The 57,671-nt window shown below is 48.3% G+C and carries 57 protein-coding genes, 1 pseudogene and 1 riboswitch (2 of these 59 cut by a window edge); of the genes and pseudogenes, 53 read left to right on the top strand and 5 right to left on the bottom strand.

What is annotated here, in order from left to right:
* The 3 genes from I8U21_RS02985 to spoIID form a co-directional block, all read left to right on the top strand.
* Positions 1 to 102, top strand: partial view of a YwmB family TATA-box binding protein gene (locus I8U21_RS02985; RefSeq protein ID WP_181731325.1) — the 3' end only. 627 nt of this gene lie to the left of the window's left edge; 102 of the gene's 729 nt are visible here — the last part of the coding sequence; its start codon lies off the left edge, out of view; the stop codon is at positions 100 to 102.
* 18 nt (positions 103 to 120) lie between these two features.
* Complete coding sequence (gene murA / locus I8U21_RS02980; protein ID WP_181731326.1) at positions 121 to 1,416, top strand: UDP-N-acetylglucosamine 1-carboxyvinyltransferase; 1,296 nt, start codon at positions 121 to 123, stop codon at positions 1,414 to 1,416.
* A gap of 124 nt (positions 1,417 to 1,540) precedes the next feature.
* Entirely contained in the window at positions 1,541 to 2,581 is a 1,041-nt protein-coding gene (gene spoIID / locus I8U21_RS02975) for a stage II sporulation protein D (RefSeq protein WP_198053359.1), read from the top strand.
* Here spoIID and splB read toward each other — a convergent pair.
* Positions 2,569 to 3,590: pseudogene (gene splB, locus I8U21_RS02970) on the bottom strand (spore photoproduct lyase). The gene spoIID and the pseudogene splB overlap by 13 nt on opposite strands.
* A gap of 160 nt (positions 3,591 to 3,750) precedes the next feature.
* Here splB and I8U21_RS02965 point away from each other — a divergent pair.
* The 6 genes from I8U21_RS02965 (at position 3,751) to fabZ (ending at position 8,533) form a co-directional block, all read left to right on the top strand.
* Positions 3,751 to 4,449 (top strand): M23 family metallopeptidase, encoded by a 699-nt coding sequence (locus I8U21_RS02965; protein WP_181731328.1) that lies wholly within the window; start codon positions 3,751 to 3,753, stop codon positions 4,447 to 4,449.
* Between the two features lie 155 nt (positions 4,450 to 4,604).
* Positions 4,605 to 4,883, top strand: a complete 279-nt coding sequence (gene spoIIID / locus I8U21_RS02960) for a sporulation transcriptional regulator SpoIIID (protein WP_037996666.1) — start codon at positions 4,605 to 4,607, stop codon at positions 4,881 to 4,883.
* A gap of 279 nt (positions 4,884 to 5,162) precedes the next feature.
* Positions 5,163 to 5,927, top strand: coding sequence for a DNA-directed RNA polymerase subunit beta (locus I8U21_RS02955; RefSeq protein WP_181731329.1), 765 nt, complete (start codon positions 5,163 to 5,165; stop codon positions 5,925 to 5,927).
* An 86-nt stretch (positions 5,928 to 6,013) separates the two neighbouring features.
* A complete protein-coding gene (pgsA, locus tag I8U21_RS02950) occupies positions 6,014 to 6,535 on the top strand; it encodes a CDP-diacylglycerol--glycerol-3-phosphate 3-phosphatidyltransferase (protein ID WP_181731330.1) in 522 nt (173 codons plus the stop codon).
* A 67-nt stretch (positions 6,536 to 6,602) separates the two neighbouring features.
* On the top strand, positions 6,603 to 7,910 hold the full coding sequence (locus I8U21_RS02945; protein ID WP_181731331.1) for an NAD-dependent malic enzyme: 1,308 nt from the start codon (positions 6,603 to 6,605) through the stop codon (positions 7,908 to 7,910).
* Between the two features lie 197 nt (positions 7,911 to 8,107).
* Entirely contained in the window at positions 8,108 to 8,533 is a 426-nt protein-coding gene (gene fabZ, locus I8U21_RS02940) for a 3-hydroxyacyl-ACP dehydratase FabZ (protein WP_181731332.1), read from the top strand.
* 55 nt (positions 8,534 to 8,588) lie between these two features.
* On the opposite strand, the gene I8U21_RS15140 is transcribed toward fabZ, so the two are convergent.
* Positions 8,589 to 8,714, bottom strand: a complete 126-nt coding sequence (locus I8U21_RS15140; RefSeq protein ID WP_255516916.1) for a hypothetical protein — start codon at positions 8,712 to 8,714, stop codon at positions 8,589 to 8,591.
* 105 nt (positions 8,715 to 8,819) lie between these two features.
* Here I8U21_RS15140 and I8U21_RS02935 point away from each other — a divergent pair, with 105 nt between their 5' ends.
* The 8 genes from I8U21_RS02935 to I8U21_RS02900 all read left to right on the top strand — a co-directional run bounded on the left by I8U21_RS02935 (position 8,820) and on the right by I8U21_RS02900 (position 18,468).
* Entirely contained in the window at positions 8,820 to 10,022 is a 1,203-nt protein-coding gene (locus I8U21_RS02935; RefSeq protein ID WP_198053242.1) for a glycosyltransferase family 4 protein, read from the top strand.
* A 126-nt stretch (positions 10,023 to 10,148) separates the two neighbouring features.
* Complete coding sequence (locus I8U21_RS02930) at positions 10,149 to 11,174, top strand: Gfo/Idh/MocA family protein (protein WP_198053241.1); 1,026 nt, start codon at positions 10,149 to 10,151, stop codon at positions 11,172 to 11,174.
* A 28-nt stretch (positions 11,175 to 11,202) separates the two neighbouring features.
* Positions 11,203 to 12,318: a DegT/DnrJ/EryC1/StrS family aminotransferase gene (locus tag I8U21_RS02925; protein ID WP_198053240.1), complete on the top strand. Its 1,116-nt coding sequence runs from the start codon at positions 11,203 to 11,205 to the stop codon at positions 12,316 to 12,318.
* A 14-nt stretch (positions 12,319 to 12,332) separates the two neighbouring features.
* Positions 12,333 to 13,646, top strand: a complete 1,314-nt coding sequence (locus tag I8U21_RS02920; protein ID WP_181731336.1) for a nucleotide sugar dehydrogenase — start codon at positions 12,333 to 12,335, stop codon at positions 13,644 to 13,646.
* Between the two features lie 15 nt (positions 13,647 to 13,661).
* Positions 13,662 to 14,411: an acyltransferase gene (locus tag I8U21_RS02915; RefSeq protein ID WP_181731337.1), complete on the top strand. Its 750-nt coding sequence runs from the start codon at positions 13,662 to 13,664 to the stop codon at positions 14,409 to 14,411.
* A gap of 30 nt (positions 14,412 to 14,441) precedes the next feature.
* Entirely contained in the window at positions 14,442 to 15,917 is a 1,476-nt protein-coding gene (locus I8U21_RS02910; RefSeq protein WP_181731338.1) for a lipopolysaccharide biosynthesis protein, read from the top strand.
* 6 nt (positions 15,918 to 15,923) lie between these two features.
* Positions 15,924 to 17,342, top strand: a complete 1,419-nt coding sequence (locus I8U21_RS02905; RefSeq protein ID WP_198053239.1) for an O-antigen ligase family protein — start codon at positions 15,924 to 15,926, stop codon at positions 17,340 to 17,342.
* Between the two features lie 19 nt (positions 17,343 to 17,361).
* Positions 17,362 to 18,468: a glycosyltransferase family 4 protein gene (locus I8U21_RS02900; protein WP_198053238.1), complete on the top strand. Its 1,107-nt coding sequence runs from the start codon at positions 17,362 to 17,364 to the stop codon at positions 18,466 to 18,468.
* A 54-nt stretch (positions 18,469 to 18,522) separates the two neighbouring features.
* Here the strand turns inward: I8U21_RS02900 and I8U21_RS02895 are convergent, their stop codons facing one another.
* Complete coding sequence (locus I8U21_RS02895; RefSeq protein ID WP_198053237.1) at positions 18,523 to 19,440, bottom strand: LCP family glycopolymer transferase; 918 nt, start codon at positions 19,438 to 19,440, stop codon at positions 18,523 to 18,525.
* Between the two features lie 245 nt (positions 19,441 to 19,685).
* Here I8U21_RS02895 and I8U21_RS02890 point away from each other — a divergent pair, with 245 nt between their 5' ends.
* The 5 genes from I8U21_RS02890 (at position 19,686) to I8U21_RS02870 (ending at position 24,534) form a co-directional block, all read left to right on the top strand.
* Positions 19,686 to 20,624, top strand: coding sequence for an SDR family oxidoreductase (locus I8U21_RS02890; RefSeq protein ID WP_198053236.1), 939 nt, complete (start codon positions 19,686 to 19,688; stop codon positions 20,622 to 20,624).
* 199 nt (positions 20,625 to 20,823) lie between these two features.
* Positions 20,824 to 21,456 carry a sugar transferase gene (locus I8U21_RS02885; protein ID WP_181731343.1) on the top strand — a complete coding sequence of 211 codons (633 nt, stop codon included), beginning with the start codon at positions 20,824 to 20,826 and terminating at the stop codon, positions 21,454 to 21,456.
* A 452-nt stretch (positions 21,457 to 21,908) separates the two neighbouring features.
* Positions 21,909 to 22,032, top strand: a riboswitch (SAM riboswitch).
* A 95-nt stretch (positions 22,033 to 22,127) separates the two neighbouring features.
* Positions 22,128 to 23,081, top strand: coding sequence for a methionine ABC transporter ATP-binding protein (locus tag I8U21_RS02880; RefSeq protein WP_198053235.1), 954 nt, complete (start codon positions 22,128 to 22,130; stop codon positions 23,079 to 23,081).
* The gene (locus tag I8U21_RS02875) at positions 23,066 to 23,725 is read left to right on the top strand and encodes a methionine ABC transporter permease (RefSeq protein WP_198053234.1); all 660 of its coding nucleotides are present in this window, start codon (positions 23,066 to 23,068) and stop codon (positions 23,723 to 23,725) included. The genes I8U21_RS02880 and I8U21_RS02875 overlap by 16 nt, the downstream gene beginning before the upstream one ends.
* Before the next feature lie 14 nt (positions 23,726 to 23,739).
* Complete coding sequence (locus tag I8U21_RS02870) at positions 23,740 to 24,534, top strand: MetQ/NlpA family ABC transporter substrate-binding protein (RefSeq protein WP_198053233.1); 795 nt, start codon at positions 23,740 to 23,742, stop codon at positions 24,532 to 24,534.
* Between the two features lie 24 nt (positions 24,535 to 24,558).
* On the opposite strand, the gene I8U21_RS02865 is transcribed toward I8U21_RS02870, so the two are convergent.
* Positions 24,559 to 25,194 (bottom strand): YigZ family protein, encoded by a 636-nt coding sequence (locus I8U21_RS02865; RefSeq protein WP_181731347.1) that lies wholly within the window; start codon positions 25,192 to 25,194, stop codon positions 24,559 to 24,561.
* Between the two features lie 93 nt (positions 25,195 to 25,287).
* Positions 25,288 to 26,385, bottom strand: coding sequence for an LCP family protein (locus I8U21_RS02860; RefSeq protein ID WP_198053232.1), 1,098 nt, complete (start codon positions 26,383 to 26,385; stop codon positions 25,288 to 25,290).
* 622 nt (positions 26,386 to 27,007) lie between these two features.
* Here I8U21_RS02860 and I8U21_RS02855 point away from each other — a divergent pair.
* The 31 genes from I8U21_RS02855 to I8U21_RS02705 all read left to right on the top strand — a co-directional run.
* Positions 27,008 to 28,975 (top strand): S8 family peptidase, encoded by a 1,968-nt coding sequence (locus I8U21_RS02855; RefSeq protein ID WP_198053231.1) that lies wholly within the window; start codon positions 27,008 to 27,010, stop codon positions 28,973 to 28,975.
* Between the two features lie 137 nt (positions 28,976 to 29,112).
* Positions 29,113 to 30,312, top strand: coding sequence for a methionine adenosyltransferase (gene metK / locus I8U21_RS02850; RefSeq protein WP_181731350.1), 1,200 nt, complete (start codon positions 29,113 to 29,115; stop codon positions 30,310 to 30,312).
* 244 nt (positions 30,313 to 30,556) lie between these two features.
* A complete protein-coding gene (locus I8U21_RS02845; RefSeq protein ID WP_232337462.1) occupies positions 30,557 to 31,291 on the top strand; it encodes a response regulator transcription factor in 735 nt (244 codons plus the stop codon).
* A 161-nt stretch (positions 31,292 to 31,452) separates the two neighbouring features.
* Positions 31,453 to 32,490, top strand: coding sequence for a DEAD/DEAH box helicase (locus I8U21_RS02840; protein ID WP_198053230.1), 1,038 nt, complete (start codon positions 31,453 to 31,455; stop codon positions 32,488 to 32,490).
* A gap of 21 nt (positions 32,491 to 32,511) precedes the next feature.
* Entirely contained in the window at positions 32,512 to 33,231 is a 720-nt protein-coding gene (locus I8U21_RS02835; protein WP_370527015.1) for a ComFC family protein, read from the top strand.
* 77 nt (positions 33,232 to 33,308) lie between these two features.
* Positions 33,309 to 33,584: an HU family DNA-binding protein gene (locus I8U21_RS02830; protein ID WP_037997689.1), complete on the top strand. Its 276-nt coding sequence runs from the start codon at positions 33,309 to 33,311 to the stop codon at positions 33,582 to 33,584.
* A 194-nt stretch (positions 33,585 to 33,778) separates the two neighbouring features.
* Positions 33,779 to 34,537 carry a basic amino acid ABC transporter substrate-binding protein gene (locus tag I8U21_RS02825; RefSeq protein WP_198053228.1) on the top strand — a complete coding sequence of 253 codons (759 nt, stop codon included), beginning with the start codon at positions 33,779 to 33,781 and terminating at the stop codon, positions 34,535 to 34,537.
* A gap of 116 nt (positions 34,538 to 34,653) precedes the next feature.
* The gene (locus tag I8U21_RS02820) at positions 34,654 to 35,334 is read left to right on the top strand and encodes an amino acid ABC transporter permease (protein ID WP_232337460.1); all 681 of its coding nucleotides are present in this window, start codon (positions 34,654 to 34,656) and stop codon (positions 35,332 to 35,334) included.
* Between the two features lie 113 nt (positions 35,335 to 35,447).
* Positions 35,448 to 36,170 (top strand): amino acid ABC transporter ATP-binding protein, encoded by a 723-nt coding sequence (locus I8U21_RS02815; protein ID WP_181731357.1) that lies wholly within the window; start codon positions 35,448 to 35,450, stop codon positions 36,168 to 36,170.
* Positions 36,171 to 36,274: 104 nt separating this feature from the next.
* On the top strand, positions 36,275 to 36,475 hold the full coding sequence (locus I8U21_RS02810; protein ID WP_037997728.1) for a cold shock domain-containing protein: 201 nt from the start codon (positions 36,275 to 36,277) through the stop codon (positions 36,473 to 36,475).
* A 194-nt stretch (positions 36,476 to 36,669) separates the two neighbouring features.
* Positions 36,670 to 37,233: a ribosome hibernation-promoting factor, HPF/YfiA family gene (hpf, locus tag I8U21_RS02805; protein ID WP_198053227.1), complete on the top strand. Its 564-nt coding sequence runs from the start codon at positions 36,670 to 36,672 to the stop codon at positions 37,231 to 37,233.
* A 159-nt stretch (positions 37,234 to 37,392) separates the two neighbouring features.
* Positions 37,393 to 38,460 (top strand): non-hydrolyzing UDP-N-acetylglucosamine 2-epimerase, encoded by a 1,068-nt coding sequence (wecB, locus tag I8U21_RS02800; RefSeq protein ID WP_198053226.1) that lies wholly within the window; start codon positions 37,393 to 37,395, stop codon positions 38,458 to 38,460.
* A 225-nt stretch (positions 38,461 to 38,685) separates the two neighbouring features.
* The gene (locus I8U21_RS15250; protein ID WP_198053225.1) at positions 38,686 to 39,900 is read left to right on the top strand and encodes a glycosyltransferase family 4 protein; all 1,215 of its coding nucleotides are present in this window, start codon (positions 38,686 to 38,688) and stop codon (positions 39,898 to 39,900) included.
* A 102-nt stretch (positions 39,901 to 40,002) separates the two neighbouring features.
* Positions 40,003 to 42,537 (top strand): preprotein translocase subunit SecA, encoded by a 2,535-nt coding sequence (secA, locus tag I8U21_RS02790; protein ID WP_198053224.1) that lies wholly within the window; start codon positions 40,003 to 40,005, stop codon positions 42,535 to 42,537.
* A 76-nt stretch (positions 42,538 to 42,613) separates the two neighbouring features.
* A protein-coding gene (prfB, locus tag I8U21_RS02785) for a peptide chain release factor 2 (protein WP_198053223.1) occupies positions 42,614 to 43,727 on the top strand; the annotation gives its coding sequence in 2 pieces (ribosomal slippage) (positions 42,614 to 42,685 and positions 42,687 to 43,727; 1,113 coding nt in all).
* A gap of 33 nt (positions 43,728 to 43,760) precedes the next feature.
* A complete protein-coding gene (locus I8U21_RS02780; protein WP_181731363.1) occupies positions 43,761 to 44,549 on the top strand; it encodes an enoyl-CoA hydratase/isomerase family protein in 789 nt (262 codons plus the stop codon).
* Between the two features lie 81 nt (positions 44,550 to 44,630).
* Entirely contained in the window at positions 44,631 to 45,473 is an 843-nt protein-coding gene (locus I8U21_RS02775; RefSeq protein WP_198053222.1) for a hypothetical protein, read from the top strand.
* A 10-nt stretch (positions 45,474 to 45,483) separates the two neighbouring features.
* Entirely contained in the window at positions 45,484 to 45,807 is a 324-nt protein-coding gene (locus I8U21_RS02770) for a c-type cytochrome (RefSeq protein ID WP_181731365.1), read from the top strand.
* Positions 45,808 to 45,927: 120 nt separating this feature from the next.
* Positions 45,928 to 46,959: an N-acetyl-gamma-glutamyl-phosphate reductase gene (gene argC, locus I8U21_RS02765; RefSeq protein WP_181731366.1), complete on the top strand. Its 1,032-nt coding sequence runs from the start codon at positions 45,928 to 45,930 to the stop codon at positions 46,957 to 46,959.
* Between the two features lie 15 nt (positions 46,960 to 46,974).
* A complete protein-coding gene (gene argJ, locus I8U21_RS02760) occupies positions 46,975 to 48,198 on the top strand; it encodes a bifunctional glutamate N-acetyltransferase/amino-acid acetyltransferase ArgJ (RefSeq protein ID WP_181731367.1) in 1,224 nt (407 codons plus the stop codon).
* Entirely contained in the window at positions 48,161 to 49,027 is an 867-nt protein-coding gene (gene argB, locus I8U21_RS02755) for an acetylglutamate kinase (RefSeq protein WP_370527014.1), read from the top strand. Before argJ ends, argB begins: the two co-directional genes overlap by 38 nt.
* Entirely contained in the window at positions 49,005 to 50,174 is a 1,170-nt protein-coding gene (locus tag I8U21_RS02750) for an acetylornithine transaminase (protein WP_181731369.1), read from the top strand. Before argB ends, I8U21_RS02750 begins: the two co-directional genes overlap by 23 nt.
* 24 nt (positions 50,175 to 50,198) lie before the next feature.
* A complete protein-coding gene (gene argF, locus I8U21_RS02745) occupies positions 50,199 to 51,152 on the top strand; it encodes an ornithine carbamoyltransferase (protein WP_181731618.1) in 954 nt (317 codons plus the stop codon).
* A gap of 208 nt (positions 51,153 to 51,360) precedes the next feature.
* Positions 51,361 to 52,359: a type IV pilus biogenesis protein PilM gene (gene pilM, locus I8U21_RS02740; RefSeq protein ID WP_181731370.1), complete on the top strand. Its 999-nt coding sequence runs from the start codon at positions 51,361 to 51,363 to the stop codon at positions 52,357 to 52,359.
* Positions 52,356 to 52,970, top strand: a complete 615-nt coding sequence (locus tag I8U21_RS02735) for a hypothetical protein (protein WP_181731371.1) — start codon at positions 52,356 to 52,358, stop codon at positions 52,968 to 52,970. The genes pilM and I8U21_RS02735 overlap by 4 nt, the downstream gene beginning before the upstream one ends.
* 53 nt (positions 52,971 to 53,023) lie before the next feature.
* Entirely contained in the window at positions 53,024 to 53,581 is a 558-nt protein-coding gene (locus tag I8U21_RS02730; RefSeq protein WP_181731372.1) for a hypothetical protein, read from the top strand.
* Between the two features lie 262 nt (positions 53,582 to 53,843).
* Positions 53,844 to 54,533, top strand: coding sequence for a TerC family protein (locus I8U21_RS02725; RefSeq protein WP_181731373.1), 690 nt, complete (start codon positions 53,844 to 53,846; stop codon positions 54,531 to 54,533).
* Positions 54,534 to 54,658: 125 nt separating this feature from the next.
* Entirely contained in the window at positions 54,659 to 55,129 is a 471-nt protein-coding gene (locus tag I8U21_RS02720; RefSeq protein ID WP_198053220.1) for a hypothetical protein, read from the top strand.
* A complete protein-coding gene (locus tag I8U21_RS02715; RefSeq protein WP_198053219.1) occupies positions 55,126 to 55,407 on the top strand; it encodes a hypothetical protein in 282 nt (93 codons plus the stop codon). The genes I8U21_RS02720 and I8U21_RS02715 overlap by 4 nt, the downstream gene beginning before the upstream one ends.
* Positions 55,408 to 55,410: 3 nt before the next feature.
* Positions 55,411 to 56,658 (top strand): glutathionylspermidine synthase family protein, encoded by a 1,248-nt coding sequence (locus I8U21_RS02710; RefSeq protein ID WP_198053218.1) that lies wholly within the window; start codon positions 55,411 to 55,413, stop codon positions 56,656 to 56,658.
* Between the two features lie 156 nt (positions 56,659 to 56,814).
* Positions 56,815 to 57,671, top strand: the 5' portion of a protein-coding gene (locus I8U21_RS02705) for an argininosuccinate synthase (RefSeq protein WP_181731377.1). Its footprint extends 406 nt past the window's final position; the window shows 857 of its 1,263 coding nt (coding positions 1-857); the start codon lies at positions 56,815 to 56,817; its stop codon lies beyond the right edge, outside the window.

Here is a 57,671-nt window from a genome sequence, read left to right as displayed (position 1 = left end):
AGAGGCGGCATGATGAATATGCAAGCGGCCGTTCGGATGAATCAGGATGCCCATCGCATGGTTATCACTTTAGGCACGCCAATTATCACCATCGAATATTAGTTTTTGGGGGGAAAAGCTTTGGAAAAGATCATCGTTCAAGGCGGAACACGTTTAAAAGGAAGAGTGAAAGTACATGGCGCCAAAAATGCGGTGCTTCCTTTGATTGCCGCATCCATTTTGGCATCCAGAGGGGACATCAAAATTACGGATGTTCCGCTTTTGGAAGATGTGAAAACCATCACTCAACTGTTGAAACGCTTGGGGATCCAAGCCGATCTGGGTGATGACCAAATCGTGATCAATGCAGAAAAAGTGGGATCCACCGAAGCGCCTTATGAACTGGTGCGCAAGATGAGAGCTTCTGTTTTGGTGATGGGACCCCTGCTTGCCAGAAAAAAACATGCGCGGATTCCTCTCCCGGGAGGATGTGCCATCGGAAGCAGGCCGATTGATCTGCATTTGAAAGGATTGGAAGCCATGGGTGCCCGGTTTGACATCGGGCAGGGCTACATTGAAGGAACCATTGACGGGCGCCTTCATGGAGCAACGATTTATCTGGATTTCCCAAGTGTCGGAGCTACCCAAAATATCATGATGGCAGCAACATTGGCTGAAGGCCGGACAGTGATTGAAAATGCCGCTTGTGAGCCGGAAATCGTGGATCTGGCCAACTTCCTCAATGCGATGGGCGCAAAAATCCGGGGAGCCGGTACTGATGAAATTCGCATCGATGGCGTGGATATTTTGCGGGGAACGGAATATACCGTGATTCCCGACCGGATCGAAGCCGGAACTTACATGGTGGCGGCTGCCATCACCCGCGGCGAAGTTTTTGTGGAAGGAGCCATTTCCGATCATTTGGTTCCGTTGATTGCCAAGATGCGTGAAATGGGAGTTCATGTGCTTGACGGCGAAAACGGGATTCACGTCCGTGCAGAAGGGGAGTTGAAACCCGTGGATGTCAAAACCTTGCCCTATCCCGGATTTCCGACGGACATGCAATCGCAGATGATGGCTCTTTTGCTTACCGCAAACGGAAACAGCATGTTGACGGAAACCGTGTTTGAAAACCGGTTTATGCATGTGGAAGAGTTTAAGCGGATGGGGGCGCAGATTAAAATCGACCGGCGCACCGCATTGATTGAAGGTGGAAAACCGTTGTCGGGGGCTCAGGTGAAAGCCACGGATCTGCGTGCCGGTGCGGCCTTGATTCTGGCCGGGTTGGCGGCGGAAGGAGTCACCGAAGTGACGGAGCTGCATCATGTGGATCGTGGTTATGTGGATATTGTCGGGAAATTGAGAGGTTTGGGAGCCAAAATTGAACGGGTGAGCGAGGAAAAAAGTTCCGGGGTGGAACAAAAATCTTTTGCATGACCAAACGAAGGTCAAGCGGCTTCTTTGAAAGGAAGCCGCTTTTTTCTTTATCAGGAAATCTACGAATTCCGGTTCTAAAAAAGGGGGTTTTTTTCATAGCTTGGTAGTGAACGCTGTGATGCAAATGGAGGCGAAGAACAGATTGCACAAAGGATTGCTGATGGCATTGTTGGGGCTGTTGGGCGTCATCCTTTTGGTTCCGGTGTTTTTGGTTGCCTTGGATTCCGATGTTCCGCCGGAGGCATTGGCAAAAGAGAAAGCGATGCAAAATGAAAATCAGGATATCCGGGTCAAAGTGTACTTGACAGAGTCGAAAAAAGTGGTTCAGTTGCCGTTGGAAGAGTACATTTACGGGGTCGTGGCGGCGGAAATGCCGGCGGATTTCCACAAGGAAGCCTTAAAAGCCCAGGCTTTGGCTGCCCGGACTTATATCGTGGACCGGCTGGAACGGAAAGATTATTCGGATCTGTCCAAATGGGGGAAAGAAGCAAAGAAAGCACATGTCACGGACACAGTGAACCATCAGGCTTTTAAAACGGATGACATGTTGAAAAAGGAGTGGAAAGCCCGGTATGAAACCTTCCGGAATTCCATCCGGGAGGCCGTGAAGGAAACCGAAGGCCAGATCATCACCTATCGGGGAAAGCCCATTTATGCCGCGTTTTTTTCAACCAGCAACGGTTATACTGAGAATTCGGAGGAGTATTTCAAACATAAGTATCCGTACTTGCGGAGCGTGTCTTCCCCATGGGACCGGATGTCCCCGAAATATATTCACCGGCATACGTTGTCATGGGACGAGTTTGTCAGCCGGCTGGAAAAGAAAACCGGACAGGCGGTCAGCCTTCCGGCCTCAACCGGTACGCGTTTGATCCGGGTGACCGGGCGTACGGAAGGAAAAAGAATCGCCAAAATCAGGATTGGCGATCAGACATTTACCGGCAGGGAAATCCGGGAAGCCTTGGGATTGGCTTCAACCGACTTTGATGTGGAGGTACGGGGGGATCAGCTTCAAATTACCACCCGCGGATACGGACACGGCGTCGGCATGAGCCAATGGGGCGCCAATTTGATGGCAAAACAGGGAAAAAAGGTGGATGAAATCATCCGGCATTATTATCAGGGGGTAAAGATTGAGCCCTTCTCCCCCGATCAAGTAAAATAAAGAATTTCTGCCCGGGGGAAGTAAGTGGAAATGGTGCGGTGCATAAAATCTTTGATTTCGTCCATTTGCTCTTTGGGGTAAACATACTTTACCCGTCCGTAAGGGCCCCATTTTTTTCTCCGTTTTTCATCGTCCATGTCCAGCTTGGTCTTGGGGTAACGTTCTTCGATGACCCGTTTGGCGCTTTGCGTGTAACGGTGGGTGATGAGTTCAAAGGTCAAATCATCCACTTCGGGAAGGCGGTCGGACAAGTTTTTCAATAAGGCCTCGTATTGTTCTTTCCATCCGGAAATAGAAGACATGATGGGAGCGATGATAAATCCGAGCGGGTAGCCGGCTTCCGCCACCTTTCCGGCGGCTTCGATCCGGTCCGGCAACGGGGAGGTTCCCGGTTCAAAATGCTTGACCACATAATCGGCATTGATGCTGAAGCGAAAACGGGTATGTCCTTTGTGGTCGGCATTCAAAAGGGGTTCCACGTTGGCGTACTTGGTGACAAAGCGCAAACGACCCAACGGCTGTTTTCCCATGAATTCGATGGTTTTGAAAAGCGACCCGGAAATGTGCTCGATGCCCACCGGATCGGAAGTACATGCGGCTTCAAACCGGGTGATTTCCGGAGCGCGTTCTTGAATGTATTTTTCGGCTTGGGAAAAAATTTCATCCAGGTTGACATAAATCCGGATATAAGGACGCTTTCCGAGCGTTGTTTGCAGATAACAGTAATGGCAATGGCCCATACAGCCGGTGGCCAGCGGAATGGCATATTCGGCCGAGGGCTTGGATTGTTCGAATTTCAATGATTTCTTCACCCCGATGACCAAGGTCCGCTTGGCAATCCGGTATTTATCCAACGGGGTTTTTCCCGGCAGGCCTTTCACCTGGTTGTGCGAGGTCGTCGGACCGGAATCTTCATGTTTTGGAACCTTGCCACCAATTCTTTTCCTAGCGGATAGTCCAAGGCTCCGGGTTCGTAGTAGACCAGATCGGGTTCAAAGGGTTTTATCACCGTTTCACCTCCTTCTGCCAAACCTTTTCTAAAGTATGAGCCAAAGAAATGAAGATCATGTATGTCTCAGTTTTGACTTTGCTTCGAATTTACTAAAAGTTCCCATCTGTGGGTATAAAAAGAGAGAAGTTGGTCGACAATGGTTCCTGAGGTGATTTCCATGAAATCGAAGGAACCAAATGCAAATAACCAGATTTCTTCCTTTGAAAAAGCAAAGCGACGTTTGAAATGGAAAAAGTTAATGTCCAAAAAATGGTTTTTCCCTGCTGTTTATCTCTTTGTGGCAGCACTGATTTTAAGTGTGGCATGGTGGTATCAGGATCATCAGGTCGAAAAAGCATCCAAAACCACCAGGGATCTGGTGGAACAAAATCTTCCCCAAGAGCCGATTCCGACCAATCCGACCGATGATGACATGGTATTGCCTGTCGCAAAAAATGCCCATGCCAACAAAACCATGGGATTTTACAAGCAAGAAGATCCGGAAGCGAGCCGGGAATCCTCTTTGAACCAGTATGCCAACACGTTCACGCCGCATTCAGGGGTTGACTTCGCGAAAAAAGACGGAGGCACCTTTGATGTGGTGGCGGCATTGGAAGGGAAAGTGGTGAAAGTCGAGGAAAACCCGGTTGTCGGATGGCAAGTGGTCATTCAGCATGAAAGCGGCATTCAAACGATTTACCAAAGCTTGGACGATGTGCGGGTCAAAAACGGACAAACCGTCAAAAAAGGACAAGTGATTGCCAAAGCCGGACGCAATCGTTTTGAAAAGGAAGCAGGTGTTCATCTGCATTTCGAAATCCGCGACCGGAATCAGAAAGCCATCAATCCGGATGTTTATTTAAGCGGGGAAAAATAAGGAAAAAGGCGTTTCCATCCAAGGGAACGCTTTTTTTGTTCCAAGGAAAAAGAAAAATTGCCAAACATGGCTTGTCATGGCTTGTTTAGAAAGAATAACCCGCCTCTTCCCTCAATATAATGTAGCAAATGGAGAAGAGAGGAGGGTCTGGCGGGGTGCATGAATATATTAAGGAGCGAACATTAAAGATCGGACATTATTTTGTGGAGACGCGAAATACGGTCCGGACGATTGCGAAAGAGTTTGGTGTATCCAAGAGCACGGTCCATAAAGACCTGACGGAACGATTGCCGGAAATCAACCCGGAACTGGCTCGTCAAGTGAAAGAGATATTGGAATACCATAAGTCGATTCGTCATATAAGAGGAGGAGAAGCGACAAAGATTAAATATAAGCAAAAAACCGGAAAAAAGAAGCAAGAAGTGTCCGTGTGACTGTGAAAATGAGACGGAAGCACCGGCAGTGTTTACATAAAAACAAGATCCCCGAATCATTGCCATAATATGTATCCTTTTTCCTCCCAACCGGTGCTTCTTCTGTATAAGAAACTTTCACACTCCTATAAGCTGTAAGTATAGACTTATGTTCATAGTTGCGATATATTCTATTATGAGTAGAATGGAGCTTCTTTAGAAGTAAACTTGATTTTGTTGGACGAGCTTCATGAAATAGAGAGGATCGGAAATAGAAGTTAGCCTTGGAGAGGAATGCAGATGAGTTATTCTGATAAAGAAAAACACATGGACTACCAATCCGACGATGTGGAGTCTTCAGCAGAAAAATTCAATAATCCATCGAACCATTCGACAGTGGGAAATGAAAAAGTGGATGATATTTTGCCGGTAGGCCAATTGAAATGGCGAAAAGATGAAGAAGAAGAGCAAGATACCCACGACAGTTTGGAGGCTGCCCGCAAGTTTGAGCCTGCAAAGCATGACAGCGACAAAGAGAAAGACAAAGAGAAAAAGCAGGAACAGACGGAGGAGAAGAAAGACTCCGGCAACCAGTTTGGTTCCAATGAGCATGGCGCACCTCCATCCTTCGAAGTGGAACAACCTTCTTCCCCGCATGAAAAACGGCAGCTTTCATTGGAAGACACGTTAACTCCCATCGATTTCAAGGAATATTCCATTGATCCGGTCATCGGAGCAAACAGCGGCGACGAGAATTTCAAAGAAGAAGTAAAAAAGCCGTCTTTTGTTGCGGAACAGCCGGTGGAACCGCGGGTGGAACAACCGGGCTTCACCAAAGAGAAAAGGCAAAGTCCCGCTTCTCACGGTGATGATGATCCGGCGATTGATGAGAAAAAAGAGCAAATTCGAAAATGGGTTAAAATTCTTTGGCTGCCTGTTTCGCTCATTGTGGCTTTGTATGCGGGATTCGTCGTTGGTCATACCATCATTGGTGATCAACCGGCCGGCGATTTCTTGAATTTTGACATGTGGGTGCATATTTATCAATTGGTTTTTGGATCATAAGCCCCGTCTGTCATTTGGATGAAAGACGGGCTCTTTCCTTTTTTATCAACCATCCGTTCGGTAAACTGTAAGAAGGGGGGTCCTGAATGAATTTGCCCAATTTCTTGACCATGATTCGCCTTTTTTTGATTCCTGCGTATTTTGTTGCATTTTTTTCGGACACGCCATGGAATGTACACTGGGCGTTTGGGATCATTCTTCTTGCGGGGTTCACCGATGTCATTGACGGGTATGTGGCCAGAAAGACAAAGCAAGTGACCCAGATCGGAATCATGCTGGATCCTTTGGCGGACAAATTAATGATGCTCTCTGTTTTTTTATCCCTGATGATTTCCGGAAAAATCGGAGTTTGGGCTGCCTTTATCATTGTCTTGCGTGATGTGTCCATGATCCTTTTTTCTGTTTTCCTGAAGCTGAGAGGCAAACGAACGGTCCCGGCAAACATTTTCGGCAAGCTGACAACCTTTTTGTTTTATGTTGCTTTATTTTTTATCATGTTTGAATTGCCGCTTGCACAAACTTTTTTATGGTCGGTCATTATTTTGTCCTACATCACGACACTTTCTTACCTGTTGCAATTGAAAACGGTGAACGAACGGGCTATGTAGGAAGAATCGGTGACCGGATCCGGTTCTTTTTTCGATTTGACTTCAGACGGATTAGGGAGGTTAACGGATGGTACGGAATATGACACGCAGCATTATCGTGGAAACTCCTTCAAAGCCTGGCAACCTGGGAAAAGTGACCACAGCGATCGGACAAGCAGGAGGCGACATCGGGGACATTACCACCATCAAGATCGGCCCGTTTTCCACACTCCGGGACATCACGGTCCAGTGTGAGAGTGAAGCGCATCTGGATCAGGTGGTTTCCAGCATTGAAGCATTGGGGGGCGGCATTTACGTTCACTCCATATCAGATGAAGTGTTAAGTGCCCATGAAGGCGGAAAAATCCGCATGGTCAGCAAGATGGACATTCGGTCCCTGGCGGATTTGCGCCGTGTCTACACCCCGGGGGTGGCCAATGTATGCCTGGAGATCCGGGAGAATCCGGAAAAAGCCAATTATTATACAAGCATTGGAAACACCGTTGCCATTGTGACCGATGGCACAGCCATTTTGGGGCTTGGCAATATCGGACCGTTGGCGGGAATGCCGGTGATGGAGGGCAAGGCCGCTTTGTTTGACCGCTTTGCCGGGATCAGCGGGATTCCGATTTTGTTGGATACAAGTGATCCGGATGAAGTGGTGAAAACCTTGAAACACATTTATCAGGGATTTGGAGGCATTTTGTTGGAGGATATTGGTTCCCCGCATTGCTTTGAGATTGAAGAACGCCTCAAAGAAGAGTTGCCCATTCCGGTGATGCATGACGATCAACACGGAACGGCAGTCGTGACACTGGCTGCCGTGATTTCTGCCTGCCGTTCCACCGGAATCAACCTGAAAGAAGCGTCGGTCGGGCAAATCGGGCTCGGTGCCGCGGGTTTGGCCATTTGCCGCATGTTTAAAGCGTACGGGGTGCGGGAGATGTGTGGTGCCGACCGGCAGGAAAAAGCTTTGGAGCGTTTGGAGAATTACGGTGGCATTCCGCTGAGCATGGAAGAATTGATGGAACGCTGCGACATTGTGGTGGCAACAACCGGGGTTCCCGGATTGATCAAACCGGAAATGATCCGGGAAGGCCAGGTGATCCTCGCTTTATCCAATCCCAAACCGGAAATCGATCCTGAACTGGCGCTCAAAGCCGGTGCTTCTTTTGCAGCAGACGGGCGTTCTGTCAATAATGTCCTCGGGTTTCCCGGGATCTTCCGCGGTGTGTTGAATGCCAACGCCAAGAAAATCACTCACCCGATGTTGGTGGCTGCCGCCGAAGCCATTGCAGATTGCACCAGTCCCGGGGAATTGGCGCCGCATCCCCTGGATCCCAAAGTCCATCGGGAAGTGGCCCGCGCGGTGGAAAGGACTGCCGCTTTGTCATGAAAAATTACGGGGCACAAGCATTGACACTTTGTTATACGGGCTTTTTGGCCCGTTTGACAAAGTGTTTTTTTATTCTCCAGATTGTTAAGAAACCGCCATTTTATGCCGCCCGGATGTTTGGTAATTTAAATACGGTTTCGCTATAATGGTGACAAGTGATTTCAGAAGGCGAGACGGTTGTTGAGAGGTGGATGACGATGTTAGATGCTAAGCAGATTCAAGAAATTATTCCTCACCGGTATCCTTTTTTGTTGGTGGACCGGATCACGGAATTGGAACCGGCGAAAAAAGCGGTGGGAATCAAAAATGTGACCGTGAATGAGCCGTTTTTCCAAGGGCATTTTCCGGACTATCCCGTCATGCCGGGTGTGCTGATTGTGGAGGCATTGGCGCAAGTGGGAGCCGTGGCCATTCTCAGCGTGGAGGAGAACCGGGGCAAAATTGCCTTTTTTGCCGGATTGGATAAAGTCCGTTTCCGTCATCAGGTCAAACCCGGAGATGTTCTCACGCTGGAAGTGGAATTGACCCGGGTGAAAGGAAAAGTCGGGAAAGGCAAGGGCATCGCCCGTGTCGGGGAACATGTGGCGGTGGAAGCGGACCTGATGTTTGCGATCAATGATTGAAAAATACATAAAGCGGGAAGGTCCTTGGGGATGGACCTTCCTTGTCATGTATTTATTACCATAAATGAAGAATGCGAAGTCCGAAATAAATCAGTCCCCAAAAAGGCAAGCTGATGAGAAAGGCATTTAACATGCCGAGGAATCCGTCATAGGAGTCGCTGGCGATTCTTTGTCTTTTCATGACAACGACCTCTCCTGTGTGGTGTTGTACATAGTATCACCGGTTTGGAAAATCCTATTGACAGTAATCTTTCGGAAATGAAACCGGATAAAGGAAGTGGTTTCAATGAATGGGCGTATTTTGATCATTTCGCATATGTACCCGAATCCGGTCAATCCCATGGCGGGAATTTTTGTCCATAACCAGGCAAAAGCTTTAAAAAGAGAAGGGGCAGAGGTAAGTGTGGTGGTGCCCGTTCCTTCTTTTCCCTTTTACCCGAAGTGGCAAGGGTATCGTCAATTGCCGAAAAAGACAGAAAAAGATGGAATTGCCGTTTATTATGTTCCCACGCGAATGATTCCGGGGGGATTTTTTTTCCAGCGCTATGGCAAGTATTATACAAAAGCCCTGCGAAAGGCAGTGGAGGAAATACATAAATCGTTTCCTTTTGATTTGATTCATTGCCACACCATCTATCCGGATGGTTATGCGGGAGGGGAACTGAAGAAAATTTGGAAGGTGCCTGTGGTCAGCACGATCCATGGCTCGGACATCATGTTGTATCCCAAACGAAAACGTTCCGTTTATGAACAGACGCGTCAGGCATTAAAGGAAAATGACATGGTCATCACGGTCAGCGACAGGTTGAAAGAAGAAGCGGAAAAAATGCATCCCGGGCTTGCGGCCAAAACGGTTTACAACGGTTTTGACCCGGAGAAATTCCGCCCCATGGATCGTTTTGAGGCAAGGGAACGTCTGGGATTGAACGGGGAACAAAAAATTTTGCTTTTTGTCGGCAACTTGTATCCGGTCAAAGGCGTTTCTTATTTGTTGGAAGCTTTTTCCCGGATCCGCCGGGAAAGCCGGGACATTCATCTGTATTTGATCGGGGACGGACCTTTGCGCCCCCGGCTTGAGAAACAAGCGGAAGAATCGGGGTTAAGCGAAGCTGTTACCTTTTTAGGCAAAAAGCCGTACGCCGAGATTCCCGACTGGATCAACAGTGCCGATGTGATGGTTCTCACCAGTCTGAGCGAGGGGCTTCCCTCCATAATGCTGGAATCGATGGGGTGCGGCCGGCCCATGGTGGCAACAGATGTGGGCGGAATCAAGGAAATTCTTCAAGACGGGAAGACCGGCTTGCTTGCGCCGGCCAAAGATGTGGACAGAATTGCCGGTTGCCTGCGCAAAATCCTGATCGATGATCCTTCCCTCATCGACACCATGGGAAAAAATGCGTTGGATGCATCCCGTGCATTGACTTGGAGCGAAAACGCGCGGACCACCTTACAAATTTATACATCTTTAACAGAACGGAAAAGTTTATGACTTTTTTGATGCAGGGTACTCAAGAGATTTCATCTATGTTACATTGAACAATAGATTTTGTAATGTTACTGTAATATAGATTGGATATGAATTGACTGACAGGGTAAAAGAAAAGAGGGAGATCTTTTGATACGCTATGGAATTGTAGGTTGTGGTCACATTGCGAAAAAGCACGTGGCAGCCATTAAAGCGGTGGAAGGAGCCGAATTGGTTGCGGTTTGCGACACCAATGAAGAGCGTCTTTCCGAGTTTGCCGTCGACGGTGTCCGTGGGTATACCGATTTGAAAGACATGCTGGCTTCGGATGTGGATGTGGTTTGCATTTGCACACCGAGCGGGATTCATGCACCGCTGACCATCCAGGCAGCGGAAGCCAAAAAGCATGTAATCGTGGAAAAACCCATGGCATTGACTTTGGAAGATGCAGATCGGATGATCGACGCTTGTGAGAAAAACGGTGTGAAAATGGCGGTGGTTCACCCCAACCGTTTCCGCCCGGCTGTCGTGGAACTTAAAAAGCAGTTGGAACAAGGAGCTTTCGGCAAAATCGGGCATGCCAACGCAACGGTTCGATGGAACCGAAACCAGGCTTACTATGACCAGGCTCCTTGGCGTGGCACGAAAGCAATGGACGGAGGCGTGTTGATGAATCAGGCGATTCACAACATGGATCTTTTGTTGTGGATGATGGGGGACATTGAAGAGATTTCCTCTTATCACGCCACACGCATCCGGAAGATTGAAGCTGAGGACACCTCGGTGTCGGTGATCCGCTTTAAAAACGGGGCACTCGGGGTGTTGGAAGCGGCGGTCACCATTTATCCGAAAAACTTGGAAGAATCATTAAGTATTTTTGGCGAAAAGGGGACCGCGGTGATCGGCGGGCCGACGGCCAATTGGATCAAAGAATGGAAATTTGAAGGTCTCCCGGATGAAGAGGTTCAAAACACAATCCGCCGGGTGGAAGAAGATCCATTCGGAATTCCGGGACATCAATGCATCATTCAAGATATGACCGAAGCGGTGTTAAATGACCGGAAGCCGGTCGTTTCCGGTGAAGAAGGGCGCAAGGCGTTGAGCTTTGTGATCGGATGCCAGTTGGCTGCTGATCAAAACCGGCCGGTCCGGATGGACGAATTAAACCGAAAATAAATTGAAATGATTAAAGGAGTAGAAAGCGATGAAAAAGATTCCTTTATTGGATTTGACGGCACAGTTGCAACCGATTCGTGAAGAAGTTCTCCAAGCGGTGGAGCGGGTGATTGACAGCGGACAATACATTATGGGGCCCGAAGTCAAAGCTTTTGAAGAAGAAGTGGCCAACTATCTCGGGGTGAAACATGCCATCGGCGTTGGAAACGGCACGGATGCGTTGCTTCTGGCATTGGATGCCGCAGGAATCAAAGCCGGCGATGAAGTAATCACCACGCCGTTTACGTTTTTCGCCACCGCCGAAACGATTTCTCAAGTCGGGGCCACCCCGGTTTTTGTTGACATCGACCCGAAAACGTACAACATCGATGTGAATCAAATAAAAGAAAAAATCAATGAAAAAACCAAAGCGATCATTCCGGTTCACATTTTCGGCCAGCCGGCCAACATGGAAGAAATTATGGCATTGGCCGAAGAGCATCAATTGTTTGTCTTGGAAGATGCGGCTCAAGGCATGGGTTCGGAATATAAAGGACGGAAAATCGGAAATTGGGGCCATGCAGCCACCTTCTCCTTCTTCCCCACCAAAAACTTGGGCGGCTATGGTGACGGGGGAATGGTTGTCACCAATGATGACCAACTGGCGGAGAAGATCCGGATCTTGCGGGTTCATGGTTCCAATCCGAAGTATTACCACAGCATGATCGGATACAACAGCCGCTTGGATGCTTTGCAAGCCGCTGTTTTGCGCATCAAACTGCGCCATTTGGATGCTTGGAATGACGGCCGCCGGAAAAAAGCGGCACTGTACAACGAACTGTTAAAAGATACACCGGTGGTTACTCCTTATGAAGCGGAAGACCGCAAACACATCTATCATTTGTATATCATTCAGGCGGAAGATCGCGACGAATTAATGGCTCATTTGAAAGAGCAGGGAATCTCCTGCGGAGTATATTATCCGGTTCCCCTGCATCAGCAGGAAGTGTATAAAGACTTGGGATATGAAGAAGGAAGTTTGCCTGTTTCCGAATACATGGCCAAACGCACCTTCGCCCTTCCTCTGTATGCGGAATTGGAGGATGAGGACATCCGTTTGATCGCCAATACCATTAAAAGTTATTATGCCAACAAATCCAAGTGAAAGAAGGAATAACCGTGAGTGGTAAGACTTTATTGCAAAAAATCGATGACAAAACGGCAAAAATCGGTGTTGTCGGATTGGGATATGTCGGTTTGCCCCTGGCTGTGGAAAAAGCCAAAGCCGGGTTCAAAGTGATCGGTTTTGACATTCTGCAAAACCGTGTGGACATGGTGAACCGTGGAGTGAACTATATCGGCGATGTGGTGGACGAAGAATTGAAACAATTGGTGGAAAGCGGACAAATGTCCGCGACCACGGATTACTCCTTGATCCGTGAAGTGGATGCGGTGGCCATCTGTGTTCCCACACCGCTTGACAAATATCAGCAGCCCAATGTTTCTTATGTTGAATCTTCGGCACAAAGCATAGCCAAATATTTGCACCCGGGCATGCTGGTGGTTTTGGAAAGCACCACTTATCCCGGAACCACCGAAGAAGTGGTGAAACCGATTTTGGAAAAAACCGGCTTGAAAGCGGGCGAAGACTTTTACCTTGCTTATTCGCCGGAACGTGTGGATCCCGGCAACAAAGTGTTTAACACCAAAAACACCCCCAAAGTGGTGGGTGGTGTGACCGACCAATGCACGGAAGTTGCCGGAGCTTTGTATCGTGCGGTATTGGACGGGGAAGTCCATCTGGTGTCCAGCCCGAAAGTCGCGGAAATGGAAAAAATTCTTGAAAACACCTTCCGCAACATTAACATTGCCCTGGTGAACGAGATGGCCATTCTTTGCAACAAAATGGGGATCGATATTTGGGAAGTGATCGATGCCGCCAAAACCAAACCCTACGGTTATATGGCATTTTATCCGGGGCCGGGTCTGGGCGGACATTGCATTCCCATTGATCCGTTCTATCTGACATGGAAAGCCCGCGAATATCATTATCATACGCGTTTGATTGAAGTGGCGGGTGAAATCAACAATGAAATGCCCGACTTTGTGGTGGACCGTTGCATGAAAATCTTGAACCGCTACGGCAAATCGTTGAAAGGGTCCAAAGTGGCCGTGCTCGGGGTGGCTTATAAAAAGGATATCGATGATTACCGCGAGTCCCCCGTGATTCAAATTGTCGAGCTGCTTGAGAAATATCAGGCAGAGTTTACGCTGGTGGATCCGCATGTGAAAACCTTCAAAGCCGGAGGCAAAGAATATGAAACGCAAGAGCTGACCACCGAACTTTTGGAGTCGGCGGATCTCGTTTTGATCACCACGGATCACAGCGACTTTGATTACCAAGAAATTGCCGATAAAGCGAAAGTGATTTTTGACACGCGGAATGCTTTGAAAGATGTCCAAAACATCAAAGCGGATTACGAAAAATTATAAGAGGATGGGTTTTTCATGAAACAATCATTCATTCATGATTCAGTCAAAATGGGAAACAATGTCTCCGTCGGGTATTTCTCTGTCATTGAAGAAGGCGTGGTTCTTGGCGACAATGTGACGATCGGCAACAATGTCACCATTAAAGCAGGAACCGTGATCGGTTCCGATGTATTTATCTCTGACAACTGTGTGTTGGGCCGCTGGCCGAGACCGGCAAAGTCATCCACCGTAAAGGTGGATGCCGACTTGCCGGCGCTGGAAATCGGCGACGGAACGACGATCGGTGCCAACACCGTTCTTTACCGGGGCAGCCGTTTCGGGAAAGAAGTGATGATCGGGGATCAGGCATCGGTTCGTGAAAAATGCGAGATCGGGGACCGTGTGGTGATCGGCCGTGGCGTCGCTGTGGAAAATCAGGTGAAAATCGGATCTTTTACAAAAATTCAAACGAATGCTTATATTACAGCTTATACCGTGTTGGAGGATCACGTCTTTATTGCCCCGACCGTCACAACCACGAACGACAACTTCATGGGGCGGACCAAAGAGCGTTTCAAATACGTGCGTGGTCCGGTTGTGAAAAGAGGAGCGCGTGTGGGCGGCGGATCCATCCTTTTGCCGGGGATCACGGTGGCCGAAGAAAGCTTCATTGCCGCCGGGGCGTTGGTCAATCGGGACACGGAGCCGGGCAAAGTGTATATCGGGGTTCCGGCACGGGTTTTGCGTGATGTTCCTGACCGTGAGAAATTGGAAAATCAAGAGTAACAGCCTGCAGGCAGAAGGTGTTGTTTAAACATGAAACAACTCATTAAACGGCTTTTTTCAGATTCAGCCGCTTTTGCAATTGCAACGATGGGGAATAAGGTGGTTGCGGCCATGCTTGGCCCCATCTATGTTGCTTTTTTGACCGGAGAAGGGGAAATTGCAGAGTGGGGACTCACCAACACGCTGACCCTGATTTTGACTTATCTCAGCATTTTGGGAACGGATGCGGCGATGGCGTTCTATTTTTATGATGCCAAGGATGTCACGGAACGTCGCACTTATTTTACCAATGCCGTGATTTTCAGTGCCGGGGTTTGCTTGATTTTTACCGTTTTTGCATTTTTGTTCGGGGCCCCTTTGTCCGAATGGGTCTATGAAAGCACGCGGGATTATTCCAACCTGTTGCCGGTTGCTTTTATGGCCACGTTTGGGGCGATCATTATTCAGCATATTTTGGGATATGCCAGATACAGCCGCCGGGTATGGCTGTTTAATATTTTCAGCATGGCTTATGTGATTGGTTCCAATTTGTTGAGCATCTTTTTTGTCGCTGTCTATGACATGCGGGTTATGGGAATTTTTTATGGACAATTAATCGGTCAATTGACAGTGGCATTGATTCTGATTATCCTATTTCGCAAGGAATTTGTTTTGCGGATTTCGCGTAAACATTTGATGGATTTGATTCGTTACGGTGCTCCGTTATTGCCGACACTGCTGGCTTTTTGGGTGATGACATCCGTATCCCGGCCCATTTTGTATCACATGGATTCCCGACTGAGTGCGGATATTTACGAAACCTGCATCCGGATTGCAAGCATCATTGTGTTGATCACCTCACCGTTTCAACTCGCATGGCGCCCTTTTTCCATGTCCATCAAAGAGCGGGAAGATGCCCCGCAATTGTTCGGGCTGGTCGGACGCGCATTGTTGGTGGTTGGAACGCTGGCTGTCATGATTTTGGCCTTCTTCATGAAACCACTGTATCATTTGTATATTATCGGTCGGGATGATCAGTCGCTTTCATCCGGTTATATCTATGTCTGGGCTTTATCGTTGGGAACTTTGTTCAATGTGTTGCATAATGTTTTTGGTGTCGGTTTGTTGATCAAGAAAAAAACCCAGGTCATTTCCTACGGATTTATGATTGCCGCAGCCATTTACCTGATCGGCAATTTGATTCTGGTGCCGGTTTTCAGTATCTGGGGCACTGTCATCATGACTGTGGTTGCTTATCTTTTTGTCATTGTTTGGGTTTATTGGAAAAATCAAAAAGAATATCCGATTGATTTCCGGTTTCGATCCATTCTCATTTATTTGGCCGTCTTTTTCATCTCAATGACCGGGGTTACCTGGGTGCAATTAAGTGAGATGGAATATGCTTGGATCTGTTATGTGCTGGCGTTTGTTGTGACCTTCGGATCGGTCTTTGCGACAGGGCTCTTTTCCATTTCTTCACTGAATCGGATCGGTCACTTGTTACCCAAACTAGGAGGAAAAGGGTGAGAGTTGGTGAGTGAACTGTTGTTTTCAAAGCAGAAGCGTTTGGATAGATTATTCTATTTGATGATCGTTTTTGCACTGATCGGCCCTACCTTGGGGGTTCCGATCACCAGCGGATTTAATCTGACGTTTTTCCGTATCGCGTTTCTGCTGTTGGCGGCGGGAATCGCGCTGAGATTTGCGGCGGAAAAGAAATTGGAAACTTCCTACATGTATCCGGTTCGATGGTATGGAGCCTTCTTTTTGTTTTGGTTTGCTTACGGAGTGATTGCTTTATCCTGGTCGGCCAGTCTGTCTGCCGGGGTGCGGTATCTCTTTTTATTGGGAATGATGTTGCCTCTTGCGTATTCGTTCCCGTTTTTCCTGAGAACGACCGATCATTTTTGGAAAGCCCTGCGGATTTTGTTTTGGGTTTATGCAGCCATTATTTTGTTTGCGGTCTTTGAATCCATTACTTTGATTCATTTGCCGCAGTCGCGTGCGTTTGGACGGATATCGGCTTCAGTGACGTCGGTATTTACCAATCAAAATGATTTGGCAACCTGCATCACGCTCGGCCTTCCTTTCCTGGCCAGTTCCTTGTATATGCTGGATCTGAAACGAAAACACAAATGGTTTATCTATATTATCGGTGTTTTGTCCATCTATACCCTGATTGCGACCGGTTCGCGCAGCAACACTTTCTTTGCCCTGCCGCTTGCCGCTTTGCCGCTGGTGGTGCTGTTGCCGCTGGTGATGGACCGGAGCAAAATCACGATGAAAAATGTAGGTAAAGGCATAATTGCCGTTTTGGTGGCTTTCATACTGGCCAATGGTTTGAGCATGGTTTTCTTGAGTGCTGAAGCCAGGGAACAAGCCAAAACAAAACTGTCCAGCACTTTTGGCTTCTTGATGGATGTTCAAAACAGCCCGTGGACGGTGGATGAAGGGGGAGAAGACCCCATCGATGCGGAAACCGGACGGAGTGCCACGGTCCGAAAGTTTTTGATCATCAACGGACTCCGCTTCCTCCATCAAAGCCATTACATGGGAGTCGGTCCCGGAAACGTTGAAGTTTACATGGACGGCGCCCCCAAAGTGGATAAAGTCAATATGCACAATTGGTGGGGCGAAGTGTTGGTCAACTTTGGCGTGATTATCTTTATCCTGTATATGTCCCTTTACTTCCTCATGTTGTGGCGCTTGTGGAAACTGGCCAGCTTGAAGCATTCGCCGCAATTGAACCCGGTTTTGCGTTGGGGTGCTTACTCCACCATGGCCGCATTGACCGGTTATTTCTTCGGGGGCATGGCACCTAGCACGGCCATTCACTATACGCCGATGTGGATTTGTTACGGAATCGGCTTGGCCATCATTGCCATCGGGGAAACTTTGAAAAAGAAACACTCCGGATCGGAGCTGGAAAAAGGGTCTTTAAAGGGAGTGTGAGGAGAAAGGAGTTGCTTGAGTGTCCGCTAAAGTAATGATCTTCAGTTCGGTTCATCCTTATGATGATTCGCGGATTTTCCACAAACAAGCAAAATCACTGGCGAAAAACGGATACCGGGTGGAACTCCACGCCATCGCCGATTTTAAAGAAAAAGTGATTGATGGCGTAAAAATCCGGGGGGTCAAGCGCGTCAACAAAAAGTGGAAGCGGCTTTGGACCGGGTATGAGCTTTACCGGCGCGCTTTAAAATGCGGAGCGGATTTGTATCATTTTCATGATCCGGAGTTGTTGCCGTGGGGAGTGTTGTTGGCTTGGCGGACCGGATGTCCGGTGATATATGATTCGCACGAGGATTTGCCCAAACAGATCCAGACCAAACCGTGGATACCCGAAAAGCTCCGTGCCCCGCTGGCAAAAATCGTCCATAGAGTGGAAAAGGGATTGGCCCGCCGGTTGTCCGCGGTCATTACAGCGACGGAATCGATTCAAAGACAGTTCCATCAAGCCAAAAGAGTCGAAGTGATTAAAAACTATCCGTTGTCGATGCCGGAGATCGAAAAAGAAGAGGATGGCGTCAACCGGATTTTGTATGTCGGGGGCGTGTCGTATCTGCGCGGTTACCGGGAAATGATTCAGATGATGGATTATTTGCCGGAATCCTTGCAAGCGGAACTTCACATCATCGGTCCCCTCCAGCATATCAAACCGGAAGACCGGGACAAGTCCGCACTGGAACAGAAGAGGGTTTATTTGCACGGCCGGATTCCGTTTGATGATGTGCAGAAGTGGTTGGGAAAAGGGAAAGTGGGATTGGTTTGCCTGCATCCGGTCGATAATTACCGGGAATCCCTTCCCATCAAGATGTTTGAATACATGGCCGCCGGATTGCCCATGGTGGCGACGGATTTTCCGATGTGGAGGGAAATTGTGGAATCCAGCCATTCCGGGTTGGTGGCCGATGCATTGGATCCCAAGGATATTGCGCAAAAAGTGAAACGGATCTTAAGCGATGACAAACTGCGCGGCCAAATGAGCACCGATGCGAGAAAAGCCCATGAAACCCGTTATAATTGGAAGGTTGAGGAAAAGAAAGTTCTTTCTTTATATCAGGAACTGCTTCAATGAAAAGGATCCTGTGTCCATGATCAGGGGGATTCCCCTGTCCATGGCAGGATCCTTTTAATAAAGGGTGTCCGGAGGCCGGGTATAGTTCAGTTGTTCCGCCAGGACTTTCCGGACGCGTTCGATTTCTTCGGGTGACACCCGGAAATAATAAATACCGTCAATTGTTGCATCTTCCCCTTTGAACCGGACCGTTTTGATATGGTCCCGGGAAAGATTGGCATAGCGGTTTTGCAATTGTAAAAGTTGAAAGGGGGAAATATCGGTTTTGACATTGGAGCCGAGTTTTTCCATGATCGTGTCCAGTTTGGTGATGGTGGTCCAATCCGTTCCCTTGCGGACGATGGCCCGGATCACTTCTTGTTGCCGCTGAATCCGTCCGAAATCCCCCAGCGGATCCTCTTTTCTCATCCGTGCAAAAGCAAGGGTTTCTTCTCCATTTAAATGCATGGGTCCCTTTTTGAAAGTGTGTCCTCCATAGGAAAAGGTGAAAGGCACTTCCACATCAATTCCATCCAGCTCATCCACGATTTCTTTCAAGCCTTGCATGTTGATTTGAACGTAACCATCGATGGGCAGATCCAAAAATTGCTCCACGGTTTTGCGGGTCAAATCCACCCCGCCGTAGGCATAGCTGTGGTTGATCTTGTCGCGGAAGTTTTTACCGGGGATTTCAACCCGGGTGTCGCGTGGAATATTGGTTAAGACGATGTCTTTTTCTTGCGGATTTAAGGCCGCAATCATAATGGTATCGGCACGTCCCTGATCTCCGTTTCGTTCATCCACGCCAAGCATCAAAATGGCGACAGGATCCTCATGCCATTTGACCGCTTCTTGACGTTTGTCCGATTTCTCCTGTTCAGGAGGGACATAGGACCGGTGAGCGGCGGACCAGATCAGGTACACATAATATCCAAATCCGAGCAGAACGGTTATAAACAAAAGCAGAAAAAAACGCAGGATCCATTTTTTCATTACGGAAAATCCCTCACAGGTGTTAGGTTTTATGTACTATATTATTCTTCTTTTCCATGGGAAAATACCTTCCAAAATCTTGGATGGGGAAGTGGCGGGCCAAGGGCCCGTTTTCAAAAAATATGGACAAAAAGTTTAAAACTTGTCTTTTGCTTCTGACCGGCGGAATTGATAAGATAGACGGGAATACGTTGAAAATGGCCGACTCAATTGACAAAGTCCACTCGAGAGAGGAGTCTGTAACAATGAAGGTAATCGTGACAGGCGGAGCCGGTTTTATTGGTTCCCACATTGTCGATTTGTTGATTGAAAGAGGAGACCAGGTGGTGATCATTGATAATCTTTCTTCGGGCAAGAAAGAGCACATCCATCCGGAAGCGAAATGGATTGAAGTGGATTTGACGAATCCGGAATTAAGGGATGTGTTCATGCGGGAAAAACCGGAAGCCGTCATCCATCAAGCGGCGCAAATCCGTGTGGATGTTTCCGTTGAAGATCCGGTATTTGATGCCAACACCAATATTATCGGAACGATCAACCTTTTGGAGGCCTGCCGCAAAAGCGGGGTGAAGAAAGTGGTTTACGCTTCATCCGCCGCCGTCTACGGAGATCCGAAATACCTGCCGGTGGATGAAGAACATCCGGTGTCACCGCTTTCCGGATACGGAATTTCCAAACATACCGTGGAACATTATTTGGAAGTGTACGCCCATTTGTACGGGTTGAAATACACCATTTTGCGCTACGCCAATGTATACGGGCTCAGACAGGATCCCCGCGGTGAAGGTGGAGTCATTTCCATCTTGGTGGATAAGTACTTGAAGAAAGAACCTTTCACCATTTTTGGCGATGGCGAACAAACGCGGGATTACATTTATGTGGAAGATGTGGCCAAAGCCAACGTCGCGGCACTTTCAAAAGGAGACGGGGAGATCCTGAATGTCGGAACCGGGGTGCAAACTTCGTTGAACCAACTGCTTACTTTGTTTGATGAAATCGCTTCGTTTGAAAACCAAAAGGTTCACGGCCCGGACCGTCCGGGGGACATCAAACACAGTTATTTCAACAATGACAAAGTTTGCCGCATATTGGACTGGAAACCGAAATACACTCTTATGGAAGGTTTACGCAAAACCTACGAATATTACCAAAACGAATATCGCAAAATGGACAAAGAAATGTAGAAAATAAGCATATGCTGTGATCGGTCAAGGATTTGACACGGTTTTCAAAAAAGAACCTATTGTCATTCCGCGGGTTCTGCAGTATACTGATTTACAGTAATCGGTTTGAAACATTACTGTAATGTTACTGTTATTTTTGTAAACTTAGCGAGAAACGGAAGGGATTCTGATTATTATACACAGCAGGGGTGGATAGCTGATGCGTTCCAAGTTAGCCTACGAGAGCAGCAACACGGGTGCATTTTCCGGACAAACCATTTATCCCATTTTCAAGCGGGCTTTTGAGATTGTTTTTTCGATTGCATTGCTGCTGTTTACATTGCCTGTGCTTGTACTGACCATGATCGCGATTAAACTGGAGTCCCCGGGTCCTGTTTTTTATAAACAAGAACGTGTGGGGTTGAACGGGAAACGGTTTGAGATCATCAAACTCAGATCCATGCGTACTGATGCTGAAAAAAATGGTCCGCAATGGGCGGCAAAAAATGACCCGCGTGTCACTCGAGTAGGTAAATTTATCCGTAAGACGCGGATTGATGAGCTTCCACAGTTGATCAATATCCTACGTGGTGACATGAGTCTGATCGGTCCCCGTCCGGAGCGACCTGTTTTTACCGAGAAATTTGACAAGGAGATTCCTGGTTTTAAAAAGCGCTTGTTGGTGAAACCAGGTTTGACCGGGTGGGCTCAGGTAAACGGAGGATATGAGATGACACCTGCTGAAAAGTTTGAGTTGGATATGTTCTACATTCAAAACCAATCCTTTAAAATGGATATGCAGATTTTGTTTCGGACGGTTTGGGTGGTTGTTTCCGGAAATGGAGCCCGCTAAAGAGATGCTGCCAAAAAGGTGGCATCTTTTTTATTTATCGGAAGGGTGATGAATTTCTTTTGGTGCGCTCATTCAGAAAATGATTTTTAAAAACAGGTACATGAGAAGCCACAGTGGCACACTCAAACAAGAAGCGTTCATGACTCCGATCCAGAAGGACTTGCCGACAACCGTGTGCTCCATATGCGCACCTCCAAGGGATGAATGTATTTTTATTATACGCCATCTTCCTTTTGGATAGATCGAAGTAGCGGCTTTGTTAATGAAATGTAATCTGGGAGTAACAGTTGATAAGATGCTGAAAACAGGTATATTTTTCCATAAATTGAATGGAGTTATACATTTTCTTAAAAAAATTGCACGAATTGGAACGCTAATTGTTGACTGAAATGATTTTATGTGATAATTTTAGAAAAGATCTTGAACAAAATTGCATACGGGAATGAAACATTCTCTTATCCAGAGAGAGGGAGGGAACAGGCCTGATGATCTCTCGGCAACCCCCTGTCGGGCGTGATGAGCCCATGGGAAGGTGCCAATTCCTGCAGAGCTGTACACTGCTCTGACAGATGAGAGAAGGAGATTGAGCAAGTGATCCTTTCTGCATCTGAATGAGCAGGAAGGTTTTTTTATGCTTAAAAAATGTTTGCAGATTGAAGGCGGTGAAGGAAATGATTCAGTTGAAAAATGTTGTCAAAACATTTCCGGCTGCAGGTAAAAACAAAGAAATTACGGCTTTGAAAGAAATTTCCTTGGAAATTGAAAAAGGGGATATATTTGGAATTGTCGGTTACAGCGGGGCCGGGAAAAGCACGTTGCTCCGGTTGTTAAACGGTTTGGAGACACCGACGAGCGGAACGGTGCTGGTGGATGGAAAAGAAATTTCGCGGCTCAGTGAACGGGAATTGCGCTTTGCCCGACAAAAAATTGGTATGATTTTTCAACACTTCCATCTGTTGTGGTCGAGGACGGTTGCGGAAAATGTGGCTTTTCCGCTGGAGATTGCCGGGGTTCCCAAAAAACAGATCAAGGAGAAAGTAAGACGCTTGTTGGAACTGGTCGGGTTATCGGAGCGCGCCGATGCTTATCCGGCACAGCTCAGCGGCGGACAGAAACAACGGGTCGGCATTGCCCGGGCTCTGGCCAATGATCCGGACGTGCTCTTGTGCGATGAGGCCACCTCAGCGTTGGATCCGGAGACCACGGCTTCGATTTTGAGGCTGTTAAAAGAGATCCATCAAAAATTGGGGCTGACCCTTGTCTTGATTACGCACGAGATGAGCGTGGTACGTGCTATCTGCAACAAAATGGCGGTCATGGAAAACGGACGGATCATTGAAACAGGGCCTGTTGCCGAAATCTTTCAAAATCCGAAACATCCTTTGACGAAAAAATTTGTTCAGGATGCAGAACCCGGTCAGGAAGGCGTTTGGGTGCCGTGGTCCGGCCTTTCCAAACTGGATGAACTGGCCCGCCAATATAACGTCCATTTTCAATTGGTTGGCGGGGAAGTGAAAGGAAGCAGCGATGAAGATGCAGTCCAAGTACAAATCGGCGGAAATGATGAAGCAGTGGAAAAAGTGCGGAAGGTGTTGGGAGGGGAACTTGAATGTGGGAGTCGGTAGATTTTGATCTGTTGCAAGAAGCAACCTTGGAAACTCTTCATATGGTGGGAATTTCCACCCTGATGACGGCAGTGCTGGGGATTCCGCTGGGGGTGCTTCTGGTGGTGACGGACCGCGGCTATTTCTGGGAAAATCTCGTTTTTCAACGTATCTTGGCTTTGGTGGTCAATATTTTCCGGGCCGTTCCTTTCATCATTTTGGTTTTGTTTTTGTTTCCGGTGGCCAAGCTTTTGGTGGGAACCACATTGGGGCCGACGGCAGCCACCATTCCGCTCATTGCAGGAGCCGCTCCTTTTTATGCGCGTATGGTGGAAACCGCCATCCGCGACATCGACAAAGGAGTGATTGAAGCTGCACAGGCGATGGGGGCCAGCCGGTTGACCATTATTTGCAAGGTGCTGATTCCGGAGGCATTTCCTTCGATTGTCTCCGGCCTGACCGTCACTTGTGTTTCGTTGATCAGTTTTTCCGCAATGGCCGGGATTGTCGGGGCCGGCGGTCTCGGGGACACGGCATATCGGTTTGGTTTTCAGGCATTTAATGACGGGATGCTGTACAGTTGTGGAATTTTGTTGGTCATCTTGGTGCAATTGGTGCAAGCGGTGGGGGACAGGATTGCCCGTGCCTTGGATAAAAGATCTTAAGGAGGACAAATGGGATGAAAAAGTTTTGGGTTTTGTTGGTCAGTGTGCTGGTTGCGGTGTTGGGAGCCGCTTGCGGCAACCAAAGCAAGGAAAACACGCTCGTGGTCGGGGCCACGCAGGTTCCGCACGCAGAGATTTTGGAGCATATCAAACCGCAATTGGAAAAACAAGGGGTAAACTTGGAAATCAAAGTGTTTACGGATTATGTTTTGCCGAATAAAGCGTTGGAAGAAGGGGAAATTGACGCTAACTATTTCCAACACATTGTCTGGCTTCAAACCACCAATCAGGAAAAAGGATACCATTTGAAAGATGTGGCCCGTGTCCATCTGGAGCCGATGGGGGCTTATTCCAAAAAAATAAAATCGGTTGATCAATTGAAAAACGGTGCCAAAATCGCCATTCCCAACGGAACCAGTGAAATCACCCGCGTTTTGCAGTTGTTGGAGAAAAACGGGTTGATCAAGTTGAATGAACATCAAGGGGAGATCACCCTGAAAAATATTGTGGAGAACCCGAAAAATTTGCAGTTTGAGCTGCTTGAGGCATCTGCTCTTCCACGGATGATCAATGAAGTGGATCTGGCTGTGATCAACACCAACTATGCGCTTCAAGCCGATTTGGATCCGCTCAAGGATGCATTGTTCATGGAAGAAAAAGACCAGAATCCTTATGTGAATGTTTTGGCGGTCAAACAAGGGAATGAAAATAACCCGGCGGTGAAAAAACTGGCGGAAGCCCTTACTTCACCGGAAGTGAAAAAGTTTATCGAGAAAAAATACAAAGGCGTTGTGGTTCCGGCATTTTGAGACACAAAGAAATCCCCCTTTCCGTCAGGAGGAAAGGGGGATTTCTTTATATTCTTTTTCTCCGCGTGTCACCTTTACTTGCCCGTGGGTCCAGTTGGTGACTTGTTGGATAAAGGCTTCTTCTTCCCCAACCGGGATCCACACCGGCCAAGACACCACCTCCTGATAGAGGGGCGTTTCCAAAAAGTAATCGGTTTGGCGGAATTCATGTTCCATTTTTCCCATAAAATGATAATCAAACGTAAAGGTGATTTTTTGGTGCAGCTGGCACCGGATGACACCGGCTGCTTCAATCGCCGCGGAAGCCCCTTGGCTGTAAGCGCGGACGAGTCCGCCAGCTCCCAATTTAATTCCCCCGAAATAACGGGTTACGACAATGGCCGTTTTGATCAGCTTTTTGGCATGGATCACTTCCAATATCGGGCGTCCGGCGGTCCCGGCCGGTTCCCCGTCATCCGAAGATTTTTGAACGGTGTCGGACACCAGGTAAGCATAACAGTTGTGTGTGGCATCCCAATGTTGTTTGCTGATTTCCTGGACGAATTGTTGGGCTTCTTCCTCGGTGGACACCCGTTTGGCCCTGCAAATAAAACGCGATTTCTGAATGACGATTTCCGTTTCCCCTTGAGGGCCGACGGTTAAATACTGTTTCTCAGACATCGTTTCACCTTCTTCCCTACTATCTTAATGAAAACGGCGGTGAAATACCAGGAGTTTGCCGGGGAATCAATGGTAAAATGGAAAAGTGACGGCTTAATAGCTGCCGTCACTTTCTTTATCGCTGTCATATGAATCGGTGTTGTCGGTATCCGACATGTCATCATCCGTTCCGGAACCGGAGTCACCGTCTGTTTCCCCGTTTTCAAGCGGAGGCAATTCCAATTGTTCCCGCAAGGCTTGTTGAATTTTTTTGCGGTCTTTCTCAGGCCAGATCAACACCGCACCTGCACCTTGGATCGTTTCAGGATAGGTTTCGATGTGCAAGGTTTCAATATTGCTCTTCGGTATTTTGGTGTAGATGCTTACCAGTGCCGGGAAGTTGTCCAATTCAAGGCTGTGTTCGAAGTTATCTCCCACCGCTTTCATCAGGTCGGAGAATTTGCCGACTCCTTTGAAACTGGCGATCTTGTCAATCAGTTTGGACACCACTTCTTGTTGCCGTTCGTTGCGTCCCAGGTCCCCGCGGGGATCCTGCTTGCGCATCCTCACATACGCCAAGGCTTCCGAACCGTTCAATTTGGCCGGACCCGGCTCAAAGTAAACCATCTTGCCGCCGATGGCTTTTTGGTGGAATGCAAACGGCACATCCACTTCCACTCCGCCCAAGGCATCGACAATGTCTTCAAATCCCTGGAAGTTGATTCGTGCGTAATGATCGATGGGGACATGCAACAGATTTTCCAAAGTTTTACGGATATTTTCAACTTGCCCGACATCTTTTTTATATCCCCAGTAAGCGGCAGAATTCAATTTTGATTTAAAACCATTCGTATTGGCGATTTCTGTATAGGTATCCCGGGGGATACTCAGGACTTTGGCCGTGTGTTTTTTGGGGTTGACGGCAATCAGGATCATGGTGTCCGCCCGCCAAATCGGATCCGATCGTTTCCGTTGGTCCGTTCCGAGAAGTAAAATGGTGAAGGGTTCGGATTCCATTTCCACTTGTTTTTCCCGTAAGTCGGATTTTCCGATATCGTTTTTCGTATTGGCAAAGACTCCCCATATTTCGGAACCTAAATAAAGACCGACACCTACAAGAAGAATGAAGGCCAAAGAGATGGAACGGATGATCCATTTTTTCCGCTGGTTTTTTTTAACCCGCTTTAATCGGCTTTGTTCTACTCTTCTCATCGAAATCCCCACTCGCGCTAAATGTTTTCATTCAATGGTAACATCGTGGTTTGGATTGGATCAAGTAAAGACTGATGGATAATGATCAAATTCACTGAAAATTAATATTTAGGAAAGAAAACGTCAAATAGTGATTAAACAGATAATATTGACGCTTTGTTGAAATCTTTTTGAATCGGGAAGAATGGCTCCCGTTCAAACCATGGATCAAAATGGAAACAGAATCGAATGGAATCCTATAAAAAGACTTACTTATGTAGACGTAATCCGATCAGGATGGTTGCGTAAAAATTTGTCGAATTTGAGAAAACGATGAAACGACGGGAACGGCGAAACAGGCTTTTTCAACAGAATGGAGGGATTTTGGAAAAATCCGGAATAGCTTTCTTCAAAATTTGGAAAGCTGTGGAGTGTCAAGGAGTCCCCTTCTGTTTCCGCTTTCTCGGATGACGTGTCTGAGACACTGTAATTCTTTCAAAAGAGCGGTGCAAAAGGTAGAGAAGCTTTTATAAAAGAAAAAGAAAGATTCTATCTACAATTATCTATTTTATATAATAAATTCGTATGAATCTACAATCCGGCTTTATGTTTTTTGAAAATAATCGTACTTTTGGTGATTGACATGATAAATCGAAAGAGGACCGTGGGGCTGTTTTTTGTGTTTATTTTGTTGCTTTTGGCTGTAACCTTGCCGATGATGTCCACCACCGGAGCGCGGAGCAAAAGCCAAAAGTGGGTGGTGAAGTGGCGCCAGCCGGTTCCTTCTTCTTTCTGGATGGAAGCGGAGCTTTTGGAAGAAGGGGGAGAAGGCTTGTATTTGGTGCGGACTAAACCGGGAACGGATGATGAGCGGTGGGTTGAAACATGGAAAGAAGATCCGGGCATCGAATCCATCGGCCCTGATATCCGGTATGAACTGGGGGATGAAAAGAAACGGAGCCGCTTTCGGGTTATGTTTGGCAAAAATTATTATTTGCAACAAACCCATGTTTCGAAGGCTTGGGCTTATTTCCGGAAAAAGGCGGATCCTGACAGGATAAAGCCGGTGACGGTGGCGGTGGTGGATACCGGAGTCGATTTGTCCCATCCGGCGCTTAAGCCTTTTCTGACCGAAGGAGTGAACGTGAAAAATCCTGATCTGCCCCCGCAGGATCATTTCGGGCATGGAACCAAAGTTGCCGGGGTGATTGCTTCCACTTGGGGAGCCAGAGAGGGAAAAGCGGTTGGAAAGGGAAGAATCATGCCGGTCAAAGTGATGGAAAACGACGGGGATGGGGAAATTTTCTACACTGTGAAAGGCATCCGCGAAGCCATCCGGCGCGGTGCTGACATCATTGTGTTGTCACAAGGGAGCTGGACTTATTCCAAGTTGATGGAAGACGCGGTGGAGGAAGCCGAAAGGCAAGGTGTGCTGGTGATTGCGGCGGCGGGGAATGCGGAATTCGAAAAAGGGGAGCTGTTGTTCCGCCAACCTTTGTATTATCCGGCGGCATTCCCTTCAGTTTTGTCTGTGGGTGCCACGGATTTTCAGGGGAATCATGAGCCGTTGTCCAATACCGGTTACGGTTTGGACATCGTGGCGCCTGGTGACATGATTTATACCATGTCCAATGACGGGGATTATGCTTTTGATTCGGGAACCTCTTTTTCCACACCACAAGTTGCCGGAGTGGCGGCTTTGATCTGGCAGCTTCGTCCCGATTACACGCCCGGGGATATCCGCATGTTGCTCCGGCAAACGGCTTCATCACCGCTTTGGAATGAAAAGACCGGGTTTGGATTGTTGGATGCGGATCGTGCGCTTCGGTCCCCGCTGGATCCCGATATGGCCGAACCAAATGACAGTGAACAAACCGCGACGCCTTTTTTTCTTTCCCAAGAAATCCGACTGGTCCTGCAAAAAGAGGATCCGGATTGGTACGTACTGGATTTAAACAAGGCCGGCCGGCTGCAAGTGGATGTGGAAGTGCTCGATGGACCGGGGGAAGATGTTTTTTTGTCCATCATCCAGGCAACGACTGGTCAAACCCGTTCCTTTTCCCTTTCCGCCCGGTCGGGCAAACAACGGATCATCACACCGGTTTCTCAGGGGAAGATCTTGTTGAAATGGTCGGTGTCCCAAACATCGAAACGAGAGGTTGCCTTGCGGTTTCATGCCGCTTATTTGCCGGAAGAGGATGAGTATGAAGCGAATGATTTGTTGTCCCAAGCCACCTTGTTGCCGCTTTCGGAAAACAAAAAAGTATTTTCCGCAACTATTTCCCGTCCCGGCGATGCCGATTGGTACCAATTGTCGATTCCGAAAGAGGGGAGGCTGGTGGTGCAGGTTCAACCCCTGACCCCGCGTTTTGATCCGGTGATCTTTAAAATACGGCAGGATGATTGGGAAAACATGCGACAAGATGAAGAGAGGGAAGGAAGAACCGAAACTTTGTCGCTGGATGTGAAGCCGGGGCCGTTTTATTTTCGCGTGACGGACTATGCAGGAAATCTGATTGAGGATCCGTACCAATTGATCATTTCTTTTGACCGGTTTGACAAGCGGATGCCGTCAAAATGTGGAAGAGAAGAATACGGTTGTAATTCATGAATGATTAGGTTATTCTAATGTTAAATAAAAATAGGGGTTTTATGTATCTGGGTATCGAGGATTACGAACAATAAAGCCTTTCCTCGAAGGAAGGGCTTTTTCTGTTTGCAGTTTCAGGGTAGATAGGGGGAGAATGAATGTCAGCAACAAAACGCAGCCTTTTCACCTCTGAATCCGTCACGGTCGGCCACCCGGACAAAATTTGCGATCAAATTTCCGATGCCATTTTGGATGCCATCCTGGAAAAAGATCCAAATGCACGGGTTGCTTGTGAAACTTCAGTGACCACCGGTTTGGTGTTGGTCAGTGGTGAAATCACAACTTCTTGCTATGTCGATATTCCCAAAATCGTCCGTCAAACGATTAAAGATATCGGCTATACCCGGGCAAAATACGGTTTCGATTCCGAAACTTGCGCCGTGCTTACCTCCATTGACGAACAGTCGCCCGATATTGCCATGGGCGTCGATGTGGCCCTTGAAAAAAGGGAGGGCTCCATGACCGAAGAAGAAATTGAAGCCATTGGGGCCGGCGACCAAGGGATCATGTTCGGGTTTGCATGCAACGAAACGGAAGAATTGATGCCGCTGCCCATTTCGCTTGCACACAAACTGGCCCGTCGCTTGCATGAAGTCCGGGTGGACGGCACGCTTCCATACCTTCGTCCGGATGGAAAAACCCAAGTGACGATTGAGTATGAGGATGATAAACCGGTCCGGATCGACACCATTGTTGTATCCACACAGCATGCGGATCATGTTACATTGGAACAGATTAAAAAAGATCTGATGGAACATGTGATTCTTCCGGTCGTTCCGGGCGAAATGTTTGACGAGCGAACCAAAACCTTCATTAATCCGACCGGCCGTTTTGTCATCGGGGGTCCGCAAGGGGATGCCGGACTGACCGGACGGAAGATTATCGTGGATACTTACGGCGGATATGCCCGGCACGGCGGCGGGGCATTTTCCGGTAAAGATCCGACAAAAGTGGACCGTTCCGGAGCTTATGCGGCACGTTACGTGGCGAAAAACATTGTCGCCGCCGGACTCGCCGACAAATGTGAAGTACAGCTGGCTTATGCCATCGGAGTGGCCCGTCCGGTTTCCATTCGTGTGGACACTTTCGGCACGGGAAAAGTGGATGAAGAAACGCTGGTAAAACTGGTGGAAAAACATTTCGACCTTCGCCCGGCCGGCATTATCCGGCAACTTGATTTGCGTCGCCCGATTTACCGTCAGACAGCCGCATACGGTCATTTTGGGCGCACCGATGTCGACTTGCCTTGGGAGCGCACCGACCTAGCGGACGTGTTGAAGAAAGAAGCCGGATTATAATAAAGAACGGAAAAGAGTTTGTGACCGTCAGGCACAAGCTCTTTTCTTTATGGATTTTAAAAAACCGCCCGCTTTGGCTGTTTGGTTCAGGCATACAAGGGAACGGCCGGCCGGTGATGAAAAAAATGGGCGTTCTCTTTTGAAGTGAAGGATTGTCTTTAAATGATGGACATCTTATTTCATCTTGATTTTATTCATGGTAAAATTTAAATAGAGGCAATATTGCGAGAAAGAGGCGATTCCCTTGGAGAAACAGCGGGCCGAAGTAGAAGAAAATATCGAAATTTCACAACATCCTTCTCCGATCCGGATCATGATAGCCGATCAGGACACCCGGTTTCGTGACCGGCTCAAAGAGGCCTTAAAGCGGGAAAGCGATATGATGCTCGTTGGCGAAACATCCGAAGGGAACGAGGTTCCTTTGGCCTGTGGAACATTGAACCCGCATGTTGTCGTCATGAATTTATACCTGCCGCGGGTGGACGGAGTGGAAGTCACCTACCGGCTTTGGAAAATGAGCCCGCAGACAAAGATTATGATTTTATCCGATCATGCCGATCCCTATGTGTTGGAAACGATTCGTTCCGGAGCGTCCGGTTTCCTGTTGAAAGATACCGAAATCCGGACGATGGTCGATGCGATCCGTGTCATTGCCCACGGAGGCGTCTATATTCATCCCGTCATGATGGGCAGTCTGGTCAATGAATTGCGCAGATTGAGCCGTATGGAAGGGACGATTTATTATCATTACCGGACGGTTCCCAAGGTCTCCTGGAGAGAAGTTTTGACTGAAAGAGAAATGGAATTTTTAAGACTATTGGCACAGGGAAAAAATAACCGGACGATCAGTGAGCATCTTTACATCAGCGAAAAGACGGTTAAAAACCATGTGAGTAATATCTTGTATAAATTGAATGTTCAGGATCGGACGCAAGCGGTGTTGATGGCGATGAGATACGGATGGGTTCAATTGATATGACGAATATCCCGTAATGGTCACAGTCCCTGCCTTTTTGCCATACGATGCTTTTTGAGGAGGGGCGTTTGGTATGGGAGAATGGATTTTGTGGAGCGTTTTTTTGTACATTGCCCTCTATTTCCTGGTGAAGGGTCTTTCTTTGAACCGGACCGGCGTTCTCATTGACCGTAAACCAGCAACGGGTTTCTTCCCGGATCGAAGCCCTTCTTGAGCACCAGGAAAAAAGGGTTTTGGTCTGGGCTGTCACCGGAGCCGGAAAGACCGAAATCATGTTTCCGGTGATTCAAAAATGGCTGGATCGCGGGAAAAGAATTTTATGGGCGACGCCGCGCAAAGATGTCGTGTTGGAGTTGTACCCCCGGGTGCGGGAATTTTTTCCGGCAACGGTTGCTTTGTACGGGGGATCCCCGCACCGGTGGCTTTCTTCCCCGCTTGTTCTGGTCACTTGCCATCAGGTGTGGCGTCATCATCATGCGTTTGATTTGATGATCATTGATGAGGTGGATGCTTTTCCGCTTTATGGCGATCCGGCGTTGGAAAGCGGATTGAACCGGGCGATGGCCCCGGATGGGCAACAAGTCTTGTTAACCGCGACACCGCCGGTTTATTGGCAGGACTCCGCGAAAAGGGGGCGTCTGGCCGCCGTGATGTTGCCGGCCCGGTATCACGGACATCCGCTTCCGCTTCCAAAGCTGTTTTTGGAGAGCCGGTTATGGACGAAAATCAGCAAAGGGAAGTCCGTCGCCGTCTTGACCCGTTTTTTGCAACAACTGGATGAATGCCGGGGACAAGCTCTCATTTTTGTGCCCAGGGTCCGGGATGTCCGCTTGGTGCTTTTATGGTTAAAGAAAAATGCCCCATCCCGTTTCGCCAGAGCCGGGGGTGTTCATGCCCGCGATCCTTTCCGTGAGCAAAAGATCCGGGAATTCCGCGAAGGAAAGTGGAACGTTTTGGTGACCACCACCATTTTGGAACGGGGCGTGACCGTTCCGCGTTGCCATGTGCTGGTCATGGGAGGAGATCATCCGGTTTTTGACGAAGCAACCCTCGTGCAAATCGCCGGCCGCGTCGGGAGAAATGCCGGGTACCAAAAGGGAGTGGTTTGGTTTTTGTCAGAGGAAAAAACCATGGCGCAAAAACAAGCGTTGAAAAAAATAAAGTGGCTGAATCATTTTGCTGAAAAAGAAGGATTTTGCTGAAAAAGGAGCGTATAATCAGAGGTGAAGTGGTGGTCATCTCTGTTTCCGGCTTTTCGTACTTGCTGGTTTTGCTCGTCTCCTGTGCAAGGGACACTCCCTGTGTCGGTATCGGATCACATCTGTCCGGTTTGTCTGGAGCAAGCGGAAATGCTGCAAAAACCGTTTTGTTCCATTTGCATGAGTCCCGGGATATTCAACGGGGAGATTTGCGGAGATTGTCTGCGGGTCCCTCCCGGTGAACGGGTCGTGAATCGCAGCGCTGTTTCCTATTCCCCTTTGGTCCGGGAATGGATATGGACATTGAAATATGGCGGCAAGGAAAGCCTGGCGGTGCCGATGGGAAAGTGGATGGCGGAAGTGGTCCGGGAACACTACGGGAGAAAAGCCGTTTCGGTGATCACATATGTTCCGATGCATGGCGAAAGGCAAAAACAGCGGGGCTTTAATCAAGCGGAACGATTGGCATTGACCATCGGGAAAAAATTGTGGATCCCGGTACGTCCTTTATTGAAAAGGGTAAAGGAAACCACTCCGCAAAGCAGGCGTACTCGCCGTGAGCGGCTTCATTCCATAAATGGCGTTTTTCAGTTGGCGGATCAAAGGCAAGCGGAAAAGGGCCGGAAACGGTCCGTGTTGATCGTGGATGATGTTTACACCACCGGCGCCATGGTCAGAGAGTGTGCAAAAGTTTTGCGGAATGCGGGATTTCAAGAAGTTTTCTCTGTTACATTTGCCAGATAAAGTATTAGAATAGAAAAAAGTGGTCAACTCTTGTAGATAGCAGTGTAAATCAAGTAATCGTGAAGGAGCGTTGAAAAATGAACAAAACGGAATTGGTGGAAAAAGTAGCTGAAAAAACGGGCAAAACGAAGAAAGAGGCAGGAATGATCGTCGACAGCGTTTTGCAAACCATTTCGGAAGCATTGAAAAACGGAGACAAAGTCACACTGATCGGATTCGGAAACTTTGAAGTCCGTGAATACGCGGCACGCAAAGGAAGAAACCCGCAAACCGGAGAAGAAATGTTTATCGAAGCAAGAAAAGCCCCGGCTTTTAAACCCGGAAAACAATTGAAAGAATTGATCAATCAGTAATCCGTCCCTGCTGAATCACCTGAGGCGCTGAGCCCCGGGTGATTTTTTTATTTCCGGTTTCCTGAATTTGCATCCATGTCGAGATTGAATAAATATACATCGATATGTATAATTAAATCAAATCTTTTCAAAGGAAATGATTTCATCTCATTGGTTTTTAGCGGATCAAGGGTTTGGGAAGGGATGTGAAAAAAATGCGTTTTTGCATGATTATACTCTCTTTGGTTTCTTCTTTGGTTCTTTTGGCCGGCTGCGGCAGTCCGGCTGAAAAAGAACATGGCATCAAAGTGGGAACCAATGCCGAATTTCCCCCGTTTGAAAAGTTGGAAGGGAACGGGAAAATCACCGGTTTTGATGCCGAGATTTTGTCGGCTGTGGCCAAAGCGGAAAACCTTTCGTTTGATTTTCAACATACCGGCTGGGATGTCATGTTAAACGGCGTGGCAAGAGGCCGGCTGGATGCAGGGATCTCTGCAATCACCATCACGGAGGAGCGCCAAAAGATTTACGATTTTACGGAACCTTACTTTGAAGCGAAACAAGTGATTCTGGTTCCGTCGGCTTCCCCGGTCAAAACATTGAACGATTTAAAAGGGAAAAAGATCGGGGTGCAATCGTCCACAACGGGGGAACAAGTGGTGCAAAAAGCATTTGGAAACACGTATCCGGGATTGAAACGGTATGACGTGATTTCCTCGGCGGTGGAAGATTTGAAGCTCGGCCGCATTGATGCGGTGGTGGTGGATGAAGCGGTGAATGCGGAATACCTAAAAAAGTTGGGAAAAAGCCAATTCAAAACGGTTCAAGATTCGTCGATGCCGGCGGAATCTTACGGGATCATTGTGAAAAAAGGAAACCGGGAATTGTTGAACAAGTTGAATTCCGGGTTGAAAAAGATTAAACAAAACGGAACTTATGACAAAATTTATGCCAAATATTTTGGGGATAAGTGAACCAAATCTGTGGATAACTTGTGGGTAAGTTGTGAAAAGAGCCTGTTTTTTAATTTGTGGATAATGTGGATAACTATGTGAATAACTGTGGACAGGGAGAAGGAGACTGTGGATAAATGATGGATTGGGATTGGTCGGTTGTCATCGAATATAAAGACTTGTTTATCCAGGGATTGATCACGACCATCGAATTGACTGCGGTGGCGGTGGCCGTCGGATTGGTGATCGGGGTTTTGCTGGGGATAATGTTGATTTCCACGAAGAAATGGCTCAGGATTCCTGCCAGGGTTTATGTCCATCTGTTTCGCGGAACCCCGCTTTTTTTGCAGATTTTGTTTTTCCATTTTGCCGTATTGCCCACGCTGGCGGAAATGTTTTTCATGGATCCGCCCGAAGCTGTCATTTCCGGCTTTGTTGCTTTTTCCATGAATGCCGGAGCATATATTGCGGAGATTTTTCGCGGCGGCATTCAGTCTGTGGATAAAGGGCAGTTGGAGGCAGCCCGTTCGTTGGGCATGACTTATCCACAAGCGATGCGGTTTGTGGTGTTGCCTCAGGCGTTTAAAAACATGTTGCCGCCGCTCGGAAATGAAATGATCACCCTTTTGAAAGACACCTCCTTGGTGACCGTGATTGCCGTCAATGATATTACGTATGCGGCATTCGTGACGGCCAAAAACACGTTTGTCCGCTGGACCCCTTATATCACGGCCGGATTGGTGTATCTCGTGTTGACAACGCTTCTGACGCAATGGGTTTCTTATTTGGAAAAACGGTTTCAGACAAGCAAACGTTAGCGTGGCGAAAGAAATGACGGGCCGGTGTTAGCAGTGGCTTGTTTGTACCGGCCCCGCAGCATGGCATGCACGGGATGCCTGACGGACTTAAACAGATAAGGGATGATGACAGGATGATTCGGGCAGAAAAACTGGATAAATTTTATGGTCAGTATCACGTATTAAAAGAGATTGATTTGGAGATAAATGAAAAAGAACTTGTTTGTGTCATTGGTCCGAGCGGATCAGGCAAAAGCACGTTGTTGCGCTGTTTGAACCGGCTTGAAACCATTACTTCAGGCAAGTTGATCGTAAACGGACAAGATTTGACGCACCCCGGTACCGACGTGAACCGGGTGCGGGCTGAAGTGGGAATGGTGTTTCAGCATTTTGAGCTGTTTCCTCACCTGAGTGTGTTGGAAAACATCACTTTGGCTCCGATTCGTGTCCGGAAGATGAAAAAAGAGGAAATCGAGCCGAAAGCTTATGCGTTATTGGATAAAGTGGGATTAAAGGAAAAAGCGGAAAGTTATCCCGGTGAACTGTCAGGAGGACAAAAACAACGGGTGGCCATTGCCCGGGCACTGGCCATGGAGCCCAAAGTCATGTTGTTTGACGAACCCACTTCCGCCTTGGATCCGGAAATGGTGAAAGAAGTGTTGGAAGTGATGAAGGCCTTGGCCCGGGAAGGGATGACGATGGTCGTCGTCACCCATGAGATGGGATTTGCCCGTGAAGTCAGCGATCGCATCGTCTTTATGGACGAAGGGAGAATCCTGGAGACGGGCAGTCCGGAAGAGATCTTTTTTCATCCCCGGCACGAAAGATTAAAAAATTTTCTCAGCAAGGTTTTGTGATTCAAAAAGGGTCTTCTTGACAGTATTTTTAGACAAATGATATAGTTAAATGGCGTGAGATGTATGTCTTGTGCAATCTGATTGAAGAAGGGAATGTATTTTTCATGCAAGGCAAAGTCAAGTGGTTCAACGCGGAGAAAGGTTACGGCTTCATCGAGCGTGAAGGCGGGGACGATGTGTTTGTCCATTATTCCGCGATTGAAATGGAAGGATTTAAAACATTGGAAGAAGGTCAATTGGTTGAATTTGAAATCGTGGAGGGTTCGCGTGGACCACAGGCTGCGAATGTTGTTAAATTAGGTTAACGTTCAAAATTGAAAATAAAGCTCCCTCGGGGTTTCCTCCGGGGAGCTTTTGTGTTTTCTGTGGCATGCGGCCGGATATTTTTTGAAAATTAAAAACATCCAACATTTCCCTTATATTAATTGTAACAAATACCGGAGGAATTTTTTAAAAATCAGGGAATAGATAAAGTACAAAGCGGAAGGAGGATTTCCCCATGAAATGTATCGTTCGCGGTCACAACTTACAAGTTACAGACGCTTTGAGAGACTTTATCGAACGTAAGTTGAGCAAGTTGGAAAGATACTTTGATCATTCCGCTGAAGTTGAGGCACAAGTTTCCCTGAATGTTTTAAAAGATATGCACAAAGTCGAAGTGACGATCCCGTTTCCGGGACTTTTGGTCCGGGCCGAGGAACTGAGCGAAGATATGTATGCCTCCGTGGATCTGGTCATGGAAAAACTGGAAAGACAGATCCGGAAATACAAAACCAAAGTTAACCGGCGTTCCCGCCGCGAGGCCGGCTTTCGCAACATGTTGAAAGAAAACGCTTCCGAAAAGGAAACCACCATGACCGCATTGACCGATGAAGAAGAAGGGGACGATGAAATTGTCCGGGTGAAAAGGTTTCAACTGAAACCGATGGACACCGAAGAAGCGATTTTGCAAATGGAACTGTTGGGGCACAATTTCTTCGTCTACACCAATGCCGTCACGGATGAAATAAATGTGATCTATCGCCGAAAAGATGGAAAGGTCGGCCTGATTGAACCCGAATAAAAATTCAAACTGCGAAATCATCCCCCCTTGCTTGGGGGGATTGTTGCTTTTATGATGTTTTTATAAAGAGATTGAACTTGGACCATGCTGTGATATGATAACTTCATATTCCATGGGATCTCCCAGTTTTAATTTCAGAGCACGCAGGGGGGTTATCCAATGAAAGTCTTAACAGTGGTTGGAGCAAGACCGCAATTTATCAAGGCAGCACCGGTTTCCCGTGTGATTCGTCGTCATGCTGAAGAAATTCTTGTACATACCGGTCAGCATTATGATCAGTCCATGTCGGATGTGTTTTTTGATGAATTACATATTCCCGTGCCCGAATACCATTTGCATGTCGGCTCCAAATCGCATGGCCGGCAGACCGGTGAAATGTTGGGCAAGATCGAGGAAGTCCTTTTGTCTGAAAAACCGGATTGCGTTTTGGTTTACGGAGATACCAATTCCACCCTGGCCGGGGCGTTGGCGGCTGCCAAGCTTCATATTCCGGTGGCCCATGTGGAAGCAGGGCTGAGAAGTTTTAACAAACGGATGCCGGAAGAGATCAACCGGGTGTTGACCGACCATGTTTCCAAATGGTTGTTTTGTCCCACGAAAACAGCGGTCAACCATTTGCAAACGGAAGGAATCACCGAAGGCGTCCATTTAATCGGCGATGTGATGTTGGATGCCGTGCTTTACAACCGGCGTTTGGCGGAAGAAAAAGCCGGTGCGCTCGAAAAACTCGGATTGGAGCCCGGAAGCTATATTTTGATCACTTTGCACCGGGCGGAAAACACGGATGATCCCGAAAGGCTGCATGAAATTGTAAAAGCGATCAATGAATTGCCGGTGCCGGCTGTTCTCCCGCTTCACCCGAGAACGCGCGGAAAACTGAAAGAGTATGGCTTTGCCATTCAAAACGACCGTGTCCAATGCATTGAACCCGTCGGCTATCTGGATATGTTGCAGCTGGAAGTCAATGCGAAGAAAATTTTAACCGATTCGGGAGGCGTCCAAAAAGAAGCCTTGTTTGCCCGGGTTCCCTGCATTACCATGCGTGATGAAACGGAATGGACCGAGACCGTTGAACTGGGAGCCAATGTATTGGTCGGAGCGGACTCCCGCAAGATTTTGGAAGCCGTTGAACATTTCGAAGTGGACTTTGACAAGGTGGAACCGGTTTTCGGAGACGGACACGCGGCGGAGAAAATTTTGGAACAGTTGGGCAAAGATATAGGATAAGAAGAAATGAAGCCAGTTCTGAAAAAGGAACTGGCTTTTTTATCAACGGTTTTAATCTTGACTATTTTGCGAAAAGGAATCGAAAGGATACCCAACGCAGTGCGATTATGTTACATTGACGATAGTTTATTTCAGACTTTGTAATACAATGACGTTTATATTACAAAAGGAATTGATTTCCTTTTTTCATAAATTAAAAAAGTGAGATACAAGGAAGTGAAGATCGTGCGGATATGGTTAGCGAATCATTATGCAGTTCCACCGAATATTGCAGGCATCACCCGCCACTATGAGCTGGCAAGAGAGTGGGCGGAAGGCGAAGGGGCGGAAGTGACGCTGTTTTTGTCCAAGTTTGTGCACCCCCGCCGGACATTTATCACGGAGGAAGAAAAACGAAACATTGAACCGGTCAAAGGGCTGAAGCTGAAATGGCTGTGGTCCTTCCCGCATAAAACCAACGATTTCAAACGGATTCTCAACATGGGAAGTTTTGCCGCCATCTTTTTTCTGGCCGGTTTGTTCAAAAAGAAGCCGGATGTGTTGATTGCATCTTCCCCCCATTTGTTCACGGCGTTTGCCGGATGGATGCTTTCAAAAGTAAAGCGTTGCCCTTTTGTTTTGGAAGTGCGTGATTTGTGGCCGGATTCGCTGATCAAAATGGGCGGTTTGAACAATCAATGGGTGGTCAGGATTTTGACTTGGATGGAATCGTTTTTGTATGAAAAAGCCGACCAGATTATCGTGTTGACGGAACATCAGCGCAAATTTATCGCAGACAAAGGGTTTGATCCCGATAAAATCCGGTTGATCCCCAACGGCATTGTGGTCGGTTCCTGGAAACCCGATCCGTCCAAACGGGCGGAATTCCGCAAACGGATGGGTGTGAAGGAAGATGAGTTTGTTGCCATTTATACCGGGGCACACGGTCCGGCCAACGCATTGCAACATGTGGTGAAAGCCGGCCGCCATTTAAAACCGGGTGTTTCCATTGTTTTGATCGGAGACGGGCCTGAAAAGGAAAAATTGCTTCGATTGAAAGAAGAAGGCTTGGATAACGTTCATTTGTTGGATCCGGTGCCCAAGTCGGAGATTTTTGACTATACCCAGGCGGCTGACTGCGGAATCATTTCTTTGGCGGACAACGAAGTTTTCCGCGGTGCCAGGCCCAACAAATTGTTTGACTACACCTTCATCGGCCTGCCGATCGTCACCACTGTCGACGGGGAAGTCCGGGAAATTGTGGAAAAGAATCAAGTCGGTTTCTTTGCGGGAGCGGAAAACCCGGAAGGATTGGCTGAAGCCATTGAAAAAGTGCGTTCCCTGTCTTCTGAAGAGCGGGAAGCCATCCGGAAGCGGGGGCGGGAATATATTGACCGGGAAGGGGACCGCAAAAAATTGGCTCGTCGTTTCTACGGATTCTTAAAAGAGCTGGTGAAGTAAAGCGCAATGAAAAAGGGGAAAAAATTTGTTAAACTATACAATATGGATTTGTTTGGATTTCGGCGAATATATAATCCAGCTCAAGGTAGGAGATGATGAAGGTTGTTAAAAACCCTTCGCAAACTGTTTGACAATCAGGAAAGGCAACTGAAAAAGTTTTTTCAGATTGCCGATCAGATTGATGCTTTGGAACCGGATATGCAAAAACTGACCGACGCCCAATTGAGAGAGAAAACGGATGAATTTAAACGGCGTCTCAAGGAAGGAGAAACATTGGACGAACTCCTGCCGGAGGCGTTTGCCGTGGTTCGTGAAGCCGCGCGCCGTGTCTTGAACATGCGTCATTTCCGTGTGCAGCTGGTCGGTGGAATGGTGCTTCATCAGGGCGATATTGCCGAGATGAAGACCGGGGAAGGAAAAACGCTCGTCTCCACACTTCCTGCTTATTTGAATGCTTTGACGGAAAAAGGCGTTCATATTGTCACCGTGAATGATTACCTGGCCAAACGGGACCGTGAATGGATGGGGCAGGTGTTTGAATTTTTGGGCCTCACCGTCGGGCTGAATCTGCCCCACATGTCGCCGGAAGAGAAAAGAGCCGCCTATCAGGCGGATATTACTTTTGGAACGAACAATGAATTCGGATTTGATTATTTGCGGGACAATATGGTGATGTATCCGGAGCAGTTGACGCAACGCGAACTGCATTATGCCATTATCGACGAGGTCGACAGCATTTTGATCGACGAAGCGAGAACGCCTTTGATTATCAGCGGGCAAGCCAATAAGGCCACCGATTTGTATTACACGGCAGACAAAGTGGTGCGCCGCCTGAAACCGGAAGAAGACTTTACGGTGGATATCAAAACGAAGCAAGTGACGTTAACCGAAGACGGCGTGAAGAAAGTGGAGAACTTCCTCGGAATCGACAACCTTTATGACATGAAGCACATCATGTTGAACCACCACATCCAGCAAGCGTTGAAAGCCCATGTTCTCATGAAACGGGACGAAGATTACGTGGTGAATGAAGACGGCGTGGTCATCGTGGATGAATTTACCGGCCGCTTGATGTACGGAAGGCGATACAGCGACGGCCTGCACCAGGCGATTGAGGCCAAAGAAGGCTTGCAGGTTCAACGGGAGAGCATGACCCTGGCCACCATCACCTTGCAAAACTATTTCCGGATGTATGAAAAATTGTCCGGAATGACCGGAACGGCCAAAACCGAAGAAGAAGAGTTCCGCAAAATTTACAACATGGATGTTTTGCAAATTCCTACCAACCGCCCTATGATCCGGGAAGATTACTCCGATGTGCTGTACAAAACGGAAGAAGCGAAAATGAAGGCCGTGGTGGAGGAAATTGAAAAATGCCACCAAAAAGGCCAGCCGGTGTTGGTGGGAACGGTGTCCATCGAAAAATCAGAGCGTTTGTCCCGGATGCTGAAGCGAAAAGGGATTCCCCATCAGGTGCTGAATGCGAAAAACCATGAACGGGAAGCGGAAATCATTGCACAGGCCGGGCAAAAAGGAGCCGTCACCATTGCCACCAACATGGCCGGGCGCGGAACCGACATTGTTTTGGGAGAAGGAGTCGCCGAGCTGGGCGGTTTGCATGTGATCGGAACGGAACGCCATGAAAGCCGGCGGATTGACAACCAGCTCAGGGGACGTTCTGGACGTCAGGGCGATCCCGGTTCTTCCCGGTTCTTCCTTTCCCTGAATGATGATTTGATGCGCCGGTTCGGGGCGGAAAATCTGGAAGGAATGTTGAATAAACTGCCCGATGACGAACCGATCCGGGGGAAATTGTTCACCAAAGCGGTGGCCAATGCCCAGCGGAAAGTGGAAGCGAACAACTTCGATGCGCGCCGGTGGGTTTTGCAATATGACGATGTGTTGAACCAGCAACGGGAAATCATTTATAAACAACGCCGTGAAGTGTTAACCAGCCGGGATTTAAAAGATGTTGTCCTCGGCATGGCCAAATCCACCATCGAAAGAGTGGTCAAGGCCCATACGGCCGATGACCTGGAGGAAGAATGGGATTTCGATGCCATCCTTGATTTCGTCGAATCCAATCTGCTCCCGGAAGGCAGGATCTCCATCGATGAGTTGGAAAAATTGGATCCGGAAGAAATGATCGAATATATTTATGACGAAGTCGTAAGATATTATGAAGAACGCAAAAAGGAAATGGGCGAAGAAAGGCTCAATGAATTTGCGAAAGTGGTGACCTTGCGGACGGTTGACCGGAAATGGATGGATCACATTGATGCGATGGAACAATTGCGGCAAGGCATTCATTTGCGGGCGTACGGACAGGACAATCCCCTCCGGGCTTACCAATTTGAAGGTTTTGCCATGTTTGAGGAAATGGTGAGCGAAATTCAGGAGGAAGTTGTTCGTTATGTGATGAAATCGGTCATCGATGAAAAAGAAGAAATTGAACGGGAGGAAGTCGCTGTCAACACCAAGGCGGTTTCCGGCCAGGAACAGAGCGGGACGGTATCGAAGAAGCAACCGGTTCGCCGGAGCGAAAAAGTGGGGCGGAATGATCCCTGCCCTTGCGGCAGCGGAAAGAAATACAAAAACTGCTGCTTAAAAAATGAAAAATCTGTTTCGGTTCAATGAAAGAGCTCAGGGAACCCTGAGCCTTCCCTTTTCCAATCCGTTTTTTTGGAATAAGATATGTCATGAGGTGATAGGTATGGAAATCCATGAAATGAAACAAGCGCTTGAAAATACAGCCGGGAAACTGGCGGACATCAGGAGGTCTCTTTGACTTCGATCAGAAGAAAGCGCGTTTGAAAGAACTGGAAAACCAAATGTCTCTTCCCGACTTTTGGGATGATCAGGAATCAGCCCAAAAAGTGATCGGCGAAATGAAACAATTGAAAGAACAGATCGAGAAAATGGAAGAGCTGGATGAAGCCTTTGAGGAACAGCAATTGATGCTCGAATTGTTGCAGGAAGAAGGGGGAGACCCTTCCATGGAGAAAGAATTGGAAAGCGGAATCCGTTCCTTGCAAAAAGAGATCGACAATTTCGAGCTGACAGTCATGCTCAGTGAACCGTATGACCGCAACTCGGCGATTTTACAACTGCACCCGGGGGCAGGCGGAACCGAATCGCAGGATTGGGCGGACATGCTGCTCCGTATGTACACCCGTTGGGCGGAAGACCATGGATACAAAGTGGAAACATTGGATTATCTCGCAGGGGATGAAGCCGGGATAAAAAGTGTGACGTTGCTGATCAAAGGAAATTATGCTTACGGGTATTTGAAAGCGGAAAAAGGCATTCACCGTTTGGTGCGTATTTCGCCTTTTGATTCCTCCGGCCGCCGCCACACTTCGTTTGTGTCGGTTGAAGTGATGCCGGAGATTGACAATGATATCGAAATTGAAATCCGGCAGGAAGACCTGAAAATTGACACCTACCGTTCCAGCGGTGCCGGGGGCCAGCATGTGAATACGACGGATTCAGCCGTCCGGATCACCCATATTCCAACCGGCATTGTGGTCACTTGCCAGTCGGAACGCTCTCAGATCAAAAACCGCGACCGGGCGATGAAAATTTTAAAAGCCCGTTTGTACGAGCGGCAGTTGGAAGAGCAACAAAAAGAATTGCAATCGCTGAAAGGGGAACAGAGTGAGATTGGATGGGGAAATCAGATCCGTTCTTATGTGTTCCATCCTTACAGCATGGTGAAAGACCACCGGACGCAAGTGGAAGTGGGCAACGTGCAAGCCGTGATGGACGGGGAAATCGATTCGTTTATCGAAGCGTATTTGCGTCAGCAATTAAATCAGAAATCCTAGAGAAAAAAATCAACAACCAGGGAGGGCGGGAAAATGTCCGACTGGAAATATTTAAACGTGGAGTTTGAGGGGAATACGGCGGTTCTGACGATTTCACGGGAAAAGGTTTTAAATGCGCTGAATCAGGATCTGTTAAACGAATTGGAAGAAGCGATTGCGTCCGTTGAACAATCGGAAGACGTCCGGGCATTGGTGATTACGGGAGCAGGGGAAAAAGCTTTTGTTGCTGGGGCCGACATCAAAGAGTTGCGCGAAATCTCCCGGCCGGATCAGGCTGAAGCCAAAGCCAAAAGAGGACAGGCCTTGTTCAACCGGATTGAAGAATTGAACATCCCGGTGATCATGGCCGTCAACGGATTTGCCTTGGGCGGAGGTTTGGAATTGGCACTCAGCGGGGATATTATTCTTGCGTCGGACAATGCGAAATTCGGGCAACCCGAAGTCAACCTGGGAGTCATCCCCGGTTACGGGGGAACGCAGCGTTTGGCCCGCTTGATCGGCAAGCAAGCTGCCAAATACCTTTGCATGACCGGGGAAATGATTTCCGCTGAGGAAGCCCGGCGGTTGGGAATTGTTTATCAGGTGTTCCCTTCCGACCAGTTGTTGCCCAAAGCAAAAGAGTTGGCTCAATTATTGGCCAAAAAGGCCCCGCTGGCCGTCCGTTTTGTGAAAAAAGCAATCAATCAGGGAGCAGAAGCGGATCTCCGGTCCGGCTTGCAAATGGAAGCCGCGTACTTCGGTTTGTCCTTCGCCACCGAAGATCGTGTGGAAGGCATGGATGCTTTTCTTGAAAAAAGAGAGCCCCTGTTTAAAGGGAAATAAACATTGGCGGGCCGGCAAACAAAGCCGGCCTTCTCATTACATAGTCATGTTGGGGGAGCAGAGAAAAGAGGAGGTCGTCTTATGGATATGATCATGGAAAATCCCGTCTTGTGGGGAACCGTGTTTGCTGTTGCGCTGATTGTCATCATATCGGTCATCAGCATTATCGTCTCGAAGAAAAGAAAAAAAGAAGTGGAAGAGATCGAAAGAATGTTTCCGGATGGAAACATGTCCAGCGAAGATGTGCAGATTTCCATGGAACGGTTTAAGCGCGAAAGGCAAAAAAGAAAACAAAAGCCCCACATCCATCGTGAACGGCCGACGGAAGCACATCCGGATGAAGACAAGGAAATCGTTGTGCGGAATCCTGAGGAGCTCCAAAAAAGAAGAGCCAACACCAAGCCCGACGCCAAACCCGGTACCCAATCCAACACCAGCCGTCCCAACGGGAAGAAGCGTGTCAACGCAAAGGCCAATCCGGTTGCTTCCGAAGAAAAGATTCCATCCAAAGACGATGGCACCGCTTCCAAAACGTCAGAGAAGAAATCCGAACAACCGGGTGTCAAAGGCAAACAAAGTTTGTTGAAATCCAAGTCGGAAGAAGTGTCCGGCCAAACCCTGACATTAAATAAAAAAACGCAAAAACCGAAAAAAAACCGGGAAGACGAAGAGAAGGCGGCGGACGAAAAGCAACAGGAAGCAATGGATAAAAAGGCAAACCGCCGTTTGTACAAAAGAAGTTTGTTAAAGCCGGAAAAAAGCGGGGAATCAACGAAAGATCCGGGGGAACACCCGAAAGCCAGCTTACTCGGCTCGCAAGCACCCGGCCATAATCAAGAGGAAGAGGAACAAGACCAAAAGAAAACGCCCTCCCGGGCCAAGCATTATGCGGGGAAAAGCCTGTTTTCCAAAAAGAACAAGTAGGGGTGATACCATGAAAAAAGCAGGTTGGTTTTTCGGAGCGCTTTGTGGGCTGTTGCTCTTGGCAGGATGCGGAAATTCGAACACTTCGCAAAATCAAAACGGGACGACAACGGCTTCGGATCCCCAAACGGTCTATATGAATAACTGTTCTTCCTGCCATGGCGGAGACCGGCAAGGGGCCATGGGGCCGAGTTTGCAAAAGATCGGCGAGAAAATGAATAAAGATGAAATTCTTCAGGTTTTGGAGAATGGAAAAGGAAGCATGCCTGCTCAATCGCACATTCCCCAGGATCAGCGGGAAAAATTGGCTGATTGGTTGATTGGGCAGCCATAATCCGCACGTTCAAAAGCCAAGCAAATCGCTTGGCTTTTTTTGTTTCTCCTGAAATACGGTTGAATAAATATTATATTAAATGTATAATAATACATATCCAGAATGAAGGTGTGTGATTCTTTGAGAGTTTCAGTGATCGGTTCCACGGGTTATGGCGGCATGGAGTTATTGCGAATTCTTAAGCGTCATCCGGAATTTCAAATTGCTTCTTATGTTTCCTCTTCCCAAGCCGGGCGGCCGTTAAACCGTTCTTTTCCGCACATGCCCCAATTGACGGAAACGTTTTGGGATCTGGATGTGAAACAAATTTGTGACTCGGCGGATCTTATTTTTTTTGCCACCCCGGCGGGCGTCAGTAAGGAGTACGCGCCTTTGTTTATGGAAGAAGAAAAGGTTGTGATTGATTTGTCCGGGGATTTCAGGCTGAATGATCCCGGTCAGTATGAAACGTGGTACCAAAAACCGGCAGCGGACCGCAAATATCTGGACATGGCGGTTTACGGGTTGAGTGAATGGTTTGCCGGAGAGTTGAAAACGGCGCAACTCATCAGTAATCCGGGGTGTTATCCGACGGCCGCGTTGCTTGCGCTTTTGCCGCTTTTAAAGGAAAAGTGTCTGGATCCGGCTTCGGTCATTATTGATGCCAAATCAGGGGTCACCGGTGCCGGACGGGCTGCCAGGCAGCCAAACTTGTTCAGCGAAATCAACGAAAATCTTCGTCCTTATAAAATCAGTCATCATCAACACATTCCCGAAATCGAGCAGGTGGCAAGCGGCCTGGCCGGGACGGATGTAAGGGTTCAATTTGTTCCCCATCTGGTTCCGATGAACCGGGGGATATTGGTCACGATCTATGCACAGCCGCTGAATAAATATACAAAAGCGGACCTTTTGCAACTGTATGAGGAAACGTATGCTTCGGAGCCGTTTGTTCGTGTATTAAAAGACAAATGGCCCGAAACCAAAGCGGTGCAAGGAAGCAATTTTTGTGACATCGGGGTTCAAGTGGATGAACGGACTGGGAGGTTCGTCATCCTGGCGGCGATTGATAACTTAATGAAAGGAGCAGCGGGACAAGCCGTGCAAAATGCCAACATTCGCATGGGGTGTCCGGTCACTGCCGGACTCGATATGGATCCGCTTTATCCTTAAACGGGGGGAGACGACATGATCACCGGAACGGATTGGTTTCAAATTCTTGAAAATCCTTCCATTGCATTGCCTGCAGGGTTTTCAGCCAAGGGAGTCCATGCCGGGTTGAAAAGAAAGCGGAAGGATTTGGGGATAATTCAGTGTGAAGTGCCAGCTTCGGCGGCAGCGGTTTATACCGTGAATGCCTTTCAGGCCCCGCCGATCAAAGTGACGCAGGAAAGCATGGGCGTGGAAAACAAGTTGCAAGCCGTTGTGGTCAACAGTGCCATTGCCAATGCATGCACGGGGGAACGGGGATTGGAAGATGCGAGACAAATGCGGGATCAAGCCGCTGACTTGTTAAATATTCCTTCGCATTTGGTCGCCGTGGCATCCACGGGCGTGATTGGCGAGTATCTGCCCATGGACCGGGTGACGACCGGCCTGCAACGATTGGTGACGGAGACGGACAACCAACCTGCGGCATTTGCCGAAGCGATCCTGACGACGGATACATGCACCAAAGAAATTGCCGTCACCTTGGAAATCGACGGGAAGCCGGTAACCATTGCGGGAGTGGCCAAAGGTTCCGGCATGATTCATCCCAATATGGCGACCATGCTTTCTTTTATTACCACCGATGCCAAAATCGGGCCGGATCATTTGCAGAGATTGCTTTGGCAAACCACTGATGAAACGTTCAATATGATCACGGTGGACGGCGACACCAGTACCAATGACATGGTATTGGTGATGGCAAGCGGATATGCCGGACACCGGCCACTCACCGGTCAACATCCGGATTGGGCACGGTTTCAAGCCGCATTCCAATATGTTTGCGAGGCATTGTCCAAAATGATTGCCCGCGACGGGGAAGGAGCCACCCGTTTGATTCAGGTCCGGGTCGAAGGAGCCCCGTCGAAGGAAGCGGCCCGGAAGGTGGCCAAATCCGTGGTGGGATCCAACCTGGTGAAAACCGCCGTTTTCGGAGAGGATGCCAATTGGGGACGGGTCATCTGCGCAGCCGGCTATGCCGATCCTTCGTTAAATCCGGAAAACATGGACATCTGGTTGGGGCCGGTTCAGGTGGTGAAAAAAGGGATGGCTACCGACTTCCGTGAGGAGTTGGCAGAGCAAGTGTTAAAACAGGATGTGGTGGAGATCCGGTTGGATTTGGGCGCCGGGATGGAGGAAGCCGTTGCCTGGGGATGTGATTTGACCTATGAATATGTCCGCATCAATGCAAGCTACCGGACATAAACAAAGGAGGAACAAAAAGTCTCCAATGATTGTGTTCAAATTGGGGGGAAGCGTACTGAAACGGCTTCACCCGGATTTTTTTCGGAAGTGCAGGAAATTGGCAAAAGAAAACATTCCGTATGTGATCGTGCATGGCGGCGGTCCTTTTGTTTCAAACTGGATGAACAAACTGGGGCAAAAACCGGTGTTTATCAAGGGGAGACGGGTCACGGATGAAGGAACGCTGGATATCGTGCAAATGGTGCTGGCCGGTCAAGTGAACAAACAGCTCATTTCGCGTTTGCTCCAAGAAGGGATTCCGGCGCTTGGCATCAGCGGAATCGATCTGAATTTGATCACGGTGAAACCCAAAGACGAAAAACTGGGTTTTGTCGGGGAAGTGACCGGACTGAACCGGGAAGTGCTTCATCAGCTGTTGGAGTCCGGCTGGGTGCCTGTCCTTTCATCCCTCGGAATCGGAGAAAAAGGGCAAGTGTTTAATGTCAATGCCGATGAAGCAGCCGCCTCGGTTGCACAAGGGTTGGGAGCCAGGAAATTGGTCATGGTCAGCGATGTGGACGGAATTTTCATAAAGGAAGGAAATGATAAAAAGCTGTTGCGCCATGCAACGCCGGAAATGGTGGAGCAATTGATTTCAGAAGGGCAGATCACCGGCGGCATGATCCCGAAAGTCCGGTCCGCGGTTCGTTGCTTGGACGGCGGGGTGGAGGAAGTTTGGATTATCAACGGGGAAAAAGGCCGCGACACGGATGAGAAAGGAACGGATTCCCCGGGTACCTGCCTGGTGAAGAAAGAGGTGAGCGAACGTGTCTCTGTTTCCAACTTATAAACGCCACCCCGTTCATTTTGTGGACGGCGAAAAGGCGGTGTTGACCGATGCACAGGGAAAACGGTATCTGGATTTTGGTTCCGGCATCGGGGTGACCAATTTGGGCCATAAACACCCCCGCGTGTTGGAAGCGCTCATGGAGCAAGCCCGGGCGGTTTGGCATGTATCCAACCTGTTTGAACAGCCGCTGCAGGTAAAAGTGGCGGAAAAGTTGTGTCAAATCACCGGATTGGATGCCGTCTTTTTTTGTAACAGCGGGGCGGAAGCGAATGAAGCATTAATCAAATTGGCCCGGAAATGGGCGAAAGACGCAAAGATCATCCATGAGCCTGAAATCATCACCTTCACCGGCTCTTTTCACGGCCGTACACTGGCCACTTTGACGGCCACGGGGCAAGAGAAAGTAAAAACGGGATTTGACCCTTTGCCGCCCGGATTCCGCACCGTTCCCTATGGCGACATGGAGGCGGTGAAAAAAGCCACCCGGACAACCACCGCGGCTGTTTTTCTGGAACTGGTGCAAGGGGAAGGCGGGGTCCGGCCGGCCGATCCGGCGTTTGTCCGGGAATTGGCGGATTGGTGTAAGGAAAAAGAGATTTTGCTGATGATCGATGAAGTGCAGACCGGAATCGGAAGAACGGGTGAATGGTTTGCTTATCAGGTGTATGGCATCAAGCCGGATGCCATCTCCGTCGCCAAAGGGTTGGGAAACGGGTATCCGGTCGGGGCCGTTGTGGCGGATTCCCGCCTGAAACCGGTGTTGGGCCCCGGCACACACGGGACGACATTTGGCGGCAATCCGTTGGCCATGGCCGTTTGTGATGCGGTTTTGACCGAAATCGGACAAACCGGATTGTTGGAGCAGGTAAGGGAAAAAGCGGAATATTTAAAGAAGAAGCTGGACGATTTGGTCCGCTCCCTTCCCGCTGTCCGGGAAATCCGCCAAAAAGGATTGATGGTCGGCATTGAGCTGGATGAACCGGCGGCCCCGTTCATCCGTCAGCTGTTGGAAAACGGACTGGTTGTGCTGCCTGCCGGTGAAAAGGTTTTGCGCCTGTTGCCGCCTTTGATTGTAAGTGAAGAAGAAATCGGCCAGGCAGTCTCCGTTTTGCATCAAACATTGTCACAAACAAAAATCGGCGTGTGAGGAGGGGCGAGCGTGAAAGAGACGATGGAAACGCCGCTGTTGGCGGGGAAAAAAGGGAAAAGCTTCTTGACATTGATCGACTGGGAGCCGCATGAAATCGAAGCTTTGCTTCAATCAGCCCTCAAACTCAAATCATTGCGGAACAAGGGGGAACACGGTCAGCCGCTGAAAGGAAAAAGCCTGGCGATGCTGTTTGAAAAGCCGTCCACCCGGACCCGGGTCTCTTTTGAAGTCGGGATGAAGGAGTTGGGGGGATTCACGGTCTTGCTCCGGAACGATGAGATGCAGTTGGGCAGGGGGGAAAGCATAGAGGACACAGCAGGCGTTCTTTCGCGGTTTGTGGATGCGATTTTGATCCGCACCCATGAACATGCACGGATTGAGCGCCTGGCCGATGCAGCCGCCATTCCGGTCATTAACGGGCTTTCCGATCAGGCCCATCCCTGCCAGGCGCTGGCCGATTTGTTGACCATATTGGAAAAAAAGGGATCGTTAAAAGGAGTGAAATTGACTTATGTCGGGGACGGAAACAATGTCCTTCACTCTCTGATTCAGGCATCGGCGCTCACCGGCATTGATTTGCATGTGGCAACGCCGCCAGGTTATGAACCGGATCCCGCCGTCTGGAAGTACTCGGAGCAAATTGCCGAAAAAACGGGATCCTCTCTCTCATTCCATTATGATCCGGCCGTTTCCGTGCAAGAGGCCGATGTGGTATACACGGATGTCTGGGCAAGCATGGGACAGGAAGAAGAAAAAGAAGAGCGAAACCAAACGTTTGCTTCTTATCAAGTGAATGCTTCGCTGATGGAAAAAGCGAAACCCGATGCCATCTTTATGCATTGCCTGCCTGCTTACCGAGGGCTGGAAGTGACCGCAGAAGTTTTGGAGGGGCCGCAATCTGTGGTTTTTGACCAAGCGGAAAATCGTCTTCATGCACAAAAAGCACTTTTGGTTGCCATCCTGGCTGATGGTTGACCCGGAGGAAAACCCCGGTTTCTTTCGATCAGAAACCGGGGTTTTTTGTGTGGAGCGAATTTTGACAGGGATTTGATTTTACGTCAAAGTAAAAGGATTATGCGAATTAAAAATTAAAATAATAAATGTTATGATGTTGGTAAAAAGTGAGTACCAGCCGTTGATCCGTATGGTGTCGTCAGGATGATCTTGCAAAGGAGAACCGGTTATGGCTATACATGTTGGTGTTGAATTATCTTCTTCTTTTTTCAAGTTAGTCGAGGTGAAGAAAAAGAGGAAGAACATGGAGCTTCTCCAATACGTGGTCCATCCGCTGCCCAGTGTGTGGGCGGAATCGGGCACGTTTTTGGATCGGGAGGAATTGATCCAAACCATCCAGGAGGCCTTGTTGGGGAGAAGACTCAATACGAGACGGGTGCATGTCAGCATCCATTGTCGCCATGTTTTGTTTAAACGGGTGATGTTGCCGGAAATGCGCAAAAGAAAATACCGGAGATGGATTGAAAAATATTTGATTCCTGTGTTGGATCTTCCTTTTTCCGATCCGGTGTTTGATTTCCGTTTGCTGGATCATGTCTGGGAAGACGGGGACCAGCAAGAGGTTTTTCTGGCGCTGATCTCTCAGTCATACATTGACTCATTTGTCCGGTGTTTTCAATATTGCGGATTGGATCCGGTTCATATTGACCTGGCTCCTTTCGGTTTGTACCGGTGGATCCATTATCACAGGAGCTTTCAGACGCCCCATACCCTGATGATTCAAATCTCCAAACAGGATGTGGAAGTCAGCCATTTCATCGATCGAAAACTGGAACGGGTTTATCATCTGCATCTGCCGATGACTTCGTTTGCGGATCATGAGGACCGTCCGCATCCCGATCCGCTCCATCCTTTGTTGAAAGAGAAACAAGAAGTGGAGAGATATGGGAAACGTTTGATGGAACAAATCTTGGAAAAAGTGTCAGGAAAGGAAAGAAAATGGTTGAAAAGCTCCAGAGCGGAATGGTTTTTGTCCGGGGAAGGATTGGATTTTTATTTGTTGGAAAACTGGCTTCAGCAACATTTGGAGGCGTCTGTCAAACTTGCCCCTCCGGCAGAGATCATCATGCCTGAACCGTTGCGTGACCGCGCATCGAAATGGCTTGGAAATGCTTTGTCGATTCCGATCGGTCTGACGGTGGATGAGAAGGAAGGAATGGGACCATGAACTTTTTACCGCCACAGCCGATATACAAGCGGTTTTTTTACAGTTTTTTGTCCGGTATTTTGCTTTTGCTTTCAGGCTTGGGGGTAGGCATTTTATATGCCAAAAAGGTTGCCGGTGAACGCGTGACCGATTTGGAAGCGGAAGTGGCCCAAAAGCGGAAACAGTTGAATCAGGCCATCCGGCTTAAAAAGAACGAAGAGAAAATTTATGAGAGTCAGCAACCGGCCATGGATTATGAAAAGACGATCCAGGAAGTGGAGGCAAATCAACGGCGTTGGAAAGAAGCGGCCGATCAAGTGCACCAAATGGTTCCCCGCGGCACGGATCTGTTTCGCCTGCAAGGGATAGGAAATCAATTGGATGGTTGGGCCTATTTTTCTTCGATTTCGGAGGCGACGAAATTTCTTCAGGAACTGGTCGAAAAAAAGCCGGATTTGTATCAGGAAGCATGGATTGAGTGTGTCGGCGACCGTTGCATGAATGAAGTTCATAAAAAAAACGCCAATCAGGTATTGGTGCATTTCCGGCTGGATTTAAAAAGAGAGAAAGGAGCGGAAGAACCATCCGAAAACCAGTCAAGATCCGTCGGTGGAAGTCCGGAAAGTTCTTAATCACGACCCTGGCGGCTGGATTCCTGCTCATCCTGACCCTCTATTTTTACCTTGTGCATCCCCTGGTTTTAAAACAAAAATGGCTGGAAAGGGAGAGGGAATCGCTGACCCAAAACATTAAGAGGCATCAAAAATACCTGGCGCCCGATTACCAACCCCCGTCTGCGTTAACCCATATGGAGTTGAACCGGCTGGAGGAGAGAATTCCGCTGAACCGGCGGGATCCGGGCTATGTTGTCGATATTGAGCGGGCCGTCAAATCATCCGGTGCCGATTTTTTGAAGCTCGAAAGCCTGGAAGATCTCCGTCAAATTGCCCGTCAGGACACTGCGGAGCAAAGTGAGGCCCAACCGGTCAGTGAAGAAGAGCTCATGCAACAATTGGGGATGGTGGTGCGCCCGGAATTGGTTCCTTCCTGGGTTCAGCTGGAAGTCAAGGCCAATCAAAAGGAGTTTGCTTCATTGTTGGACCAGTTGCAAAAGAGTGATCGCTTGGTCAGCGTGATAGGCTGGGATTACCAATGGACGGACGAGCAAACGGCGGATACGGGTGTGATTTATCTGGCGGTTTATTCTTATCATGATCAAGAGGTGAATAAGGAGCCGCAGTAAAATATTTATGAACTGGCAGAAAAATTCTTGACGAAGGAATGATTTTTCATATAATGTTTGTATGAACTGAAAATTGAATTATTTTTTGTTCTTTGATGAAGGGGAGTAGCTGTATACAACAAAGTCGTCATTACGGGTTGATCCCCGGCTTTGTTGCAACATTTTTAATGTTGTTGGCAAGACCTTTGCGTGATTTGTCGTGCAAGGGTCTTGCCATTTTTTGTAATCCCCTGAATTCAATAACAAAATGGAGGGAAAGATTTTGGATTTTTTGTCAGTTGAGTTTTTCACCGCTTTGTTTTCCATTGTGATCATCGATTTGGTTTTGGCAGGAGATAATGCCATTGTCATCGGTCTTTCCGCCCGCAATTTGCCGAAAAACAAGCAAAAACTTGTGATTTTTTGGGGGACTGCCGGGGCCGTCGTGATGCGGATCCTTTGCACGCTGGCGGTGGTCTGGCTGCTAAAGGTTCCGGGGCTTTTGTTGATCGGCGGGTTGCTTTTGATCTGGATTGCCTTGAAATTGCTGATTGAAGAGAAAGGCGATGAAGATGTCGAAGCGGCCAGCAGCGTGATGTCCGCGATCCGCACGATTGTGATCGCCGACACCCTGATGGGCCTGGATAACGTTCTCGCCGTGGCCGGCGCCGCGCACACAAGCTTCTTGCTGGTGATTATCGGCCTTTTGATCAGTGTTCCCATCATCGTTTGGGGCAGCACCTTGTTCCTCAAGCTGTTGGAAAAGTATCCGTCGATTATTTACATCGGATCGGGAGTTTTGGCGTTTACATCAGCCAAAATGATTGCAGATGACAAGTTCATCCGTCCCTTTTTCCAAGGAGCGGAATGGTTGCAATATGTTTTCTATCTCGTCATGATCGCGTCCATTCTGTTATGCGGCCGCTGGTTGAAATTGAAAAAAGCGAAAAAAGAGGTTCCCAACGCCTCCTGATAACCGGGAAAAGAAGCAGATGTGATCCATCTGCTTCTTTTTTTATGGCAAAGAAAGGGAAATGATTTCATATTGTAGAACAATATTTTTGTTATGTTGATTATTATTTGGAATTGAGGGTAAATATGGAGAAGCTGGAATATCATTTGATGGAAGACGGAGACCGGATTTCCGTCTTGTATGCTTATCCGTCTGTTTCCAAGGAAGAAGTGTTGATGCGTTTTGCATGTGACTATTTTGTCAGGGGAAAAGACGTGTTTGAATGTGTCCATGTCCAAGCGGACCCGCCCATGCACAAGATTTATGTAAAACGCAGTGAAGAAGAAAAGGTGCTTGACGACCGCCTCCGTTTCAGCCCGTCCTGGCAGGGAATCCGCGTGGAAGTGCGCCATTTTGATGAACGGTGGTCCCGTTATCCCGTGGTTTATCGTTACCAATTTCACCATGCACAAGATGCTTTGCTCCGTTTGCTCAGCAGCCTGCACTTCATCGACGGGCAATGGTGGAAAACGACGTCAACGGAAGTGGATGAAAACCGGTATGTTTATGTGATCTATGCGGTCCCCGTTTTAAAGGAAGGAGGAGGAAAGGGATGAAAAAGAGCCGCCATCTGGTGGGGTTGTTCACGCTGGCCATGCTGTCCTTCCCGCTGTCAGGTTGCAATGACAAGAGTGACTGGGAATTTTGCCGGGACCAGAATCAAGATTTGTTATGCGATGATGACCAAAGCCGGGTGGATCCGAACAGTTACGTGGTGGTCAACGGGAAAAAAATGTATTATATCAAAGAAGAATCGTTGGTTTCATCCGGTTACAAAAAATCGGGCAGCAGTTACAAATCAGGAATTGGCAAAATCCGTGGCTCAGGAGGATAAATTTTGAAAGATTTAAATTATGCCAAGCGCAGGGAACAGATTTACCGCCCGCTGAGAGAAGAAAAGGTGTTTACCTGGGATGTCATGTACGGTCAGGAATATGCCCTCGCTTCGGTTTATCCTTTGGATCCGGAACTTCATCATGAAATTCAACAAGCGACTGCGTGTTTGGGGAGCATTTTTGAGCGCACGGTCAAGGTTTTGCAACAGGCCGATGACCGGTTGTTGGAGGAGTTGGGAATTCCCGGAGCGGCCCGAAGAGCTGTCCGGCAACCTTTTGTGTTTGACTGGCCGACGGTGATCGGGCGTTTTGACTTTGCCTGTACCCCGCAAGGATTGAAAATGCTGGAATTTAACAGTGACACCCCCACAGGCATAGTGGAGGCTTTTCATGTCAACGGACGGGTCACGGAAGCGATGGGCTGTCAAGATCCCAATGAAGGCATGGAGCAACATTTGACCGATGCCTTTCAAAATGTGGTGGAAGCATACCGGAAACGGGGCTTTCGAACCGATCACATCTGCTTCAGCGCGTTGGGCTGGCATGAAGAAGATGCCGGGACGACCCGGTATTTAATGAAGAAATCAGGCCTTTGCGCCCGTTTTGTTCCGTTGTCGTCCTTGGCCGTCAGGGGGGACCGGTTGTATGCCAGACAGGATCATGACGGCTATGAGCCGGTGGATGTTTTATATCGTTTGCATGCCATTGAAATCCTGGCCGAAGACAAAGATGAGGATGGTTATCCGACCGGGGCGCATCTTCTTTCCCTCATGGCCGGCCAAAAGCTGGTTTGCATTAATCCCCCGTCTGCTTTATTATCGCAAACCAAAGCTTTACAGGCACTGATTTGGAATTTATATGAAACAAATACTTTTTTCAATGAAGAAGAACGTGATGTGATCAAAACGTACATGTTGCCCACTTACTTGGAAAACAATTTCAAAGGCCATACGGCTTATGTGAAAAAGCCATTCTTCGGGCGGGAGGGCGGCGCCGTTTCTTTGTATGATTCAAAAGGAAATTTGATTGCCCGGGACGATCAGGACCTCTATTGGGATCAACCCATGATCTATCAACAATTGGTGTCCTTGCAAAAAGTGGAAGTGGAAACCCTCAAGGGAGCTTATCAGGGGGATTTGTTGTGGGGCTCTTTTTTGATTGGCGGAAAACCTTCGGCCGTGATGGCACGGGTGGATCAAAAAATCACCGGAAACCTCTCCTTTTTTGTTCCGGTGGGATGGAAAGAGTGAGCCGTTCCCTCCAAGTCGGATCATTGTTTCAGAGCAGAAACCTTTTTCTGGTTTCTGCTTTTTTTGGCCGATGCAAAAAATTGGGGGTGGATTTTTTATTCACAAAATGTATAATCATACATATAAATGAATTTTTATTAAAAGCGAGGGATACCCATGAGTAAGGAGAAAGTGGTCTTGGCTTATTCAGGTGGTTTAGATACATCGGTTGCGATTCCGTGGTTGAAAGAAAAATACGGCTATGACGTGATTGCGGTCGGATTGGACGTCGGTGAAGGCAAAGACATGGATTTTGTCAAAAACAAGGCGTTAAAAGTGGGAGCCATCAAATCCATTGTGGTCGATGCCAAGGAATGGTTTGCAGAAGAATACCTGCTCCCGGCTTTGAAAGCCAATGCTTTGTATGAAGGAAAGTATCCGATGCATTCGGCTTTGTCCCGTCCGTTGATTTCCAAAGTGCTGGTCGAAATCGCAAAAGAAGAAGGGGCCGTTGCCGTTGCCCACGGTTGCACGGGAAAAGGAAATGACCAAGTACGGTTTGATGTTTCGGTTGCGGCCTTGAATCCGGAGTTGAAAGTGGTGGCCCCGGTACGGGAATGGGGGATGACCCGGGATGAGGAAATTGCTTATGCAAAAAAGCATGGAATCCCGATTCCGGTAGATTTGGACAATCCGTTCAGCATTGACCAAAACATGTGGGGAAGAAGTTGTGAATGCGGTGAATTGGAGAATCCGTGGCAAGCTCCTCCGGAAGCCGCTTATGAATGGACGTGTCCTTTGGCCGGCACCCCGGATCAGCCGGATGAAATCGAGATCGGTTTTGAAAAAGGCGTGCCTGTGTTCCTGAATGGAACCCGGCTTTCTTTCCCGCAGATTTTGGAACAATTGAACAAGTTGGCCGGAAAACACGGCGTCGGACGGATCGATCATGTGGAGGACCGGCTGGTGGGAATTAAATCGCGTGAAGTATATGAATGTCCGGGAGCCGTCACATTGATCACCGCACACCGGGA

Origin of the sequence: Thermoactinomyces sp. CICC 23799 (genome assembly GCF_016055145.1) — a bacterium.
Classification (GTDB): Bacteria; Bacillota; Bacilli; order Thermoactinomycetales; family Thermoactinomycetaceae; genus Thermoactinomyces; species Thermoactinomyces intermedius.
This window is presented reverse-complemented; position numbering and strand designations above follow the sequence as displayed.

Coding starts and splice junctions, on each gene's coding strand:
- pgsA (WP_181731330.1), top strand. CDS start 6,014: ATGAATTTGCCCAATTTCTTGACCATGATTCGCCTTTTTTTGATTCCT.
- I8U21_RS02935 (WP_198053242.1), top strand. CDS start 8,820: ATGAATGGGCGTATTTTGATCATTTCGCATATGTACCCGAATCCGGTC.
- I8U21_RS15140 (WP_255516916.1), bottom strand. CDS start 8,714: ATGAAAAGACAAAGAATCGCCAGCGACTCCTATGACGGATTCCTCGGC.
- I8U21_RS02820 (WP_232337460.1), top strand. CDS start 34,654: ATGATGGATTGGGATTGGTCGGTTGTCATCGAATATAAAGACTTGTTT.
- I8U21_RS02965 (WP_181731328.1), top strand. CDS start 3,751: ATGAAATCGAAGGAACCAAATGCAAATAACCAGATTTCTTCCTTTGAA.
- I8U21_RS02880 (WP_198053235.1), top strand. CDS start 22,128: ATGATTCAGTTGAAAAATGTTGTCAAAACATTTCCGGCTGCAGGTAAA.
- I8U21_RS02735 (WP_181731371.1), top strand. CDS start 52,356: ATGAACTTTTTACCGCCACAGCCGATATACAAGCGGTTTTTTTACAGT.
- metK (WP_181731350.1), top strand. CDS start 29,113: ATGTCAGCAACAAAACGCAGCCTTTTCACCTCTGAATCCGTCACGGTC.
- pilM (WP_181731370.1), top strand. CDS start 51,361: ATGGCTATACATGTTGGTGTTGAATTATCTTCTTCTTTTTTCAAGTTA.
- argF (WP_181731618.1), top strand. CDS start 50,199: ATGGAAACGCCGCTGTTGGCGGGGAAAAAAGGGAAAAGCTTCTTGACA.
- I8U21_RS02855 (WP_198053231.1), top strand. CDS start 27,008: ATGATAAATCGAAAGAGGACCGTGGGGCTGTTTTTTGTGTTTATTTTG.
- hpf (WP_198053227.1), top strand. CDS start 36,670: ATGAAATGTATCGTTCGCGGTCACAACTTACAAGTTACAGACGCTTTG.
- I8U21_RS02925 (WP_198053240.1), top strand. CDS start 11,203: ATGAAAAAGATTCCTTTATTGGATTTGACGGCACAGTTGCAACCGATT.
- I8U21_RS02780 (WP_181731363.1), top strand. CDS start 43,761: ATGTCCGACTGGAAATATTTAAACGTGGAGTTTGAGGGGAATACGGCG.
- I8U21_RS02910 (WP_181731338.1), top strand. CDS start 14,442: ATGAAACAACTCATTAAACGGCTTTTTTCAGATTCAGCCGCTTTTGCA.
- argJ (WP_181731367.1), top strand. CDS start 46,975: ATGATCACCGGAACGGATTGGTTTCAAATTCTTGAAAATCCTTCCATT.
- spoIID (WP_198053359.1), top strand. CDS start 1,541: ATGGAGGCGAAGAACAGATTGCACAAAGGATTGCTGATGGCATTGTTG.
- argB (WP_370527014.1), top strand. CDS start 48,161: ATGAATATGTCCGCATCAATGCAAGCTACCGGACATAAACAAAGGAGG.
- I8U21_RS02815 (WP_181731357.1), top strand. CDS start 35,448: ATGATTCGGGCAGAAAAACTGGATAAATTTTATGGTCAGTATCACGTA.
- wecB (WP_198053226.1), top strand. CDS start 37,393: ATGAAAGTCTTAACAGTGGTTGGAGCAAGACCGCAATTTATCAAGGCA.
- I8U21_RS02955 (WP_181731329.1), top strand. CDS start 5,163: ATGAGTTATTCTGATAAAGAAAAACACATGGACTACCAATCCGACGAT.
- I8U21_RS02865 (WP_181731347.1), bottom strand. CDS start 25,194: ATGTCTGAGAAACAGTATTTAACCGTCGGCCCTCAAGGGGAAACGGAA.
- I8U21_RS02775 (WP_198053222.1), top strand. CDS start 44,631: ATGGATATGATCATGGAAAATCCCGTCTTGTGGGGAACCGTGTTTGCT.
- I8U21_RS02915 (WP_181731337.1), top strand. CDS start 13,662: ATGAAACAATCATTCATTCATGATTCAGTCAAAATGGGAAACAATGTC.
- I8U21_RS02890 (WP_198053236.1), top strand. CDS start 19,686: ATGAAGGTAATCGTGACAGGCGGAGCCGGTTTTATTGGTTCCCACATT.
- I8U21_RS02770 (WP_181731365.1), top strand. CDS start 45,484: ATGAAAAAAGCAGGTTGGTTTTTCGGAGCGCTTTGTGGGCTGTTGCTC.
- I8U21_RS02885 (WP_181731343.1), top strand. CDS start 20,824: ATGCGTTCCAAGTTAGCCTACGAGAGCAGCAACACGGGTGCATTTTCC.
- I8U21_RS02895 (WP_198053237.1), bottom strand. CDS start 19,440: ATGAAAAAATGGATCCTGCGTTTTTTTCTGCTTTTGTTTATAACCGTT.
- I8U21_RS02875 (WP_198053234.1), top strand. CDS start 23,066: ATGTGGGAGTCGGTAGATTTTGATCTGTTGCAAGAAGCAACCTTGGAA.
- I8U21_RS02830 (WP_037997689.1), top strand. CDS start 33,309: ATGAACAAAACGGAATTGGTGGAAAAAGTAGCTGAAAAAACGGGCAAA.
- I8U21_RS02720 (WP_198053220.1), top strand. CDS start 54,659: ATGGAGAAGCTGGAATATCATTTGATGGAAGACGGAGACCGGATTTCC.
- I8U21_RS02860 (WP_198053232.1), bottom strand. CDS start 26,385: ATGAGAAGAGTAGAACAAAGCCGATTAAAGCGGGTTAAAAAAAACCAG.
- I8U21_RS02715 (WP_198053219.1), top strand. CDS start 55,126: ATGAAAAAGAGCCGCCATCTGGTGGGGTTGTTCACGCTGGCCATGCTG.
- I8U21_RS02870 (WP_198053233.1), top strand. CDS start 23,740: ATGAAAAAGTTTTGGGTTTTGTTGGTCAGTGTGCTGGTTGCGGTGTTG.
- I8U21_RS02825 (WP_198053228.1), top strand. CDS start 33,779: ATGCGTTTTTGCATGATTATACTCTCTTTGGTTTCTTCTTTGGTTCTT.
- I8U21_RS02810 (WP_037997728.1), top strand. CDS start 36,275: ATGCAAGGCAAAGTCAAGTGGTTCAACGCGGAGAAAGGTTACGGCTTC.
- I8U21_RS02945 (WP_181731331.1), top strand. CDS start 6,603: ATGGTACGGAATATGACACGCAGCATTATCGTGGAAACTCCTTCAAAG.
- fabZ (WP_181731332.1), top strand. CDS start 8,108: ATGTTAGATGCTAAGCAGATTCAAGAAATTATTCCTCACCGGTATCCT.